The 57,173-nt window shown below is 67.8% G+C and carries 51 protein-coding genes and 1 tRNA gene (1 of these 52 running past the window's edge); 37 read left to right on the forward strand and 15 right to left on the reverse strand.

Annotated elements, in window-relative coordinates:
- Window positions 1–95 precede the first annotated feature (95 nt).
- The 3 genes from uvrB to ACJH7A_RS18950 are packed head-to-tail and all read left to right on the forward strand — an operon-like array spanning window position 96 to window position 4,663.
- Entirely contained in the window at window positions 96–2,267 is a 2,172-nt protein-coding gene (gene uvrB / locus ACJH7A_RS18940; RefSeq protein WP_138249705.1) for an excinuclease ABC subunit UvrB, read from the forward strand.
- A 45-nt stretch (window positions 2,268–2,312) separates the two neighbouring features.
- Entirely contained in the window at window positions 2,313–3,713 is a 1,401-nt protein-coding gene (locus ACJH7A_RS18945; RefSeq protein WP_406802536.1) for an MFS transporter, read from the forward strand.
- 44 nt (window positions 3,714–3,757) lie between these two features.
- A complete protein-coding gene (locus ACJH7A_RS18950; RefSeq protein WP_406802537.1) occupies window positions 3,758–4,663 on the forward strand; it encodes an alpha/beta hydrolase in 906 nt (301 codons plus the stop codon).
- 1 nt (window position 4,664) lies between these two features.
- On the opposite strand, the gene ACJH7A_RS18955 is transcribed toward ACJH7A_RS18950, so the two are convergent.
- Window positions 4,665–5,396 (reverse strand): MgtC/SapB family protein, encoded by a 732-nt coding sequence (locus ACJH7A_RS18955; protein WP_212814069.1) that lies wholly within the window; start codon window positions 5,394–5,396, stop codon window positions 4,665–4,667.
- Window positions 5,397–5,484: 88 nt separating this feature from the next.
- Here ACJH7A_RS18955 and ACJH7A_RS18960 point away from each other — a divergent pair, with 88 nt between their 5' ends.
- Together ACJH7A_RS18960 and ACJH7A_RS18965 are read left to right on the forward strand one after the other, a co-directional pair.
- A complete protein-coding gene (locus ACJH7A_RS18960; protein ID WP_371824554.1) occupies window positions 5,485–6,255 on the forward strand; it encodes a DUF899 domain-containing protein in 771 nt (256 codons plus the stop codon).
- A 60-nt stretch (window positions 6,256–6,315) separates the two neighbouring features.
- A tRNA-Cys gene (locus ACJH7A_RS18965) sits at window positions 6,316–6,389 on the forward strand.
- Between the two features lie 39 nt (window positions 6,390–6,428).
- On the opposite strand, the gene ACJH7A_RS18970 is transcribed toward ACJH7A_RS18965, so the two are convergent.
- A complete protein-coding gene (locus tag ACJH7A_RS18970) occupies window positions 6,429–7,097 on the reverse strand; it encodes a GAF and ANTAR domain-containing protein (protein ID WP_244872872.1) in 669 nt (222 codons plus the stop codon).
- A 314-nt stretch (window positions 7,098–7,411) separates the two neighbouring features.
- Entirely contained in the window at window positions 7,412–9,289 is a 1,878-nt protein-coding gene (locus ACJH7A_RS18975; RefSeq protein WP_406802538.1) for a DUF222 domain-containing protein, read from the reverse strand.
- A 137-nt stretch (window positions 9,290–9,426) separates the two neighbouring features.
- Here ACJH7A_RS18975 and ACJH7A_RS18980 point away from each other — a divergent pair, with 137 nt between their 5' ends.
- The 3 genes from ACJH7A_RS18980 (at window position 9,427) to ACJH7A_RS18990 (ending at window position 11,832) form a co-directional block, all read left to right on the forward strand.
- Window positions 9,427–10,287, forward strand: coding sequence for an acyl-CoA thioesterase (locus ACJH7A_RS18980; protein WP_406802539.1), 861 nt, complete (start codon window positions 9,427–9,429; stop codon window positions 10,285–10,287).
- Between the two features lie 240 nt (window positions 10,288–10,527).
- The gene (locus ACJH7A_RS18985; RefSeq protein ID WP_406802540.1) at window positions 10,528–10,971 is read left to right on the forward strand and encodes a universal stress protein; all 444 of its coding nucleotides are present in this window, start codon (window positions 10,528–10,530) and stop codon (window positions 10,969–10,971) included.
- A gap of 72 nt (window positions 10,972–11,043) precedes the next feature.
- Window positions 11,044–11,832: a MarP family serine protease gene (locus ACJH7A_RS18990; protein WP_256445387.1), complete on the forward strand. Its 789-nt coding sequence runs from the start codon at window positions 11,044–11,046 to the stop codon at window positions 11,830–11,832.
- 12 nt (window positions 11,833–11,844) lie between these two features.
- Here ACJH7A_RS18990 and ACJH7A_RS18995 read toward each other — a convergent pair whose 3' ends face one another.
- Window positions 11,845–12,519, reverse strand: a complete 675-nt coding sequence (locus ACJH7A_RS18995; RefSeq protein WP_212814078.1) for an MBL fold metallo-hydrolase — start codon at window positions 12,517–12,519, stop codon at window positions 11,845–11,847.
- 86 nt (window positions 12,520–12,605) lie between these two features.
- Here ACJH7A_RS18995 and uvrA point away from each other — a divergent pair, with 86 nt between their 5' ends.
- Window positions 12,606–15,506, forward strand: coding sequence for an excinuclease ABC subunit UvrA (uvrA, locus tag ACJH7A_RS19000; RefSeq protein ID WP_212814080.1), 2,901 nt, complete (start codon window positions 12,606–12,608; stop codon window positions 15,504–15,506).
- A gap of 74 nt (window positions 15,507–15,580) precedes the next feature.
- The gene (locus tag ACJH7A_RS19005; protein ID WP_212814083.1) at window positions 15,581–16,075 is read left to right on the forward strand and encodes a hypothetical protein; all 495 of its coding nucleotides are present in this window, start codon (window positions 15,581–15,583) and stop codon (window positions 16,073–16,075) included.
- Here ACJH7A_RS19005 and ACJH7A_RS19010 read toward each other — a convergent pair.
- Together ACJH7A_RS19010 and ACJH7A_RS19015 are read right to left on the reverse strand one after the other, a co-directional pair.
- The gene (locus ACJH7A_RS19010) at window positions 16,072–17,250 is read right to left on the reverse strand and encodes a winged helix DNA-binding domain-containing protein (RefSeq protein ID WP_212814085.1); all 1,179 of its coding nucleotides are present in this window, start codon (window positions 17,248–17,250) and stop codon (window positions 16,072–16,074) included. The genes ACJH7A_RS19005 and ACJH7A_RS19010 overlap by 4 nt on opposite strands.
- A 1-nt stretch (window position 17,251) precedes the next feature.
- Window positions 17,252–17,539 carry a hypothetical protein gene (locus ACJH7A_RS19015; protein WP_212814087.1) on the reverse strand — a complete coding sequence of 96 codons (288 nt, stop codon included), beginning with the start codon at window positions 17,537–17,539 and terminating at the stop codon, window positions 17,252–17,254.
- A gap of 112 nt (window positions 17,540–17,651) precedes the next feature.
- On the opposite strand from ACJH7A_RS19015, the gene ACJH7A_RS19020 reads away from it, so the two are divergent.
- From ACJH7A_RS19020 to ACJH7A_RS19040, 5 genes are all read left to right on the forward strand, one after another.
- A complete protein-coding gene (locus tag ACJH7A_RS19020; RefSeq protein ID WP_371824553.1) occupies window positions 17,652–18,140 on the forward strand; it encodes a lipoprotein LpqH in 489 nt (162 codons plus the stop codon).
- A gap of 66 nt (window positions 18,141–18,206) precedes the next feature.
- Complete coding sequence (locus ACJH7A_RS19025; protein WP_212814089.1) at window positions 18,207–19,931, forward strand: hypothetical protein; 1,725 nt, start codon at window positions 18,207–18,209, stop codon at window positions 19,929–19,931.
- The gene (locus tag ACJH7A_RS19030) at window positions 19,913–21,115 is read left to right on the forward strand and encodes a CHAT domain-containing protein (protein WP_371824552.1); all 1,203 of its coding nucleotides are present in this window, start codon (window positions 19,913–19,915) and stop codon (window positions 21,113–21,115) included. Before ACJH7A_RS19025 ends, ACJH7A_RS19030 begins: the two co-directional genes overlap by 19 nt.
- Window positions 21,115–22,407, forward strand: coding sequence for a hypothetical protein (locus tag ACJH7A_RS19035; RefSeq protein ID WP_212814095.1), 1,293 nt, complete (start codon window positions 21,115–21,117; stop codon window positions 22,405–22,407). Before ACJH7A_RS19030 ends, ACJH7A_RS19035 begins: the two co-directional genes overlap by 1 nt.
- Window positions 22,404–23,444 carry a hypothetical protein gene (locus tag ACJH7A_RS19040; protein WP_212814098.1) on the forward strand — a complete coding sequence of 347 codons (1,041 nt, stop codon included), beginning with the start codon at window positions 22,404–22,406 and terminating at the stop codon, window positions 23,442–23,444. Before ACJH7A_RS19035 ends, ACJH7A_RS19040 begins: the two co-directional genes overlap by 4 nt.
- Before the next feature lies 1 nt (window position 23,445).
- Here the strand turns inward: ACJH7A_RS19040 and ACJH7A_RS19045 are convergent, their stop codons facing one another.
- From ACJH7A_RS19045 to ACJH7A_RS19055, 3 genes are read right to left on the reverse strand one after another with little or no spacing between them, the layout of a single operon-like run.
- Window positions 23,446–24,822: an alpha/beta hydrolase-fold protein gene (locus ACJH7A_RS19045; protein ID WP_212814100.1), complete on the reverse strand. Its 1,377-nt coding sequence runs from the start codon at window positions 24,820–24,822 to the stop codon at window positions 23,446–23,448.
- Window positions 24,823–24,861: 39 nt separating this feature from the next.
- Window positions 24,862–28,194: a bifunctional lysylphosphatidylglycerol synthetase/lysine--tRNA ligase LysX gene (gene lysX, locus ACJH7A_RS19050; RefSeq protein WP_212814103.1), complete on the reverse strand. Its 3,333-nt coding sequence runs from the start codon at window positions 28,192–28,194 to the stop codon at window positions 24,862–24,864.
- Window positions 28,195–28,245: 51 nt separating this feature from the next.
- Window positions 28,246–28,605: a DUF1844 domain-containing protein gene (locus ACJH7A_RS19055; protein ID WP_212814105.1), complete on the reverse strand. Its 360-nt coding sequence runs from the start codon at window positions 28,603–28,605 to the stop codon at window positions 28,246–28,248.
- Between the two features lie 260 nt (window positions 28,606–28,865).
- Here ACJH7A_RS19055 and infC point away from each other — a divergent pair, with 260 nt between their 5' ends.
- The 4 genes from infC to ACJH7A_RS19075 all read left to right on the forward strand — a co-directional run bounded on the left by infC (window position 28,866) and on the right by ACJH7A_RS19075 (window position 30,943).
- The gene (gene infC / locus ACJH7A_RS19060; RefSeq protein WP_082981636.1) at window positions 28,866–29,465 is read left to right on the forward strand and encodes a translation initiation factor IF-3; all 600 of its coding nucleotides are present in this window, start codon (window positions 28,866–28,868) and stop codon (window positions 29,463–29,465) included.
- A gap of 69 nt (window positions 29,466–29,534) precedes the next feature.
- A complete protein-coding gene (gene rpmI / locus ACJH7A_RS19065; protein ID WP_020103309.1) occupies window positions 29,535–29,729 on the forward strand; it encodes a 50S ribosomal protein L35 in 195 nt (64 codons plus the stop codon).
- 42 nt (window positions 29,730–29,771) lie between these two features.
- The gene (gene rplT, locus ACJH7A_RS19070) at window positions 29,772–30,161 is read left to right on the forward strand and encodes a 50S ribosomal protein L20 (RefSeq protein ID WP_029121325.1); all 390 of its coding nucleotides are present in this window, start codon (window positions 29,772–29,774) and stop codon (window positions 30,159–30,161) included.
- Window positions 30,162–30,202: 41 nt separating this feature from the next.
- The gene (locus tag ACJH7A_RS19075; protein WP_212814108.1) at window positions 30,203–30,943 is read left to right on the forward strand and encodes an RNA methyltransferase; all 741 of its coding nucleotides are present in this window, start codon (window positions 30,203–30,205) and stop codon (window positions 30,941–30,943) included.
- Between the two features lie 7 nt (window positions 30,944–30,950).
- On the opposite strand, the gene ACJH7A_RS19080 is transcribed toward ACJH7A_RS19075, so the two are convergent.
- Both ACJH7A_RS19080 and ACJH7A_RS19085 read right to left on the reverse strand, forming a co-directional pair.
- Complete coding sequence (locus ACJH7A_RS19080) at window positions 30,951–32,192, reverse strand: acyl-CoA dehydrogenase family protein (protein ID WP_212814110.1); 1,242 nt, start codon at window positions 32,190–32,192, stop codon at window positions 30,951–30,953.
- Window positions 32,193–32,196: 4 nt separating this feature from the next.
- On the reverse strand, window positions 32,197–33,225 hold the full coding sequence (locus ACJH7A_RS19085) for an oxygenase MpaB family protein (protein WP_212814112.1): 1,029 nt from the start codon (window positions 33,223–33,225) through the stop codon (window positions 32,197–32,199).
- Window positions 33,226–33,428: 203 nt separating this feature from the next.
- Here ACJH7A_RS19085 and ACJH7A_RS19090 point away from each other — a divergent pair, with 203 nt between their 5' ends.
- Genes ACJH7A_RS19090 through pheT form a run of 3 tightly spaced genes read left to right on the forward strand, consistent with a single transcriptional unit; the run spans window position 33,429 to window position 37,917 of the window.
- Complete coding sequence (locus ACJH7A_RS19090; protein WP_212814114.1) at window positions 33,429–34,331, forward strand: adenylate/guanylate cyclase domain-containing protein; 903 nt, start codon at window positions 33,429–33,431, stop codon at window positions 34,329–34,331.
- A 56-nt stretch (window positions 34,332–34,387) separates the two neighbouring features.
- Window positions 34,388–35,431: a phenylalanine--tRNA ligase subunit alpha gene (pheS, locus tag ACJH7A_RS19095; protein ID WP_212814116.1), complete on the forward strand. Its 1,044-nt coding sequence runs from the start codon at window positions 34,388–34,390 to the stop codon at window positions 35,429–35,431.
- Window positions 35,431–37,917, forward strand: coding sequence for a phenylalanine--tRNA ligase subunit beta (gene pheT, locus ACJH7A_RS19100; RefSeq protein ID WP_406802541.1), 2,487 nt, complete (start codon window positions 35,431–35,433; stop codon window positions 37,915–37,917). The genes pheS and pheT overlap by 1 nt, the downstream gene beginning before the upstream one ends.
- A gap of 106 nt (window positions 37,918–38,023) precedes the next feature.
- Here pheT and ACJH7A_RS19105 read toward each other — a convergent pair whose 3' ends face one another.
- The gene (locus tag ACJH7A_RS19105; protein WP_406802542.1) at window positions 38,024–40,726 is read right to left on the reverse strand and encodes an ATP-binding protein; all 2,703 of its coding nucleotides are present in this window, start codon (window positions 40,724–40,726) and stop codon (window positions 38,024–38,026) included.
- 54 nt (window positions 40,727–40,780) lie between these two features.
- Between ACJH7A_RS19105 and ACJH7A_RS19110 the strand changes: the two genes are divergently transcribed.
- A complete protein-coding gene (locus tag ACJH7A_RS19110) occupies window positions 40,781–41,236 on the forward strand; it encodes a helix-turn-helix domain-containing protein (RefSeq protein WP_061007338.1) in 456 nt (151 codons plus the stop codon).
- Here the strand turns inward: ACJH7A_RS19110 and ACJH7A_RS19115 are convergent.
- A complete protein-coding gene (locus ACJH7A_RS19115) occupies window positions 41,223–42,044 on the reverse strand; it encodes an alpha/beta fold hydrolase (protein ID WP_061007337.1) in 822 nt (273 codons plus the stop codon). The two genes, ACJH7A_RS19110 and ACJH7A_RS19115, sit on opposite strands and share 14 nt — an antisense overlap.
- 160 nt (window positions 42,045–42,204) lie before the next feature.
- On the opposite strand from ACJH7A_RS19115, the gene ACJH7A_RS19120 reads away from it, so the two are divergent.
- Genes ACJH7A_RS19120 through ACJH7A_RS19140 form a run of 5 tightly spaced genes read left to right on the forward strand, consistent with a single transcriptional unit; the run spans window position 42,205 to window position 46,992 of the window.
- Entirely contained in the window at window positions 42,205–43,068 is an 864-nt protein-coding gene (locus ACJH7A_RS19120) for an alpha/beta fold hydrolase (protein ID WP_212814120.1), read from the forward strand.
- Between the two features lie 9 nt (window positions 43,069–43,077).
- Complete coding sequence (locus ACJH7A_RS19125) at window positions 43,078–43,797, forward strand: hypothetical protein (RefSeq protein ID WP_406802543.1); 720 nt, start codon at window positions 43,078–43,080, stop codon at window positions 43,795–43,797.
- 11 nt (window positions 43,798–43,808) lie between these two features.
- Window positions 43,809–44,639, forward strand: coding sequence for an alpha/beta fold hydrolase (locus ACJH7A_RS19130; protein ID WP_061007341.1), 831 nt, complete (start codon window positions 43,809–43,811; stop codon window positions 44,637–44,639).
- Between the two features lie 5 nt (window positions 44,640–44,644).
- The gene (locus ACJH7A_RS19135) at window positions 44,645–45,565 is read left to right on the forward strand and encodes an NADP-dependent oxidoreductase (protein ID WP_061007340.1); all 921 of its coding nucleotides are present in this window, start codon (window positions 44,645–44,647) and stop codon (window positions 45,563–45,565) included.
- Window positions 45,565–46,992 (forward strand): NAD(P)/FAD-dependent oxidoreductase, encoded by a 1,428-nt coding sequence (locus ACJH7A_RS19140; RefSeq protein WP_212814122.1) that lies wholly within the window; start codon window positions 45,565–45,567, stop codon window positions 46,990–46,992. Before ACJH7A_RS19135 ends, ACJH7A_RS19140 begins: the two co-directional genes overlap by 1 nt.
- Before the next feature lie 58 nt (window positions 46,993–47,050).
- Here the strand turns inward: ACJH7A_RS19140 and ACJH7A_RS19145 are convergent, their stop codons facing one another.
- Window positions 47,051–48,079 (reverse strand): alcohol dehydrogenase, encoded by a 1,029-nt coding sequence (locus tag ACJH7A_RS19145; protein ID WP_212814124.1) that lies wholly within the window; start codon window positions 48,077–48,079, stop codon window positions 47,051–47,053.
- 29 nt (window positions 48,080–48,108) lie between these two features.
- Entirely contained in the window at window positions 48,109–49,137 is a 1,029-nt protein-coding gene (locus ACJH7A_RS19150) for a zinc-binding dehydrogenase (RefSeq protein ID WP_061010623.1), read from the reverse strand.
- A 174-nt stretch (window positions 49,138–49,311) separates the two neighbouring features.
- Here ACJH7A_RS19150 and ACJH7A_RS19155 point away from each other — a divergent pair, with 174 nt between their 5' ends.
- From ACJH7A_RS19155 to argH, 9 genes are all read left to right on the forward strand, one after another.
- Window positions 49,312–49,863, forward strand: a complete 552-nt coding sequence (locus tag ACJH7A_RS19155) for a TIGR03086 family metal-binding protein (protein WP_020103331.1) — start codon at window positions 49,312–49,314, stop codon at window positions 49,861–49,863.
- A gap of 59 nt (window positions 49,864–49,922) precedes the next feature.
- Window positions 49,923–50,957: an N-acetyl-gamma-glutamyl-phosphate reductase gene (argC, locus tag ACJH7A_RS19160; RefSeq protein WP_212814126.1), complete on the forward strand. Its 1,035-nt coding sequence runs from the start codon at window positions 49,923–49,925 to the stop codon at window positions 50,955–50,957.
- Entirely contained in the window at window positions 50,954–52,159 is a 1,206-nt protein-coding gene (gene argJ, locus ACJH7A_RS19165) for a bifunctional glutamate N-acetyltransferase/amino-acid acetyltransferase ArgJ (RefSeq protein ID WP_212814128.1), read from the forward strand. Before argC ends, argJ begins: the two co-directional genes overlap by 4 nt.
- Window positions 52,156–53,040 carry an acetylglutamate kinase gene (argB, locus tag ACJH7A_RS19170; RefSeq protein WP_212814130.1) on the forward strand — a complete coding sequence of 295 codons (885 nt, stop codon included), beginning with the start codon at window positions 52,156–52,158 and terminating at the stop codon, window positions 53,038–53,040. Before argJ ends, argB begins: the two co-directional genes overlap by 4 nt.
- Window positions 53,037–54,224, forward strand: a complete 1,188-nt coding sequence (locus ACJH7A_RS19175; protein WP_212814132.1) for an acetylornithine transaminase — start codon at window positions 53,037–53,039, stop codon at window positions 54,222–54,224. The genes argB and ACJH7A_RS19175 overlap by 4 nt, the downstream gene beginning before the upstream one ends.
- On the forward strand, window positions 54,221–55,150 hold the full coding sequence (argF, locus tag ACJH7A_RS19180; RefSeq protein WP_212814134.1) for an ornithine carbamoyltransferase: 930 nt from the start codon (window positions 54,221–54,223) through the stop codon (window positions 55,148–55,150). Before ACJH7A_RS19175 ends, argF begins: the two co-directional genes overlap by 4 nt.
- Window positions 55,147–55,620, forward strand: a complete 474-nt coding sequence (locus ACJH7A_RS19185; RefSeq protein ID WP_212814136.1) for an arginine repressor — start codon at window positions 55,147–55,149, stop codon at window positions 55,618–55,620. Before argF ends, ACJH7A_RS19185 begins: the two co-directional genes overlap by 4 nt.
- A 26-nt stretch (window positions 55,621–55,646) precedes the next feature.
- Window positions 55,647–56,846, forward strand: coding sequence for an argininosuccinate synthase (locus ACJH7A_RS19190; RefSeq protein ID WP_053856149.1), 1,200 nt, complete (start codon window positions 55,647–55,649; stop codon window positions 56,844–56,846).
- 88 nt (window positions 56,847–56,934) lie between these two features.
- Window positions 56,935–57,173, forward strand: partial view of an argininosuccinate lyase gene (gene argH / locus ACJH7A_RS19195; protein WP_212814138.1) — the start only. The gene runs 1,180 nt beyond the window's last position; 239 of the gene's 1,419 nt are visible here — the first part of the coding sequence; it begins with the start codon at window positions 56,935–56,937; its stop codon lies beyond the right edge, outside the window.

Here is a 57,173-nt window from a genome sequence, read left to right on the forward strand (position 1 = left end):
CAACCCAGTAGGGCGTCAGTCAGTGCCAGAGCCACGACCCGCGCGGTAACGCTCTTCCATCATCAATGTCGGTGCCCGCCTCTACCCTGGTACTCATGGCCTTCGCGACCGAATACCCCGTCCTCGCGCACTCGGAATACCGGCCGGTCGACGCCATGGTGCGGGCCGGCGGGCGCTTCGAAGTGGTCAGTCAGTACGAACCGGCGGGTGACCAGCCGGCAGCCATCGACGAACTCGAGCGCCGGATCTCCGCCGGCGAGCGCGACGTGGTGCTGCTCGGTGCCACCGGCACCGGCAAGTCCGCGACCACCGCCTGGCTCATCGAGCGGCTGCAGCGCCCCACCCTGGTGATGGCGCCCAACAAGACGCTGGCCGCCCAGCTCGCCAACGAGCTGCGGGAGATGTTGCCGCACAACGCCGTCGAGTACTTCGTCTCGTACTACGACTACTACCAGCCCGAGGCGTACATCGCCCAGACCGACACCTACATCGAGAAGGACAGCTCGATCAACGACGACGTCGAGCGGCTGCGGCACTCGGCGACGTCGAGCCTGCTGTCACGCCGCGACGTCGTGGTGGTGGCCTCGGTGTCCTGCATCTACGGCCTGGGTACCCCGCAGTCGTACATGGACCGCTCCGTCGAGCTCAAGGTCGGCGACGACGTGCCGCGCGACGGGCTGCTGCGCCTGCTGGTCGACATCCAGTACAACCGCAACGACGTGGCGTTCACCCGCGGCTCGTTCCGGGTGCGCGGCGACACCGTCGAGATCATCCCGTCCTACGAGGAACTGGCGGTGCGCATCGAGTTCTTCGGTGACGAGGTCGAGGCGCTCTACTACCTGCACCCGCTGACCGGCGACGTGGTGCGCAAGGTCGACTCGTTGCGCATCTTCCCGGCCACCCACTATGTGGCGGGTCCCGAGCGCATGGCCATGGCCATCTCGACCATCGAGCAGGAGCTGGAGGAGCGGCTCGCCCAGCTGGAAGGCCAGGGCAAGCTGCTGGAGGCGCAGCGGCTGCGGATGCGCACCAACTACGACGTCGAGATGATGAAGCAGGTCGGGTTCTGCTCGGGCATCGAGAACTACTCGCGGCACATCGACGGCCGTGCCGCCGGTTCGGCACCGGCGACGCTGCTGGACTACTTCCCCGAGGACTTCCTGCTGGTCATCGACGAATCCCACGTGACGGTGCCGCAGATCGGCGCCATGTACGAGGGCGACATGTCCCGCAAGCGCAACCTCGTCGACTTCGGGTTCCGGTTGCCGTCGGCAGTCGACAACCGGCCGCTGACCTGGGAGGAGTTCGCCGACCGCATCGGTCAGACGGTCTACCTGTCGGCGACGCCCGGTTCCTACGAGATGGCGCAGTCCGGCGGCGAGTTCGTCGAGCAGGTCATCCGGCCCACGGGCCTGGTCGACCCCCAGATCGTCGTCAAACCGACCAAGGGCCAGATCGACGACCTCATCGGGGAAATCCGCAAACGCACCGAGCGCGACGAGCGCGTGCTGGTCACCACGCTGACCAAGAAGATGGCCGAGGACCTCACCGACTATCTGCTGGAAACCGGCATCAGGGTGCGCTACCTGCACTCCGAGGTCGACACGCTGCGCCGCGTGGAGCTGCTACGCCAGTTGCGGCTCGGTGACTACGACGTCCTGGTCGGCATCAACCTGCTGCGTGAGGGCCTGGACCTGCCCGAGGTGTCGCTGGTGGCGATCCTCGACGCCGACAAAGAGGGCTTCCTGCGCTCGACGCGAAGCCTGATCCAGACCATCGGTCGCGCGGCGCGCAACGTGTCCGGCGAGGTGCACATGTACGCCGACAAGATCACCGACTCCATGCAGGCGGCCATCGAGGAGACCGAGCGTCGCCGCGCCAAGCAGATCGCCTACAACGAGGAGAATGGGATCGACCCGCAGCCGCTGCGGAAGAAGATCGCCGACATCCTCGACCAGGTGTACCGCGAGGCCGCTGATACGGAGGATGCCACCGAGTCCGTTCCGGTTGGCGGTTCGGGCCGCAATGCCTCCCGCGGTCGCCGGGCACAGGGCGAGCCGGGGCGCGCGGTCAGCGCCGGCATCGTCGAGGGCCGCGACACGGCGAACATGCCGCGTGCCGAGTTGGCGGACCTGATCAAGGACCTCACCGCGCAGATGATGAACGCGGCCCGGGACCTGCAGTTCGAGCTCGCCGCCCGCATTCGTGACGAGGTGGCCGACTTGAAGAAGGAGCTGCGCGGGATGGATGCGGCCGGGTTGAAATGAGCGGTCCTTGACCTCAACCGCGGTTGAGCCCCTAGCGTCGCGGACGTGACCGACATGCGCGCCGAGACCGTGACGATCGGCAGCTGGCGGGAACTGCTGGGTCCCAGGTATCTGGGTGCGTCGACGGTGCTGGCCGGCGGCGTCGCGCTGTACGCGACCAACGAGTTCTTGACCATCAGCCTGCTGCCCAGTGCCGTCAACGACATCGGCGGCGGGCGGCTGTACGCGTGGGTCACGACGGTGTACCTGGTGGCATCGGTGATGGCGGCAACGACCGTCAGCGGCATGGTGGCCCGGTTCGGCCCGCGGCGTTCATATCTGTTGGGGTTCAGCGTTTTCGCGCTCGGCAGCTTCATGTGCGCGCTGGCGCCGACCATGGAGGTGATGCTCGCCGGCCGAGTGGTGCAGGGCGCCGCCGGTGGCATGCTGGCCGGGCTGGGGTATGCCGTGATCAATACGGCTCTGCCGCAATCGCTTTGGCCCAAGGCGTCGGCCCTGGTGTCGGCGATGTGGGGCGTCGGGACGCTGCTCGGGCCCTCGTCCGGTGGCTTGTTCGCGCAATTGGGCGTGTGGCGCTGGGCGTTCGGCGCGCTGGCGATCCTCACCGTCGCGGTGATGGTCCTGGTGCCGTTGAGCCTGCCGGGCCGGTCAGGGGACCGCGTGCACGAGCCGCTGCGGATTCCGTTGTGGTCATTGGTGATTCTCGGCTCCGCGGCCATGGCGATCAGCGTCGCGGGCATCCAGCGCAGCGTGCCGGTGATGGTGGCGCTGCTGGCCGCCGGTGTGGCGCTGGTCGGGGTCTTCATCGTCGTCGATCAGCGGATGCCGGTGAGCGTGCTGCCGCGGACCGCCTACGGGCCCGGCCCGTTCAAATGGATCTATGTGACCCTGGGCGTACTGATGGCGGCCACCATGGCCGATATGTACGTGCCGCTGTACGGGCAGCGGCTGGCGGGTCTGGTCCCGTTGACGGCGGGCTTTCTCGCGGTGGCGCTGAGCGTCGGGTGGACGGTCAGCGAGATCGTCAGTGCCTCTGTCACGGCGCCTGCCCGGGTGGTGCGCATCGTGGCGGTGGCGCCACTGGTGATGGCGATCGGTCTGGGCGCCGCGGCGCTGAGCCAGGTCGACGGGGCATCGCCGGCCGTGGTTGCGGTCTGGGCGTTCTCGCTGCTGATCACCGGCATCGGCGTCGGCATGGCATGGCCGCACCTGTCGGTGTGGGCGATGGGCCGAGTCGACGACCCCGCGCAGGGCACGGTGGCCGCGGCGGCGATCAACACGGTGCAGCTGATCTGTGGGGCGTTCGGCGCGGGGCTGGCGGGCATCGTGGTCAACACGGTCGATCGACCCGACGCGGTAGGGGCCAGCTGGTTGTTCGCCGTCTTCGCCGGACTGGCGGTGCTCGGCTGCGTGGCATCCTTCCGCGCAGGCAAGGGCGTGGGGTAGTCGCGTTCGACGACTACGGTTCGGGCGTCGGTACAGTCGGGTTCGTGTCAATCCTCGCTAAGCCCGTCGTCGCGGATGCCGTCGCGCGACTGTTCTCGTCGACCATCAATCCGGCGCCGAAGCCGGGCGTCCGATTTCCTGAAATCGTCGGCAGCACAACGTCGGCGGTGATTCCGACGCGGCACGGTGACACGGCGGCGACGGTGTACTGGCCCACGTCGGACCGCGTTCCGGCAGGCGTCTACGTCAACGTCCATGGTGGCGGTTTCGTCGTCGGCCACCGTGAACAGGACGACCCTTGGTGCCGATTTCTGGCCGCGCACGCGAATGTCGTTGTGGTGAACACCGATTACGTGCTGGCCCCGGGGCACCGGTTTCCGGCCCCCGTCGAGCAGGTGTATGACGTTCTCGTCTGGGCCGCCGCTGCCGAACGTGAATGGGATGGCAACAAGCTCTGCGTCGGTGGTCAGAGCGCCGGCGGCAGTCTGTCCGCGGCTGCGGCTCGGTTGGCCTTGGAACAGGGCGGACCCGAAATCAGGCTGCAGATGTTGCACTATGCGCCACTGGATTTGGTGACGGCGAGCAAGGACAAGCGGTCCACGCTGGGCGACAAGGCCGTGATGCGGCCGTGGATGAGCGAGGTGTTCGACACCGCGTACATCCCGGACCCTGCACAGCGCCGTGATCGGCTGGCCTCACCGGCATGGGGCGACAACGCCGACGACATCAAGGGCATCGCCCCCGCACTGATCGTCGCCGCTGAGTACGACCGGCTGCGCGACGAGGCCTGGCAATATGCCCAGAAGCTGGATGCCGTGGGGGCTTTGGCGCAGTACCACGAGGTACCCGGCGTCGACCACGGCTACAACATCATGAGCAACGCAACGGACGTCACGCGCGGCGTGTACGACATGATCGCCGGGCACGTCAGTCGGGCGATCGCGGACTGACCTAGTCGGGGTCTTCCTCCAGTTGGCGTACTCCCGCCACACCGTCGATCAGGGCCAGGACGGACGCAGCTCGCAGCACTCCTGCGCCGCCGAGCGTCAGCTGGACGCCGACGTGACCTGGCGGGGCGCCGATCGGCTCGCCGGCCGGATCGGTCTCGAGGTCGGTGATCTGCCAGTCGCGCCGGCCGCACGCCTGCAACACATCCCGTAGAACACCGCGGTCGTCGGCGTACGTGATGTGGAGGCGGACCGACCCGCCCAATCGCGAAGCCAGCCGTCGCGCCAGTGGCATGAACCCGATGATGATCAGCAGGTGCATCCCGGTCATCACGGTGGCCAGCAGGAGTAGTCCGGCGCCGGCCGCCATGCCGATCGCCGCCGATTCCCAGACCGAGGCGGCGGTGGTCAGCCCGTGCACCGAACCCCGGCGCACGATGATGATGCCCGCGCCGAGGAACCCGATGCCCGAGACGATCTGGGCCGCGACACGTGACGGGTCGACGACCACCAGACCTGGCGTCAGCACGTCGCCGAACCCGTACTTGCTCACCAACATGATCAGCGCCGCTGCGGTGCCGACGATGGTCTGCGTGCGCAGCCCGGCACTCTTGCCCTGGATTTCCCGTTCGAGTCCGATCAGTGCGGTGAGGCCGAACGCGACCACGAGTTCGATGATCTGCCGCGAGCCCTGCCCGGGTCCGCCGAAAAAGGCGGGGTCTGCCAGCCACTCCATGAGGGACAAACTAATGCGCGCCGATGACTTTTGGCGGCAGTCGAAGTCTGTCTTTGTAGAGGCCGATTTCTGACAAGGAGTGATGCCCATGTCCGCGCAACCAACTGCCTATCCCGACGTCGTCACGCGGGAGGAATGGCTCGGGGCCCGCACAAAGCTACTGGCCCGGGAGCGGGAGGCGACGCATCTGCGCGACGCCGTCAACGCCGAACGCCGTCGGCTCCCGATGGTGAAGATCGAGAAGGACTACGTCTTCGACGGACCCGATGGCGCCGTCAGCCTGCTCGACATGTTCGAGGGCCGCAACCAGCTGTACATCCACCACTTCATGTGGATCGATGCGATCGATGCCGGCTGCCCGAGCTGCACTGCCGCGGCTGACCTGACGTTCACCGAAGGGGATCGAGAGCTGTTGCACGGCAAGGGCGTCACGTTCGCGTGTGTGTCCCGGGCGCCGTACGAGAGCATCGCGCGCTACCGCGACCAGCACGGCTGGACGTTCCCCTGGTACTCGTCGCGCGACGGCGACTTCACCTATGACTTCCACGTGACACTCGACCCGGCGCGAGCGCCGAGCGAATACAACTACAAGTCGCTCGATGAACTGCACGCCGACGGCTGGACCGATGACGACCTGCGCGGAGACTGGCCTGGCGCAAGCATTTTCCTGCGCCGCGGCGACGAGGTGTTCCACACGTATTCGGCGTACGCGCGCGGGCTCGACCATTCGGCGGTCGGCTATCCGTTCCTGGATCTGACCCCGTACGGCCGTCAGGAGCCGTGGGAGGACTCACCGGCCGGCTGGCCGCAGGGTGGCCCGGCGGTGGGTCGGCCGGTGGGGGATTGCTGCGAGGGGTAGCAATCACCGCGATCTCAACCCTGGGCGGCAGGCGCACGCACTGGCACTGTGGTCATCAGTGCGGGTGTGGCTGAGTGGCTAGGCACCGGCCTGCAAAGCCGTTCACACGGGTTCGAATCCCGTCACTCGCTCCACTGATAGAAGCTCGGCAGGTCTCACCACCTGCCGAGCTTCTATTTTGGCGGGTGCTCTTCGAAGATGAGCTTCCGTGCGACCTCATACAGAGGGATGTTCAATTCCTGCGAGAGCTTCGTCAGCATCGTGAAGGCCGCACCTACGGGGACGTCGAACCGTTCCATCAGGATGCCCTTGGCTTGGCCGATGATGTCCCGCGACGCCAACGCACTCTGGAGCTCTTCGCCGCGGCGCGCATTGGCGAGTCCGATCGCGGCGTGAGCCGCCAGCGTCAGGGCGGTCTGCTCGACGTCATGGGTGAAGACGTTGGCCTCCTCGGAATACAAGTTGAGCGTCCCGAGCTCTCTTTCGTTGGTGTAGAGCTGAATGGACAGACTCGAGCGCACCGGTGTCTGAGCGCGCAACGCGGTGACAAAGGCCGGCCACCGCGTCTCGGTCGCATAGTCCTCGACACGGACGGTGTACAGGTTCCAGATCGATTCCAGGCACGGCCCTTGGCCGAGTTCGTCCTGCAACCTGTCGAGCGTTCTGGGGATCGGTCCGGTGGCCGCCACCGACTCGACAGTCCGGCGGCGACGATTGACAACAAGCGTCACTCCGCCATGTGTGACCTTGGGCAGCAGTTGGGTGGCGGTTTCGGTCACTTCGAGCAACAAGCGGTCAGAATCGAGATCCATGACCTGTTGGCTCTGCAGGGTGCGCGCCAACCGCGACAATTCAGAGGAAAGTCCGTCTGTGACTTCAGTTTCGGCACCCATGACGCCGCCTCCAGTCCTCTGCCGGTTCAGTATCAAGACGACTGCGCGCAACAAGGTCCTGACGTGCAGTGTAGCGACCGACAATGGGGGTACGCTCCCGCTAGCGATGGAGAAGGCAAGGTTGTCTGTATTTCTTCCGCGCGAGGTGGTCAGCGGTGGCAACTTCGGTGTTGAGAAGCCAGCATGGAGCCGCTGATCCCCGTCGCAGCTCACGCCTGAATACCCCTGAAAGTCATGCCTTTTCAGGGGTATTCACGCCGCACTTACAGTGGCGGTGGGATGTCTTGTTGCTCTGCTGATTCAGCGGCCGCCGCGGTTTCGGCGGCTTCGCGTTCTTGGCGTTCTTTACGTTGGCGGGCGAAGGCTTCTTGGGCGGCTTCGCGCTCGTCGATGTCGGCTTGGTTGAGCGCGCGTTCGTAGGCGATCTGCTGGGCCTGGTTCTGGGCGCGGGTGCGGCGCCGGATGGGCATCATCACGCCCCGGCCGGGAGCCGCGGTGGTGTCCAGGTCGGTGTCCTGTGGTGGTGGGTTCGGCAGTGGGGTGTCGGTGACCGTGCGGGGAAACAGGATTCGACTTTCGGGCACGCTGATGTAGGTGTGGCCGGTGGGTGCGGTCCACACAATGGTGCCGTCAGGCTGTTGACGGTCACTCCAGCCGTCGGGCCCGCCGTAGAAGGTTTTGAGTAGGTGGTGTTTGCGGCATTTCGGGCTCAGGTTGCCCGGATGTGTCGGCCCGACCGGCCACGGGATGGTGTGGTCGATATCGGAGGCGGTGGCGGGCTGATCGCAGCCCGGGAACATGCACGTCATGGCCCGCACCCGCACGAACTCATCCATCGCCGCCGACGGCCGGTACCGCGGCACCTCATCCAGATCCGCAGCCGAGGCGACGGTGCGCACTTTCGCGCCGCGGGCCACCAGATCGGCGAGCACTGCCGGGGGCACCACACCGCCGCCGAGGACGTAACCGACCGGGGTGCATACCGGCGCGGGGGGTTTGGTGGAAGTTGGAGCGGAAGTCGGGACCGGCGGGTGCGCCGCATGAGCTTCATGGGTGGACGCCGCGTCGCCGGCCGGTTCGGCATCATCAGGAGTCGGGTTTTCGGCGGGCCGTGAAACGGTCGCCGGTGCAGGCGCGGGCATCGGCGCCATGTCATCCGCCGGCGCGGGCTCGGGTTGGGCGGTGAAGACCGATTCCGGTGCGTGCTCAGGCTCGGGCGCAGGTTCAGGCGCAGGTTCGGGTGTGAGCACCGGCTCAGGTGCAGGCGCAGTCGGGGTCAGGGGCGCGGCCGGATCCCCGTGCAGCAGCGGATCCGCCACCGGCGTCGGCAGCCGATCGGTGAGCACATGAATCATCACCGCCGCCGCCCGCGCATCAGGCCCAGCGGCCGGGCAATCGGGATTGCCGCACTGGCACACCAACCGATCCCCACGAGCCGCCAACACCCCCAACGCGTCAGCCCGCCGCTGCCCGAACGTCCGCGGATCGTCCTCACACACCTGCCGGGCCATCTCGTCCAGCACCCGATCCAACAGATCGGCATCGGTGGCCAACAGCGCACCCCAGATCGACGCCACCCCGGTCTCATCATCGGGCTTGCCCACCCCGACCCCACGCCGGCGCGCAGCCGAACGCACCTTCAAAACGGCGGCCGGGTCGAACTTCTGCACCCAACCATCGATCTTGCGTTCAATCTTCTTGCGCGACAACCCCGCCCACTCCGACAACGCCCCCGCCAACGCAACATCGATCACCGCCAGCGTATTGGGATCCTCCACCAAACGGGTGCGCCAACAGATCGTCCCGACCGTCCGCGCCGACACCCCACCATCGGCGAACACCGCCGCCACCCGCGGCAACCGAAAGCGCAACGCGACCGCAATCGACAACTGCCCCGACGCTTCACGCTTCCCGATCCCCAGCGCCGCCCCCACCTCGGCGACCGCAGCATCCCACCCATCACAGGCCCACCACTGCCGGCCATCCTCGTCATCGACACGCAACGCCACCAGATCGGCGATCGCCCGAAACTTACCGCACTCAGCCACATTCGACACCCGCGCGAAATGCACCACGGCATCGACCACAGAGGCATCGTGAACCAGCACACCGCCGGCCCCGATCCCTACATGTTCGAACATGTGTTCGAGTTTACTCGTCGATCTGACACGGCACAACAGAATTCGATGAGCTTGTGAATAAATATCTTCGACGGTGACGTCACTTACCGCGGCGATCAGCGCTACCGACAAATGGGTGTGTCAACACCTCAGGCAAGATGCCTCAGGTGACGTACAGTTCGCCGACCTTGTCTGATCTCGTGAGCACGCTGCTGGTGGATCAGACCGATGACCACCACTTCGTGGCCACCCAGCTCGACAACCCCAGCCATCACATCGCCGGCGGCCATCTCGCCGGTCAGGTGCTGGTGGCGGCGAGCCGGACCGCACCGGGACGCAGCGCGCACAGCCTCCACGTCTACTATCTGCGCGCCGGCGATGCCCGAAAGCCCGTCGAGGTTCAGGTCGACGCCGCCCGCGACGGCGGCACCCTCGCGACGCGCCGCATCACGGCCCTTCAGGACGGCGAGATCCTGCTCGAGGCGCTGGCGTCGTTCAGCACCCCGGTCGACGCGCTCGACTACCAGGCAACCATTCCTGCTGTGCCAGAACCACTTTCGGTACCGACCATGGCCGAACAGCTTGCCGACTACGCCGACGAATCAGGCGGTTTCTGGGTTCGTGACCAGCCGTTCGAGCTGCGGTACATCGACCCGCACCCGCGGCTGGCCATAGATTCGCCGGATTCGGCACCGCATCTGCGGATGTGGTGGCGCCCGACCGATGCCATCCCCGACGACCCGGCCCTGCACGCCGGACTGCTGACGTACCTGACCGGCACCACCATGCTGGAAGCGGCGATGATCCCGCGGGGTGCGCTGCCGGCCCACACTTTCTCCGCGCTGATCGACCATGCGCTGTGGTTTCACCGGCCGGTTGATCTGAGCGACTGGGTGTTGTCCGACCAGACCTCGCCGAGCGGGATCGGGGGCCGTGGCCTGGCCAGCGGGACGATGTACAACCGTGCCGGCCAACTGGTGTGCGTTGCCACGCAGGAGCTGTATTTCGGTCGTGGCTAACGATCTCGGGCCCGATGCGTTCCATCTCACGGGACGAAACACCCAGTCGTTTGGTCACTATTGGCAAGCTCGTTGCGGCGCCTGCCGCTAACATCGGTGCCGGTAAAGCACATTTTTCACGGTGTCCCCGGCGAACTTGTGTGGTGAAACCGCACCAATGGCCACTATTCAGCGGCTACTGTCTGCGGGGATGCCGGACAGAACGCCGGATACACAAACCTGGATAACGGGAGGCCATTGATGAGCGGCTACCAGACCGTGGTCGTCGGTACGGACGGATCGGATTCGTCACTGCGCGCTGTGGAGCGCGCTGCCCAGATCGCCGCGGGGGCCAATGCGAAGTTGGTCGTGGCAACCGCCTACTTCCCGCACGCCGATGATCAGCGTGCGGCTGATGTCCTCAAGGACGAGGGCTACAAGGTGCACGGCGATGCGCCGATCTACGCCATCCTGCGTGAGGCCCGCGACCGTGCCGAGGCTGCCGGTGCGACCCAGGTCGAGGAGAAGGCCATCGTCGGCGCGCCCGTCGACGCCCTGGTCGATCTGGCCGAGAGTTCCAACGCTGACCTGCTGGTCGTCGGTAACGTCGGTCTGAGCACCATCGCCGGCCGCCTGCTGGGCTCGGTGCCGGCCAACGTGGCCCGCCGCGCCAAGGTCGACGTGCTGATCGTCCACACCTCGTAAAGTTCGATTGTCTGGGGCCCTCGGCGTACTGCCGGGGGCCTCAGTTTTTTTCGTGCCCGTAAAGTTCGGGTCATGGCTCGAAGAAGTCTCGTCCGTGCGTCATGGGTGACGTTGTCATTGGCCGCCACACTCATCGCCGGCTGCGCGGGCAAGAACCCCGCCGTCACACCTGCGACGACATCCGCGATCGCGTCGGAGACCGAATCGACGATCCCGACCGTCGCGCCTCCCGACCCCAACGTGGCCAACAACCCCGCGGTGACTGCCGCGCAGGCGAGTGTGGTGCGAGTGCACGGCATCGCCCACAGCTGCCGAAAGCGGTTGGAGGGCACCGGGTTTGTGGTGGGACCCAAGCGCGTGATGACGACGGCGCACGGCGTCGCGGGGACCGACGAAGTGTCGGTCGAGGTCGGCGGCACCAAGTACAACGGCCAGGTGGTGTCGTTCGACCCGAACATGGACATCTCGATCCTCGCAGTGCCGGACCTGCCGACCGCGCCGTTGATGTTCTCCGAGGCGCCTGCCGTCAGCGGTGCCGACGCCGCCGCGCTCGGCTTCCCGCACGGCGGCCCGTACGAGGCCAAACCGGTGCGGGTCCGTGAGGTCATCAAGCTCCAGGGACCGGACATCTTCCGCACCGGCACGGTGACGCGCGAGGTGTACGCCCTCAGAGGCGCTGTGCAGCAAGGGAATTCGGGTGGTCCGCTCATCGACCTGGACGGCCGGGTGCGCGGTGTCGTCTTCGGGGCCGCGCAGGACGACCCCGACACCAGCTTCGCATTGACCGCGAAGGAAGTCGGCCCCCAGCTGGCACTGGTCGGCAACACCCAACCCGTCCCCACGGGCCAGTGCCTGGGCTGACCAGCCCAGCGTCTACCAGCCGCGCGCCCGCCACTCCTCGAGATGCGGCCGCTCGGTGCCGAGCGTGGTGTCGTCGCCGTGGCCGGGGTAGATGACCGTCGAATCGGGGTAGACGTCGAACACCTTGCGGGTGACGTCGCCGAGCAGCCGCTCGAAGTCGCCGTCCTGCCAGGTCTTGCCGACGCCGCCGGGAAACAGGCAGTCGCCGGTGAACAGGTGGGTGACCTCACCGTCGGCGCCGCGCAGCGCCAGCGCCACCGAACCCTCGGTGTGACCCTGTAGGTGGATGACGTCGAAGGTCAGGTCACCGATGGTGATGGTGTCGCCGTCGGTGAGGATGCGGTCGGGCTTCACCGGCAGCGGCTCGGCGTCCAGCGCGTGCGCGGCGGTGGGCGCACCTGTGGCCTCGGCCACTTCCGCCAGGGCCTGCCAGTGGTCGAAGTGCTGGTGGCTGGTGACGATGAGTTCGATGTCCGGCGCCTGCGACCTGATCAGCTCGACGAGCGCCGGTCCGTCGTTCGCGGCGTCGATGAGCAGCGTTTTTCCGGTTGCGGAACACGTGATGAGGTACGCGTTGTTGTCCATCGGTCCGACCGACGCCTTGACGATCGTCGCGGCGGGAAGGGTGCGACGGGCCGCGGTGCCCGCATCGACATGGCCGGTGTACGTGTCATTGACGACTGTCATGACGCCACCGTATCCGGACTTGTCGGTGGGGACACCTAGCATGGCGATGTGGTGTCTGGATTGCCCAGACCGGTGAAGGGATACGTGTGTCGGACCGTCTGATCGTCAAAGGTGCGCGCGAGCACAACCTGCGGGGAATCGACCTTGACCTGCCCAGAGACTCGCTGATCGTATTCACGGGCCTGTCGGGTTCGGGCAAGAGCTCGCTGGCGTTCGACACCATCTTCGCCGAGGGGCAGCGTCGCTACGTCGAGTCGCTGTCGGCATACGCCCGCCAGTTCCTGGGCCAGATGGACAAGCCGGACGTGGACTTCATCGAGGGCCTGTCGCCCGCGGTGTCCATCGACCAGAAGTCGACCAACCGGAACCCGCGTTCAACCGTCGGCACCATCACCGAGGTCTACGACTACCTGCGTCTGCTGTACGCGCGCGCCGGTACCCCGCACTGCCCGGTGTGTGGTGAGCGCATCGCGCGGCAGACGCCGCAGCAGATCGTCGACCAGGTGCTCGCCATGGACGAGGGCATCCGGTTCCAGGTGCTCGCGCCCGTGGTCCGCACCCGCAAGGGCGAGTTCGTCGACCTCTTCGACAAGCTCAACGGCCAGGGCTACAGCCGGGTCCGGGTCGACGGCGTCGTGCACTCGCTGACCGACCCGCCGAAGCTCAAGAAGCAGGAGAAGCACGACATCGAGGTGGTCGTCGACCGGCTCACCGTCAAGGCCAGCGCCAAACAACGTCTGACCGATTCGGTCGAGACCGCGCTGGGTCTCGCGGACGGCATCGTCGTCCTCGAGTTCGTCGACCGTGACGACAACCACCCGCAGCGTGAGCAGCGCTTCTCGGAGAAGCTGGCCTGCCCCAACGCGCATCCGCTGGCCGTCGACGACCTCGAGCCACGGTCGTTCTCGTTCAACTCGCCGTACGGTGCCTGCCCGGAGTGCACCGGTCTGGGCATCAAGAAGGAAGTCGACCCCGAGCTCGTCGTGCCGGACCCGGAGCTGACGCTCGCCGAGGGCGCGGTGGCGCCGTGGTCCATGGGCCACAACTCCGACTACTTCACGCGCATGATGGCCGGCCTCGGCGAGGAGCTGGGCTTCGACATCGACACCCCGTGGAAGAAGCTTCCGGCCAAGGCGCGCAAGGCCATTCTGGAAGGCTCCGACCACCAGGTGCACGTCCGGTACAAGAACCGGTACGGCCGCACGCGCTCCTACTATGCCGACTTCGAAGGCGTGCTGGCGTTCCTGCAGCGCCGCATGGAGCAGACCGAATCCGAGCAGATGAAGGAACGCTACGAGGGCTTCATGCGGGACATCCCGTGCCCCGAGTGCGCCGGCACCCGCCTCAAGCCCGAGATTCTGGCCGTCACGCTGTCCGCGGACGATGACGCGAAATCCATTGCGCAGGTGTGTGATCTGTCCATCTCGGACTGCTCGGCGTTCCTCAACGCGCTCACCCTCGGTCCCCGCGAGCAGGCCATCGCCGGCCAGGTGCTCAAAGAAGTGCAATCGCGGCTGGGCTTCCTGCTCGACGTCGGCCTCGACTACCTGACCCTGTCCCGCGCGGCAGGCACGCTGTCCGGTGGTGAGGCACAGCGCATCCGGCTGGCCACGCAGATCGGCTCCGGTCTGGTCGGTGTCCTCTACGTGCTCGACGAGCCGTCCATCGGCCTGCACCAGCGCGACAACCGCCGGCTCATCGACACCCTGGTCCGGCTGCGCGACCTCGGCAACACGCTGATCGTCGTCGAGCACGACCTCGACACCATCGCGCACGCCGACTGGGTCGTCGACATCGGTCCCGCGGCCGGTGAGCACGGTGGACAGATCGTGCACAGCGGCACCTACAAGGAGCTGTTGAAGAACACCAAATCGCTTACCGGCGCGTATCTTTCGGGCCGGGAGCAGATCGAGGTGCCGGCCATCCGCCGGCCCGTCGACCGCAAGCGGCAGATCACCGTCGTCGGCGCACGCGAGCACAACCTCAAAGAGGTCGACGTGGCCTTCCCGCTGGGCGTGCTCACGTCGGTCACCGGCGTCTCGGGCTCCGGCAAGTCGACGTTGGTCAACGACATTCTCGCGACCGTCATGGCCAACAAGCTCAACGGCGCCCGCCAGGTGCCGGGCCGGCACACCCGGATCAACGGCCTCGACCAGCTGGACAAGCTGGTGCGGGTCGACCAGTCGCCGATCGGCCGCACGCCGCGGTCCAACCCGGCCACCTACACCGGTGTGTTCGACAAGATCCGCACCTTGTTCGCGGCGACCACCGAGGCGAAGGTCCGCGGCTACCAGCCCGGCCGGTTCTCGTTCAACGTGAAAGGTGGCCGCTGCGAAGCATGTTCAGGTGACGGCACCATCAAGATCGAGATGAACTTCCTGCCGGACGTGTACGTGCCGTGCGAGGTGTGCCAGGGCGCTCGCTACAACCGGGAGACCCTGGAGGTGCACTACAAGGGCAAGACCATCTCCGAGGTCCTCGACATGCCCATCGAGGAGGCCACCGAGTTCTTCGAGCCCATCAGCTCGATCCACCGGTACCTCAAGACGCTCGTCGACGTCGGCCTGGGCTACGTGCGGTTGGGCCAGCCGGCCCCGACGCTGTCCGGTGGTGAGGCGCAGCGCGTGAAGCTGGCCGCCGAGCTGCAGAAGCGGTCCACCGGGCGCACCGTCTACATCCTCGACGAGCCCACCACCGGCCTGCATTTCGAGGACATCCGCAAGCTGCTCAAGGTCATCAACGGCCTGGTCGACAAGGGCAACACGGTCATCGTCATCGAGCACAACCTCGACGTGATCAAGACCTCGGACTGGATCGTGGACATGGGTCCCGAAGGCGGCGCCGGCGGCGGCACCGTCGTGGTGTCCGGCACGCCGGAGGACGTCGCGGCGACTCCGGACAGCTACACCGGTCAGTTCCTCGCCGAGTTGTTGCCCGCCGTGGTGCCGGATCCGCCGAAGGCCAAGCGGCGCAAGGTGAGTGTCTGACCCGGAGGAATAGGGGTTTCCCTTATATCCGCGGGACTGCGACCGGTCTAGCGTCGAATCGGACAGGAGACGCGATGTCCATGTCAACGCACGCTGCACTAACGGCCACGATGATCGGTGCTGCGGCGGGCTGGCTCGCCGGTGCCGGCCCAGCCGCCGCAACCCCTTTCGCGCCGACAGCGCCGTCGCCGCCGCTCGCCCCCGCCGACTGTCAATATTCGATCTTCGGCCACGACTCCGTGATCGAGCAGGACAACGGCATCCAGATCCACGTCGTCTGGGCGGGTAAAGATGGCGGCGGCACCGCCAGCTATAGCTCTCAGGGGTTCGATTGGGCAGGGCCCATCCGAGGCGGAATTGTCAACGGAACCAACAAGCTGGACTTCACGGTGGCCTTCGAACAGACCGCCGGACGCTACGACCGCCCCAATCCTCATTCACCGACGAATCACTACACGGGCACTATCGATTCGAACTCGAGCGCGAGCGGAATCACGGTCAACGACAGCGGCGTCTCCAACCGATGGACCATATCCGACCCAGCGGGCTTCGGATGTGTTCGTCGCTAGCCGGTCCCGCAGGTCTGGCTCAGCGGTGACGGGAAGCGCGGCTTGACACGCACGCCGTCGAGCCAGTCTGTCAGTTCGGATGCCTTGCGCTGCAGCGTTTTCCGTGCTGCGGCTCCGACGTCTTCGACGTATTGCAGCTGCACCCGGCCGTCGACGTCCTGACCCCAGGCGCCGACGACACGGCCGTCCCACCACACTGTGGGACCGGCGTTGCCCGAGCGGTCGAACAACTGGCCCGCGTGCGGGCCGAGATACCAGGAACGCACCTGCCAGCCCATGACGGTCGGGTCCAACCCGGGCAGCAGTGCGCCCCTGGGTGCAACCGGGGGAGTGTCGTCGAGATCGTCGGGTAGGACGAATCCGGCGTCATCGCAACCCTCGAGGGCGACCTGCACCGCGTCGATCGAGCGCAGTCCGTCACGCGCCCACGTCAGTGTGTGACCGAACCACCACTTGATGTCAGTGGCCGTGGCCGGCCCGAACGTGCGGAGCCAGGTCCGCAGCAAGGTGTCGCGTGCCGCATCAGGCTCCATCGCCACGACGGGTTCAGCCAGCCAGTGCGACGCCGCGGCCCACAGCGGCCGCGATGTCGTCCACATGCCGTCGTTGGGGCCGCGCAGGATGTGCCCCTGCGCGGACAGCACCGTCATCACCCGCGGGGCGACGGGAGTGCTTCCGCCCCAGGTCTTTCCGGGCGCCGGATCCCAGCTGCCCGCCAACTCGGGCAGCGCGGCCCGCAGCGCGGCAGTGCCGGCCGTCAAACCCGCTTCCAGGTGCTGACGCACCGCAGCCGATGCCAGCTCGAGCCACGCCGCGCCGTCGGCCGCGATACCGGACTTCTCGATGTCACCGATCAGCCGCTTGCGCTCGGTGGTGGCCACGCGGTCGCTGGCCGCCGCCTGGACCGCAGGCAGGTCCGCGGTGTGCACGACCCACAGCGTCCGGCGCATGGCCATGTGCTTGACCAACTGCCGGTCCCGGTACAACGCCGCATCGAGATCGTCCACGACGAAACCGGGCAGTCGGGCCCACAGGGAGAGGTACGGAGTTGCCGGATCGGTGCCGTGCAGGCCGACCAGCGCCCGGGTCACCTCGGCGGGGCTCGAGGCCGAATCGCTCAGGAAATGGCGTTGCGCCAAGCGTTTGCGGCGCTCGGCGATGGTGAAGGTACGCAAGTCAGCCGTCGTGCATCGAGCGACGGATCTGCTCGAGGCGTTCCGCGGCAGCTTTCTGGCGCGCTTCGTACTGTTCCTCGACCGAACGGCCCTCGGGGGTGTCCGCGGCCAGCTCGGCCGAGCCGATCGCGGTGCCGTACCGGTTCTCGATCTTCTCGCGCACCGACTCGAAGGTCGGGACACCGTCGGGGGTGTAGCCCGGATCGACAGGCGGGGACACCGGCACCGGGGCGGGCGCCGCATCCAATGGCACGATCTCGGCGTCGATGGGCTCGGTTTCGTCGGCCATGGCTTCACCGTACCGCGCCACAAAGTTGGGATCGGTAGCCGCGGCGCCCGCGTGTACTTACCGCACGACGACGCCACTGGGGCGGCGTAACGAAGAAGGGAAACCCTCTGACATGAACATCAATCGCACTCTGGCCGCTGGTATCGGCATGCTGGCCGTGGGCGCCACCCTCATCGGCTGCTCCACCGACAAGGCGGACGGCCCGAAGGCGTCCGGTCCGGGTTCGGTGAGCAACGGCGGCGGCAACACGGTCGTCAAGGTCGAGGGCCAGGACCTGGCCGGCCTGGACCTGAAGTCGGTGACCTGCGTGAAGCAGGGCGGCAGCATCAACATTGCCAGCGCACCCATCGGTGGTGGCGCGCAGGGCCTCGGCGTCGTCATGACGGACGCTTCGCCGCCGAAGGTGCAGTCCCTGGGCCTGGTGGTCGACGGCAACGCGCTCGCGGTGTCGGAGATGGGCGGCATGAAGACCGGCTCGGCTGACGTCAAGGTCGACGGCAGCACGTACACCATCACCGGGCAGGCCGCCGGTGCCGACATGAAGAACCCCATGGCGGGGATGATCTCGAAGAACTTCGAGATCAAGGTGTCCTGCGGCTGACATGCCCGGGGCTGCCCGAGCGGCGGGTGCAGACCATGCATCCGCCGCTCGACCTATGATTCGGCCGTGTCGATCACCGGCGAACTCGCCCGCGCCCGCGCGCTGATGTTCGCCGCCGACGAGCAGACAGCCAAAGAACTGCTGCTGTCGCTGATGCCCGCCATCGAAGCCGCCGACCGCGATGACCAGATGCTCGAGGTCTTCGCCCAACTCGGCGAGATCTATCTGATCCGCAGCGCCCTGGACGGGGTGCGCGAATGCATCCGTCGTATCGACGACTGCCTCGACATCTACGCATCGATCCTGGCCGGCCGCGCGCCGGCCGAGATCGTGGCGCAGATGACCATGACCCCGGAGGACGCGGATCACATGCTCAGCCGCTACCGCCGCCGGGCCACCTTCCTGCGGACCGGCCTGTCCGCCGCGATCGGCGACCACGAAGGGGCGGCCGCGTCCCTGACCGCGCTGGACGGCCCGTCCCCATACTCCGATCTGGACGACGAACACACCTATCTGCTGACCCACGCCCGCATCCTGTGCGCGCTCGCGCTCTGCGACGACGATCTGCACGTCCGTTCGGTGCCGCTGTGGGAGGACGTGCTCGCCGCGATCGCTCCGCCGGCCACCACCCCGGAGCGGGAATACCTCTGGCTCGCCGGGGCGCTCGGCTACGCACGGTTCTGCATCGACACCGGCAAGGTGGACGAGGCGTTGCCGTGGCTGCGCCGCGCCGAGGCCCGGGCGCAGGCTCGGGGCTGGGAATTGGCCGCGGCCCGAGCGAAATTGGAGCGGGCGGCGGTGAGCTGGCTGGCCGGCGACCAGGAGGGTACGGAGGCGCTGCTCACCGCCGCGTATCCGGAGATCGCTCGCCAGGCGCGGGCCCACGAGGTGTCGCGCTGCTGGCTGTACTTCGGACTCACCCGACTGGCCGCCGGTGCCCTGCAGGCCGCCGACGAATGCTGGGGACACGCCGAACGGCACTGGCGCGAGCTGGGCAAGCCGCTGCACGTGCACCGCATCTTGTTGCAACGCAGCTGGATCGCCATCTTCCGGGGCCGCTACGACGACGCCCGGGCTCTGATCGATCAGGCCCGGACCTGCCTGGATTCCTCACCGCGCAGCAGCTGGTTGCAGTACGCCCGGCTGGATGACCAACTCGGCACCGTCTGGCGTGCCGAGGGACTGGCGGATCTCGGCTTCGATGCCGCGGGTGATCCCGCCGACACCTGGGCACAGGCCGAAGCCCGCTACCGCGGTGGGCTCGGGACGTGGTCCACCGAACCCGGCACCGACCAATACCGTTCCGGCATGGACAAACTGGCCGCTGCTGCCGACCTGAAGTTGCCCGCGGCGCTGGCTGTCGACTCGGTGCGCTATTCGATCACCGACGCCGATGCCCGGTCGCGATGGGCTGCCGGGGTGGCGGCACCCCTCCTTGCCGGTGCGTTCGCGGTCGCCTGGGAATCGCAGGATCCGGCGCTGGTCGGCGAACTGATCGAATACCACAGCGCCCGAGGGGCATTCAGCGTCGACGCCGCGACGGGCGCCACGATGGAGTGGGCCCGCGCCACCACGACAGCCGCACCGGTTCTCGACGTCGACGAACTGGCGTCGGTCGCGTCGGGCCCGGTCGCCGTCGGCGCCGCCGGTCTCATTCGGCTCGGGCCGCTGCCGCCGCTGCAGATGGAGCCCGACGGTGCGCCGGTGCTGGCGCGCTACCGCGAGCTGGCCCAGACGCGCTATGGCCGCGCCGTCACCGCGGACCAGGAGGCGTGGTCGACATGCCCGTAACCCAGGACACCGCAACGACGTTGGTGCTCCGCTTCGCCGACATCGGTATCGCGACGTACGTCAGCCTCCGGGTCGTCGGCGCACCGGAGCGGCTGGTCACCTGGGTGGTGGCCGAGGATGTTCTGCTGGCGGTGACCTCCGCACTGGCCGAGGCCTTGCCGGATCCGCTTGACGGGGAACAACTTTCCGAGGCATTGACCCGGTCATTGGTGACCGGTCCGTTCGCTGCTGTGGCACGCGAGCGGGAGCTCGCCCGGCTGCTCGGGGCCCTGCTCCCTGACGAAGCGTGGGATCTGCTGCGGCAGTGCACCGCTGACCCGGAGCTGCCGGTGCTCTTTGTCTCGCCGAGCGCCCGCCTGAGCCGGGTGCCGTGGGGCCTGCTCGCGCAGTCCGGCGGAACTGGCGACGAGCGCCTGATCGAAGTCGCCGACCTCCTGCTGGCGGTGCCGCCCAACATCGCGAACGCGCCACGCAGGCAGCTCCAACCAGCGGACGGGCCGCCGCTGCTGGTGCTGGACCCGAAAGTGCCCGGCCAGCGGCCGGATTCAGCGCTCGGCTCGGTGCTCGGCCGGCCCGCGCCGGACACCGTGCTGGCCCGGCACTTCGGCGAGCGGCCGGCCCTCCCGGCGGTCAGCACCCCCGTGGAGCTCTTCCGCCGCGGCGACGCCGACCGGCACTGGCTGGCGGAGCAGCTGGCGCTGCGCCCGGCACGGCTCGTGTACGTCGGGCATGCCAGTGCCGCTCCCGACCGCGACGGCTCGGCCGACCAGGCGGCGCTGCATCTGGCGGAGCCCGAGCCACTGACGGCCGCCGACATCATGGTGATGGGATTGCCGATCCCGCCCCGGGTCGCGCTGCTGGCCTGCGCATCCGGCGCCGACTACCGGTTCGACGAGGCCACCGGACTGGTCGCGGCGATGATCCTCGGTGGCGCACAGGTGGTCACCGCGACTCTCTGGTCGCTGCCCACCACCGCCGGATACCGGACGGCCACGGCCGGCGCCGCCGACCCGATGGCGGAGGCGATCATCGCCGTCGACGCCGCGCACCAGGCGACGACACCGGCTCGTGCCGTGAACCGCTGGCAACGAGACTGCCTGCAGCGCTGGCGAACCGGAGACGCCACACTCAGCCCCGTGTACTGGGCCGCGCTGATGACCTTCTCCGTCGACGGGGCACGCTGATGACCGTTGGGCCACAACCACGTCGTGCCGTCATTGACGCCGCGTGGCGCGAGATCGGGCCCGGTCTCGAACTGCTGAGCAGTCCCGACGGCGGTCCGCTGAGCCGCGCGGTGAAGCGCATCATCGATCCGTTGGTGCTCCGGCTGCGGGCGCACCCCGAATACTCCGCGCCCGTCGTCGCCGCCGACGTCGCCGACGAGATGCGCCGGGTGATCGTCGACCACGCGGTTCAGTTGCGGGCCGCGGCACAGTGGTTCGCGTTGTTGAAGGCGCAGCGCCGGCGCGACCGGATCACCACCGGCAATGCCCAAGAGCTCTACTTCCCGGTGTGTTTCGAACTGGCCGCGACCAGAGGCGCTCCAGGACAGGATGATTCGCGCATCGTCGTGGAGGCGCTGCGCGACGTGCACGGCGATCGGGACCGCACCGCGGTCGAGCGGCTGCACGAGTACCTCGCCGATCCTGCGGTGCTGGAGACGTTGTCACGTCAGCTCGATGCCGGCTGGGACGATGTCAGGGCGGGTGACGCGCCGTACGAACCGTTTCTCGCCGGCCTGACGACGGTGCTCGGCCCGGACGGTGGTCACAACGCCGATGCTGCGCGGCAACGGGTCTGGACCACGCTGATCGCCGACAGCACCCCGTACAACTTCGGCGCCCGGATGCGGGACGCCGCGCCGGCCGCGCCGTGGTCGGTCGACCAGATCGGTTTGTGCGGTGCCGCACCGCAAGCCAAGCCGACGGTCGCCGGCTCCCGCGCCGCCGAACGTCCCCTCGACCGCAGCATCGTCGACCGGGTCCGGGCGACGCTGCGCCGTGCCCTCGACCGCGACGAGTTGCCCGACCTGCCGACCCTGTGCGCCGAAGAGGCCGACCGTGCGGCCTCGCCGTGGGGGCTACTGGCCGAGGACAACCAGGCCACGCTCGTCGCCGGCATCGAGATCGGGGTGGACCTGGCGCCGCTCGAGGTGAATCACCGGACGCGCTACCACCTTTCGGGCCAGATTCAGGCGCGGCTCCGCAAAGAGGCGTACGTGCTGCACGCCCGTCGCTATTTGACCGACGGCGGACCGGTGCACCCGCGGCAGCAGCAGGTGGTGGACGACCTCGGCGCGTTCGTCCGTCCCTATGTCTCGCGGCTGTGGGCCCGCCTGCACGGACGTGACGTCTGGCAGGAACCCTGTGACGACGCCGGCGAGGTGCGCGGACTGCTGGACGGGGTCGCCCGGTCGGTCAGTCTCGATCATCGCCAGCGCATCAAGGCGATGCTGGAATTGGAGGCGGCAGGATGAAACTCACTGTCGATTCCGGATTGTGGGCTTTGGGATCCGAGGTTGCGGCACCGCCGGAGGTGGCGGTGCTCGAGGTGAGCGGTGCGGTCCTCGCCTGGACGATCCACGATCCGGCGCAGGCGGTCCGGATCACGTTCACCGATCTGTCCGCGGCCGACTGGTTGTGGCGGCTGGTCGGCGAGGCCGGACACGTCGCGGTGGTCGCCGCCGCCGAGACTGCCGACGTGCTGCTGCTACCCGAACCCCTTGCCGCACTTCGCCGTCTGGCCGTCGGGCACTGGCTACGGCGGTGGTGGCCGGCCAGCGCCCGCGACGGCATCAACCCACTGGACCCCGCGGTGCTGGACGCCGAGGTGGCGCTGTCGACGGCGGCGCTGCAGGACTACTTCACCGAGGACACCCTGGATTCGGACATCGCCGGGCTGCTGGCGCCGCACCGACAGGCGTTGGCGAGTACGGCGGCATCCGGGGACCCCCGGATTCTCGGCCTCGTCCGCAGCTGTGTCGACCTCGCCGACGATGCCGGACTGGGGGACTGGTCGGAAGTCCTTGCGGCCCAGGGGCCACCGCGGCAGGACGACTATGCGCTCGCCGCCGGGCAACCCGGTGCCGTCGGCGACGGGGCCATCGCCGACGGCATCGCGTCGGTCTCGTGGACCGCAGTGCCACCGCGGACGTTCGACGCTGCCGAGCACACCATCGACTGGTCCGTGTGGGCCCGTGACGGTGCGGTGGTCGCCGACATCCGCGTGGCCACCATCGGTCCCGCGGACGGCATCCCGGTGCGGCTGGACTCGGGTTCGATCGGCGGCGGCGGCACGCTCGACATCGACGGAAACGCGACCGTGCCGCTGTCGGCCACCGAAAACCAAGCGTGGGGCCACGATTGGACGGACACCGCCGTGACGGTGGGTGCCGGGACCGGCGAGACGGCAGCGGTTCGGGACCGGGTCCGGCGCTACGTGCGGGCCCGGCTGGCGGCGCCCGGTGCCGACGCGTTCCTCGCCGAGATCCTGGCCGCCGAAGCCGACTACTAGGTCACCGGCGAGCGGCTTCGACCGGCATGGCGGGTGCCGTCGCGGCGGGCAAGGGCAGCCGCGGCACGCCCGGTGTCCCGAGCTGGCCGGCCAGCCACGGCAGCGCCGCGCTGAACGCCTGCGCCGCGAACGGCCAGTCGTGCTTGCCCGGCCGTTCGACGACCGCGCACCGGATGCCACGGGTGCTGCCGACGCCGCAGAGCGAGTGCGCCGCAACGGTTTGCGCGGGCAGCGGGCCGCGCGAGAGCTCCGGTCCGTTGATGTCGTACCAGGCCGCGATGTCGTCGTAGGTGTGACGGGACATCACCGTCATGGGGTCCCAGTCGGCGTATTTGGCGGTGCTGCCACCGAACAGTCGTTGCACGGTCTGCGGCCGGTCACCGGCGTTCGGCGCGATGTCCCCGGCGATGTCCTGGAACGCGCTGAACAGATCCGGATGCATCACCGTCAGGTCCACCGCGCAGGTGCCGCCCATGGACCAGCCGACGATGCCGCGGTGCCGGCGGTCGGTGCTCACGCCGTAGTTGGCGGTCATGAATGGCAGCACGTCCTTGATCAGATGGTCGGCGGAGTTGCCGCGCGGCCCGTTGACGCACTCGGTGTCGTTGTTGAAAGAACCGCCGGGGTCGACGAACACCAGCACCGGGGCGTTGCCCTGATGAGCGGCGGCGAAGGCGTCGACCGTCGTGATCGCGTTACCCGCCCGCAGCCAGTCGGCGGGCGTGTTGAATTCGCCGCCGATCATCATCACCATCGGCAGTCGCGGCGGCGGGTTGCTGGCGAACCAGGCCGGCGGCAGGTACACGTATTCGTCGCGGTGCTTGAATCCCGATGCGGCCGAGCCGGTTTGGATCTCCACGACACTGCCCTTGCTCGGTATCTGCCGTGCCTTCTGCATCGCGACCACGGTCTCGGGTCGCGTCTGGTTGGGCAGCGGCGCCGAGTTGACCTGTTCCCACGCGGTGTCGAGATTCGGGAAGTATCCGACCCAGGCGTTGAGCGTCAGCCCCGTGGACAGCACGCACAGCGGTACCGCCAGCATCGCCAGCCCGCGGCGCCACCAGCGGGTGGCCTGCCAGCCGACGATCAGCAGAACCACCGCGGCGCCGGTCACCGCGGTCCAGACCCACAGCCGGGTCGGCGCGGGTTCGTCGGACCAGCCCTGCGATGCCACGATCCAGCGGGCGGTGGCCGTCACCAGCAAGCCGGACGCGGCGGCGACGGGCAGCCAGACGGCGCGCCACCGGCTGTTACGCCAGCCGACCGCGAAGATCAGCACTGTCACCGCGAGGGCCTGGACGGTGCCGGGCAGCCAGCCGTGCGTCAACGAAACATGTTGCTCGCCATAGAGCCCGGCGTTCGTCGCCCCGATCGTCACGACGTCAGGGTGCCGCGCGAAGCTGGGAGGCTCCTGTGCTTACCGCGGCTTCGCGAGCGGGAATGGCAGCGTCTCGCGGATGCTGCGCCCGGTGATCAGCATGACCACGCGGTCGACGCCCATGCCGAGACCGCCGGTCGGCGGCATGGCGTATTCCATCGCCTGCAGGAAGTCCTCGTCCAGCTCCATGGCCTCGGGATCGCCGCCGGAGGCCAGTAGCGACTGTTCCTCGAGCCGCCGGCGCTGTTCCACCGGATCGGTCAGCTCGCTGTAGGCGGTGCCGAGCTCGACACCCCAGGCCACCAGGTCCCACCGTTCGGCAACGCCGGGGATGCTGCGGTGCGGCCGGGTCAGCGGCGACACGGAGGTCGGGAAGTCCTTGTAGAACGTCGGTGCCTCGGTGCGGTCTTCGACGAGGTGCTCGTACAGCTCCAGCACGATCGCGCCGGCGTCCCAGTGGGTCCGGTACGGGATCGTCGCGCCGTCGCACAGCTTGCGCAGCGTCGCCACATCGGTCTCCGGGGTGACGTGCTCGCCCAGCGCCTCGGACACCGCGTCGTGCACCGTCTTGACGGGCCAGTGGCCCGAGATGTCAACGGGCGTAAGGCTGCCGTCGGGTCCGGGGCGCATGACCACCTGCGCGCCGTTGGCGGCCGCCGCGGCGTTCTGGATGATCTCGCGGCAGCCGTCGATCCAGACGTTGTAGTCGGCGTGCGCCTGGTACGCCTCCAGCAGGGTGAACTCGGGGTTGTGGCTGAAGTCCACACCCTCGTTGCGGAACGCGCGGCCCAGCTCGAAGACGCGCTCGACACCGCCCACGCACAGCCGCTTCAGGTACAGCTCGGGCGCGATGCGCAGGTACAGGTCAAGGTCGTAGGCGTTGATGTGGGTCTCGAACGGCCGCGCGTTCGCGCCGCCGTGAATCTGCTGCAGGATGGGGGTCTCGACTTCCAGGAAACCCTTGCCCACCAACGTTTCCCGGATGGCGTGCAGCACCCGGCTGCGCGCGGTGATCAACTCCCGCGACTCGGTGTTGATCGCCAGGTCCAGGTACCTGGTGCGGACGCGGGCCTCGGGGTCGGTCAGGCCCTTCCACTTGTCGGGTAGCGGGCGCAGGCACTTGCCGATCAGGCGCCAGTTGTGCACCAGCACCGACACCGTGCCGTTGCGGCTGGTGCCCATGACGCCGGAGACCTCGATCAGGTCACCCAGGTCGATGGCGCCGGTGAATTCGGCCACGGTACTGCCGGTCAGCAGCGAATTGTCCAGTAGCAGTTGGACTTCGCCGGACCAGTCGCGCAGTTGGGCGAACAGCACGCCGCCGTAGTCGCGCAACCGCAGCACGCGGCCCGCGACGCAGACCGCGGTGTCGGCGGCCGACCCCAGCGCCTCGGCGACCGTGTGGCTGGGCGCCTGTCCCACCGGGTAGGCGTCGATGCCTTCCGCCTGCAACGCCTGCAGCTTGGCCATCCGGACCCGGACCTGGTCGGGCAGGCGCCGGGCCTCGGCGGTGTCGGATGCGCCGGCCGCCAGATCAGCGACATCGGGTGCGCTGCCGTCGGGATGCAGCCGTCCCGAATCGATCAGGTTCTTGGGGGCCGCGGTGTGGTGGCCGGTGTGGGGCTGTTCGTCGCGGCGGGAGAACGGCAGCACGAGGAAGCCCTCGGCGATCACCGACGCGACGCCCACACGCGGGATCAGGCGCGCGTCTTCGTAGCAGGCATAGCGCGGTACCCACTCGGGCAGGTACTTCATGTTGGAGCGGTACAGCGTCTCCAGCTGCCACCACCGCGAGAAGAAGATCAGCAGCGCGCGCCACAGCCGCAGGATCGGGCCCGCGCCCAGCTGCGAACCCTGCTCGAACGCCGAGCGGAACATCGCGAAGTTCAGCGAAATCCGGGTCACGCCAATCTCTTCCGAGCGCTGGCACAACTCGCTGACCATCAACTCGATGGTGCCGTTGGGGGAGGCGGGGGAGCGGCGCATCAGGTCCAGCGACACCCCGTTGTTGCCCCACGGCACCAGCGACAGCATCGCCACCACCTGGCCGTCACCCTGCACGGCCTCCACCAGCAGGCAGTCCCCGTCGGCGGCGTCGCCGAGCCGGCCCAGCGCCATCGAGAAGCCGCGTTCGGTCTCGGTGTCGCGCCAGGCGTCGGCATGCGCGATCACCTGAGCCATCTCGTCGGCGCTGATGTCGCGGTGCCGACGCATCCGTACCGTCAGCCCGGCGCGGCGGGCGCGGGTGACGGCCTGGCGGACGGCCCGCATGTCGGGGCCCGACAGCCGGAAGTTCTGCGGATGCAGGATGGCCTCGTCGCCGAGTTGCAGGGCGTTCAAACCACCCTGACGGTAAGCCTCCGCGCCGGTCGAGCTGGCGCCCATGACGCCCGGTGCCCAACCGTAGGTCTGGCACAGCGCCAGCCACGCGTCGATGGCCGCCGGCCAGGCCCGCGGGTCGCCGACGGGATCACCGCTGGCGAGGCACACGCCCACCTCGACCCGATAGGTGATGGCCGCACGGCCATTGGGTGCGAAGACCACGGCCTTGTCGCGGCGGGTGGCGAAGTAACCCAGCGAGTCGTTCTTGCCCCACAGCTCGAGCAGGCCGCGGATCGCGGACTCGTCCTCGCCGGTGAGGGCGTTCTCGGCGCGCTGGGACTGGAACAGCACGATCGCCGCCACGATCAGCGCCACGGCGCCGAACAGGCCGAACAGCGCGTTGAGGAACGCGTGCGGATGGCCGCCCTCGAACGCCTCCTTGCCGACCGCGGCGAAACCGCTGACCCGGTTCACCGCGTACGCCAGTCGGTAGTCGGGGTCCAGCGGCGGCCGGCCGGGGAACATCTCCAGCAGTCCCCAGGCCGCCAGGATGCCGACAGCCATGCCGGCGACCAGGGTCAGGGCCGCCTTGAGCAGCGCCCCGCGGCGGACCTTGGCCCAGAACTGATTCCGCGACAGCAGCAGGACGACGATGACGCCGATGTGGAACACGAGACCCAGCGCCTCGCCGAAGTCCTCCACGAAGGTCAGGTCGCCGTCGGGGAAGTTGTCGGACAGCAGTCCGTAGACGTTCCAGCCGATGTGGCCGACCATGTAGATCAGCAGGACCCACCAGGCGATCCGCTTACGTGCGGCGAGTGCCGCGGCCAGCAGGATCAGCACGAACGACCAGGCGAAGCTGGTGTCCGGGAAGTTGAACAGGTAGTCGTTGACGAACTCGCGGGGGATGTGGATCATCCACCGGATCAGCGGCGACAGACTGGCGAACAGCGACAGCGTCGCGACGACACCGACGGCCCAGCCGGCCGCGGCCGGAACCCACCCCAATGTCGTCGGGCGCTGCTGCTGTCTGCTCGGCGTCAACGTCATAAGTTCGGACAATATGCGGTGAAACCGGGAAGTGTCTGCAGGGCCCCTGAGCTACCAGACCGGGCCGGTGTACTTCTCGCCCGGACCGTGGCCGGGCTCGTCGGGCGCCGCGCTCGCCTCCCGGAACGCCAGCTGCAGGCTCTTGAGGCCGTCCCGGACCGGGCCGGCGTGCAGTCCCAGATACTCGGCCGAGGCCTGCACCAGGCCGGCCAGCGCGGTGATCAGGCGCCGGGCCTCGTCGAGGTCGCGGTGCGGGCTCTCGTCGGGGTCGGCGTCGGCCAGCCCGAGCTTCTCGGCGGCCGCGCTCATGAGCATGACGGCGGCGCGGGTGATCACCTCGACGGCGGGGATCTCGGCCAGCTCCCGTACCTGGGCTTCGTCGGCGTCACGCATTATGTTCGGGTCGGTCATGACTGCTAGAGTGTCATGCGCGACCGTCCTGGCTTACGTCAGGACAGCAAGTGGAGTCCCACCTCCCACCGTCGGCCTCACGGCTTGGCGGTCCGGTCACAGGCACATTGTGCCTGTTCTGCGTTGTGCGCAGGCGGCGTGAGCCGTGATCGGTCGGCAATGGGCCCTGCTATGTGCAGGGCTTTTCTGTTCATGCGAACAGATGGCTGAGCCGGGTGTGACCTCTACTGAACAAGTAATGGAACAACCCGGGAGGCCCCATCAGCACTGAGACACGCGTCAACGAGCGCATTCGAGTACCTGAAGTTCGGTTGATCGGACCGAACGGCGAGCAGGTAGGGATCGTGCGCATCGAAGATGCCCTCCGCGTCGCCCAGGACGCCGATCTCGACCTTGTCGAAGTTGCGCCAGGCGCAAAGCCGCCGGTCTGCAAGATCATGGACTACGGCAAGTACAAGTACGAGACGGCTCAGAAGGCACGTGAGTCTCGCAAGAACCAGCAGCAGACCGTCGTCAAGGAACAGAAGCTGCGTCCCAAGATCGACGACCACGACTACGAGACCAAGAAGGGTCACGTCGTCCGCTTCCTCGAAGCAGGGTCGAAGGTCAAGGTGACCATCATGTTCCGCGGACGTGAGCAGTCGCGGCCCGAACTGGGCTACCGACTCCTGCAGCGGCTGGGCGCCGACGTCGCCGAATACGGCTTCATCGAGACGTCCGCCAAGCAGGACGGCCGCAACATGACGATGGTGCTGGCTCCGCACCGCGGCGCGAAGACTCGCGCCAAGGCGGCGCACGACGCCGACGCGCCGGCCGGACGGCCGGCCCCCGCGGCACCTGAATCTGACGCAACCGCGTAACAGCAGTCGCGATTGCCCGCAGCGGTTCCAGCCGCCGCGAGCAACCGCATGGAAAGAAACTGAGGACACATGCCCAAGGCCAAGACCCACAGTGGCGCATCGAAGCGGTTCCGCAAGACCGGAACCGGCAAGATCGTGCGCCAGAAGGCCAACCGCCGCCACCTGATGGAGCACAAGGCCACCAAGCGCACCCGTCGTCTCGACGGTCGCGCCGTGGTTGCTGCCAACGACACCGCGCGTGTCGCCAAGATGCTGGCCGGCTAGTACCGCCCGCTCCCCTCTGAACACCGAAGGATAGGAAATCTCATGGCACGCGTGAAGCGCGCACTGAACGCTCAGAAGAAGCGGCGCACAGTACTGAAGGCCTCGAAGGGTTACCGCGGGCAGCGCTCGCGGCTCTACCGCAAGGCCAAGGAGCAGCAGCTCCACTCGTTGACCTACGCCTACCGCGACCGTCGTGCCCGCAAGGGTGACTTCCGGAAGCTGTGGATCACGCGTATCAACGCCGCCGCTCGCGAGAACGGCGTCACCTACAACCGCCTGATCCAGGGCTTGAAGCTGGCCGGCGTCGAGGTCGACCGTAAGAACCTGTCGGAGATCGCGATCAGCGACCCCGCCGCGTTCACCGCGCTGGTTGAGGTGGCCAAGGCCGCTCTGCCCGCCGACGTCAACGCCCCGTCCGGAGAGGCTGCCTGAGTCTGACTACAGACTCAGCGCTCACCGAGCGATCTGCCCGGGTGGTCGCTGCGGCCAAGCTGCAGCGCCACGTCGGGCGCAAACGCGCCGGGCGCTTCCTTGCCGAGGGACCCAACCTCGTCGAGGCGGCGCTTCGGCGCGGTCTTGTTTCCGAGGTCTTCGCGACCGCGGCCGCGCTGGAACGCTTCGGCGCGCTGCTCGACGGCGCCCCGGTCTCGGTGATCACCGACAAGGCTGCAAAGGCGTTGTCGGAGACCGTCACTCCCGTCGGGCTCATCGCGGTGTGCGCGCTGCCTTCGGTGACGCTCGACGATGTGCTGGCGTCCGGGCCGCGCTTGTTGGCGGTGCCGGTCGGCATGTCGGAGCCCGGCAACGCCGGCACCCTGATCCGCATCGCCGACGCCATGGGTGCCGACGCCGTGGTGTTCGCCGGACACAGCGTCGACCCCTACAACGGGAAATGCCTGCGGTCCTCGGCGGGCAGTATCTTCTCGCTGCCGGTCGTGGTGGATCCCGATGCGGCCGCGGTGGTTTCAGCGATTCGGGCCGGCGGCATCGAGGTGCTCGCGACGGCGCTGGACGCCTCCGTCGACATCCGCTCCGCCGACCTGTCGGCACGTACCGCGTGGCTGTTCGGACCCGAGGCGCACGGCCTGCCCGACGAGGTCATGGCGCTGGCATCGCAGCGGGTGCACATCCCGATGCGGGGGAGCGCCGAGAGCCTCAACGTGGCAGCCGCAGCGTCGATCTGCCTGTACGAGAGCTCCCGGGCCCACTCCTGATCCGGCCTCAGGCGAGCAGCCCCTTGGCGACGTGCGTGATCTGCACCTCGTTGCTGCCGGCGTAGATCATCAGCGACTTGGCGTCACGCGCCAGCTGCTCGACGCGGTACTCGGTCATGTAGCCGTTGCCACCGAACAACTGGATCGCGTCCATCGCGACGTCGGTGGCGGCCTGCGAGCAGTACCACTTCATCGCCGACGCCTCGGCCAGCGGAATCTGGCGGCCGGCCTGGCCGGACTCGATGACGCGGAACAGCATGTTGCGCACGTTCATTCGCGCCACCTCCATGCTGGCCAGCTTGAGCTGGATCAGCTGGAACTGCCCGATCTCCTTGCCCCACAACGTGCGGGTCTTGGCGTAGTCGATGCACAGCCGCAGACATTCCTCGATGATGCCCAGCGACATGGACACCACGCCGACGCGTTCGGCCGAGAAGCTCGACCGGGCGCTGTCGCGGCCGTCGCCGGCCTTGTTCTCCTCGGTCTCGCCGAGCAGCCGGTCGCGGCCCAGCCGCACGTTGTTGAAGAACAGCTCGCCGGTACGCGAGGAGTGAATACCCATCTTGCGGAACGGCTTCGACTGGACGAAGCCCTCCATGCCGCGGTCGAGCACGAAGGTCAGTACCTTGCGGTCGCGCTTGTCGGCCCCGTCACCCTCGTCCAGCTTGGCGTAGACGACGACGACGTCGGCGTCGGGACCGTTGGTGATGAAGGTCTTCTGGCCGTTGAGGATGTAGTCGTCGCCGTCACGCACGACGTAGGACTTCATGCCACCGAAAGCATCTGAGCCCGAATCGGGTTCGGTGATGGCCCAGGCGCCGACCTTCTCGTAGGTCACCAGTCCGGGCAGCCAACGCTCCTGCTGGGCCAACGTGCCGCGGCTCTGGATGGTGGGCACCGTCAGACCCAGGCTGACGCCCACGCCCGTCACCAGACCCGAACTGACCCGGCACAATTCGCTGATCAGCACCATGCCCATGCCGGCCTGGTCGGGTCCGCCGCCGAACATCCCGCCGGACGCCCGGGGCTTGCCGTCCGAGGCCTCACCGGACCGCAGCCGGGACAGCCGTCGCTCCAGCGCCTCCCGTGCCATGACGTCGATTCCGAAGGTGGCGAACAGTTTTCGGATGATCGGGTAGGGCTCCATGTCGCCGCCCTCGAGTTCGTCGAGGTGCGGCCGGATTTCCTTGTCCACGAACTCGCGAACGGCGTCGCGCACGGCAATATCGACGTCGGACCAATCAAGCATCTATTCAGGCAGCCTTTCCGGACACTGAACGGTTCCGCGCGGGACGCAGACCGGCCAACGAGAACGTGGTGTGCACCAGTGACCCGGCGCGCTCCATCAACGACTTGTGACGTGGGACATAATGCATCGGCAGGCCCCAGCGGTCTTTCGGCGGGGCCATGAATCCCGGCGCCTCGACCAGTGGCGCGTCGGCCGGCACGCGCCCGGCGGCCCGGCGATACGCCGCCAATGCTCTTGGGTGCAAACGGATTTCATCGGGGACGGCGAGGAAGGCGAGCTCGACGGCCTTGCCCAGCAGCCGCAGCACCACTTCATCGCCGGGTGTCCAGCGCATGCCGGCCCGTTCCCGGACGGCGGGGTCGAACACACCGGCCGCAACCCAGCGCTGCCCGGCCACGAGAGGCCTGAACATCTGGTCCCACACCGGGGTGGGCATCAGCACGAACCACGGCTTGGGGATTCGGATGGTGAAGATGTCGAGCGTGGCCCGGTTGATCTCCAGCTCTTCGGAACACTTGTGTTCCCAATAGGTTTGGAAGTCCTCCCAGGTCTCCGGGACCGGCCGCATGCTCATGCCGTACATGCGGTACCACTGCACGTGCTCGTCGAACAGCTGGCGTTTCTCGGCCTCGGTCAACCCGCCGCAGAAGTACTCGGCGGTCTTGAGGATCAGCATGAAGAACGTCGCGTGCGCCCAGTAGAACGTCTCGGGATTGAGCGCGTGGTAGCGGCGGCCGTCGTGGTCGACGCCCTTGATGGTCTCGTGATAGCCGCGGATCTGGGCGCCCGTGTCGGCGGCGCGGTCACCGTCGTAGACCACTCCCATGATCGGGTACACCGAGCGCGCGACCCGCTGCAACGGCTCCCGCAGCAGGATCGAATGATCCTCCACGCCGGCCCCCAGTTCGGGATACATATTCTGGATCGCGCCGATCCACACGCCGAGGATGCCGGTGCGCAAGTCGCCGAAGTACTTCCAGGTCAGCGAATCCGGCCCGAGGGGTTCGGCGGCGGGTGTCGTCCGTGGGGTCATGGTGTCCTCGCTCAACGTTGATACCGAGGGTTCTGTGTCGCCACGATAATCGTGACAACGTATGTTGTCCACGATTTGACGATGGTGTTGCCGGGACCGTTACAGAGCGTCCATCGGGTCGCCATAACTCAGTGACCAGCCAGTTTTCCGACGCGCGGCCACGGTCGTTGCCGGTGCCGCGGGCCGCCACCTAGGGTGGCGTCGTGGAAGTCGAATCGTTCGAAGAACGATCCGACGGTGTGGGAGAGATCGGCCCGGCGTCACACGCGGGGCCAGGATCAAGTGGACCGTTGGGGTGGTTGCAGAACACCAATCACAGTCCGGCTGTAATCGGATTCATCAGGCGGGCACGTCGTGCCCTGCCCGGCGACCCCGATTTCGGTGATCCGCTGTCGGTGGCCGGTGTCGGTGGCCCCAGCGCCGCGGCCCGCGCCGCCGATCGGCTTCTGCCACGCGGCGGGGCGTCCCACGAGGTGAGTCTCGCCGGCCTGCAGGTGTGGCAGGCCCTGACCGAACGTGTGTCGGGCCGGCCCGCGAACCCCGAGGTGACCATCGTCTTCACCGATCTCGTCGGCTTCTCCAAATGGTCGCTGAGCGTCGGCGACGAGACCACGCTCCGGCTGCTGCGTCGCGTGGCCCAGGTGTTCGAACCGCCGCTGCTGGAATCGGGCGGCCACATCGTCAAACGCATGGGCGACGGGTCCATGGCCGTGTTCAGCAATCCGGTGACCGCGCTGCGGTCGGTCATCCGCGCGCTCGATGCCCTGAAGGAAGTCGAGATCGACGGCTATCACCCCAAGATGCGGGCCGGCATTCACACCGGGCGGCCGCAGCGCATCGGGTCGGACCTGCTCGGTGTCGACGTCAACATCGCGGCGCGCGTCATGGAGCGGGCCACCAAGGGCGGGCTGATCATCTCGCAGTCCACGCTCGACCGGATCGACCAGCAGTACCTGGACGCCCTCGGCGTGACGCCCAAGAAGGTGCGCAAGCAGCTGTTCGGCCCGAAGACATCGGGCGTGCCCGAGGACCTCGCGATGTACTGGATCAGGCCGCGCAAGGACGCCGGAACCGAACCCGATGACGGGGAGCTCGCCGAAGCCTAGGGTCTGCCGGTCCCGGCGAGTGCGGTGGGCGCGACGCTCGTCGCTATGATCTCCGGGTGGCTGAGCAGGGTGAAGAACTATCGGAAGCAGCATTGACCGCGGCGGTCGAGGCCGCTCGTCTCGCCTTCGACCAGGCCGCTGACCTGGACGCTCTGGCTCGCGCCAAGACCGAGCACCTCGGCGACAAATCGCCCATCGCGCTGGCCCGTCAGGCACTGGGCAGTTTGGCCAAGGAGGACCGGGCCGACGCCGGCAAGCGCGTCAACGTCGCGCGCAGCGCCGCGCAGCAGGCGTACGACGACCGCATCGTGGTGCTGCGCGCCGAGCGCGATGCCGCCGCCCTGGTGGCCGAGCGCATCGACGTGACGCTGCCGACGACGCGGCAGCCCATCGGTGCCCGGCACCCCATCACGATCCTGGCCGAGAACGTCGCCGACACCTTCGTGGCGATGGGCTGGGAACTGGCCGAAGGTCCCGAGGTCGAGACCGAACAGTTCAACTTCGACGCGCTGAACTTCCCGCCGGACCACCCCGCGCGCAGCGAGCAGGACACCTTCCACATCGCGCCCGACGGCTCGCGACAGGTGCTGCGCACCCACACGTCGCCGGTGCAGATCCGGGCCCTGCTGGAACGCGAACTGCCCGTCTACATCGTGTCGATCGGCCGCACCTTCCGCACCGACGAACTCGACGCCACCCACACCCCGGTGTTCCACCAGGTCGAGGGGCTGGCCGTCGACAAGGGCCTGACCATGGCCAACCTGCGCGGGACCCTGGATGCCCTCGCGCGCGCCCAGTTCGGCCCCGAGGGCCGCACCCGGTTCCGTCCGCACTTCTTCCCGTTCACCGAGCCGTCGGCCGAGGTCGACGTCTGGTTCCCGGACAAGAAGGGCGGCCCCGGTTGGGTGGAGTGGGGCGGCTGCGGCATGGTCAACCCGAACGTGCTGCGGGCCTGCGGCATCGACCCCGACGAATACTCCGGATTCGCCTTCGGCATGGGATTGGAGCGAACCCTGCAGTTCCGCAACGGAATTCCCGACATGCGCGACATGGTGGAGGGCGACGTGCGCTTCTCCCTGCCGTTCGGGGTGGGTGCCTGATGCGTATTCCCTACAGCTGGCTGCGGGAAGCGGTCCAGGCCGGGGCTCCCGGCTGGGACGTGTCGCCGGAGGAACTGGAACAGGCCTTCATCCGGATCGGCCACGAGGTCGAGGACGTCATCGCCGCCGGGCCGGTCACCGGTCCGCTGACGGTCGGCCGCGTCGTCGAGATCGAGGAACTGACCGAGTTCAAGAAGCCCATCCGCGCCTGCAAGGTCGACGTGGGTGAAGCCGAGCCGCGCGACATCGTCTGCGGGGCACGGAACTTCGCTGTCGGCGACCTCGTGGTCGCGGCGCTCCCGGGCACCGTGCTGCCCGGTGACTTCAAGATCGCCACGCGCAAGACCTACGGCCGGGTGTCCGACGGCATGATCTGCTCGGCGGCCGAATTGAACTTCGGCTCCGACCATTCCGGCATCATCGTGCTGCCCCCGGGCACCGCCGAGCCCGGTGCGTCGGGCGCCGAGGTGCTGGGGCTGGACGACGTGGTGTTCGACCTCGCCATCACCCCGGACCGCGGCTACTGCCTCTCCATCCGCGGCATGGCACGCGAGATCGCCTGCGCCTTCGACCTGGATTTCGTCGACCCCGCCGACGTGCCGCCCCTGCCCGCCGAGGGCGAGGCCTGGCCGCTGACGGTCCAGCCGGGCACCGGCGTGCAGCGTTTCGGGCTGCGTCCGGTCGTCGGCATCGACCCGGCCGCGGTGTCGCCGTGGTGGCTGCAGCGCCGCCTGCTGCTGTCCGGCATCCGCGCCATCTCACCGGCCGTCGACGTCACCAACTACGTGATGCTCGAGCTCGGCCACCCGATGCACGCCCACGATCGCAAGCTGATCACCGGTGGCTTCGACGTGCGCTTCGCGAAGCCGGGGGAGACCGTCGTCACCCTCGATGATGTCGAGCGCAAACTGGATCCGGGCGACGTGCTGATCGTCGACGACGTGGCCACCGCGGCCATCGGCGGCGTGATGGGCGCCGGTACCACCGAGGTCCGCGACACCACCACCGACGTGCTGCTGGAAGCGGCGGTCTGGGACCCGGCCGCGGTGTCGCGCACCCAGCGCCGCCTGCACCTCGTGAGCGAGGCCAGCCGCCGCTACGAGCGCAGCGTCGACCCGGCGATCTCCCGCGCCGCGCTGGACCGTTGCGCCGCGCTGCTGGCCGAGATCGCCGGTGGCACCGTCGAACCCACGCTCACCGACTGGCGTGCCGAGCACACCGCGCCGGACTGGTCGCAGCCGCCGGTGACCATCTCCGTCGACCTGCCCGACCGCGTCGCCGGCGTCAGCTACCCGGACGGCACCACGGCCCGCCGCCTCATGCAGATCGGCGCGCACGTCACGGTGTCCGGCGCGACCGCCACCGTCGTGCCGCCGAGCTGGCGGCCCGATATGAAGCAGCCCGCCGATCTGGTCGAGGAGGTGCTGCGGCTCGAAGGGCTCGATGCCATCCCGTCGGTGCTGCCGCAGGCGCCCGCCGGCCGCGGTCTGACGGCGGCGCAGCAGCGCCGTCGTGCCATCGGTAAGTCGTTGGCGCTGGGCGGTTTCGTCGAGGTGTTGCCGACACCGTTCCTGCCCGCCGGCGTGCTGGACGCCTGGGGCCTGCCGGCCGACGACCCGCGCCGCGCCACCATCTCGGTGCTCAACCCGCTCGAGGCCGACCGGCCCGCGCTGGCCACCACGCTGCTGCCCGGCCTGCTGGAGGCGTTGGTACGCAACGTGTCTCGCGGTGCGGCCGACGTCGCCCTGTTCGGTATCGAGCAGGTCGTCCAGGCCACGCCGCACACCAAGGCGCTCGCGCCCATCCCGGTGGACCGGCGTCCGACCGACGCCGAACTGGCCGCGATCGACGAGGCGCTGCCGTACCAGCCGCTGCACGTCGCCGCCGTCCTGACGGGCCTGCGTGAGCCGGCGGGCCCGTGGGGCCCGGGTCGTGCGGTCGAGGCCACCGACGCCCTGGAGACCGTGCAGATCATCGCCCGGGCCTGCGGCGTCGACGTGACGCTGCGCGCGGCACAGGAACTGCCGTGGCACCCGGGACGCTGCGCCGAGGTGCTCGTCGGTGACACCGTTGTCGGCTACGCCGGCCAGTTGCACCCGGCCGTCATCGAGCGCACCGGCCTGCCGAAGGGCACGTGCGCCGTCGAGCTGAACCTGGATGCCATCCCGGTCGTCGAGCGCGCCATCGTGCCGTCGGTGTCGCCGTACCCGGCGGTCTTCCAGGACGTCAGCCTGATCGTCGCCGACGATGTGGCCGCCCAGGCCGTGGTCGACGTCGTGCGTGAAGGCGCCGGCGACCTGCTGGAGGACGCACGGCTGTTCGACGTCTACACCGGCCCGCAGATCGGGGAGGGTCGCAAGTCCCTGACCCTGGCCCTGCGGTTCCGGGCGCCCGACCGGACGCTCACCGAGGACGAGGCCAGCGCGGCCCGCGACGCCGCCGTGGCCCTGGCCACCGAGCGCCTCGGCGCCGAGCACCGCCGCTAGTTCAACTTCCCGCGAGCGGGCGTGTTTGTACGCAGACACGCCGCCTGCGGCGTGCATTTTGGGGCCGCTCGCCGGAGCTGCGTGCGCATCGTAGGCATCGGTCAGATCATTGTTGTTGGCCCAACACGGTGTGCAGTTGATTGCGGTTGGTGATGCCGAGCTTGGGGAACATCTTGTAAAGGTGGGCCGCAACGGTTCGGTGTGAAACGTAGATGCGGTCGGCGATCTCCCTGTTGGTCAGCCCTGCGGCGGCCAACTGAGCGATCTGAAGTTCTTGGGAGGTCAGGTCGGAAGCCGGGCCCTGACGCGGAGTCCCGGCAGGGGTGGCCACGCCTGCCGCACGCAGCTCGGCGGCGGCCCGATCGACGAACGGTGCCGCGCCGGCGGCGTCGAATACGGCCAGCGCCGACGACAGATGGGTGCGCGCCTCGGTGATCCGGCGCTGTCTGCGCAGCCATTGCCCATATGCCAGATGCGTTCGGGCCGTTTCGAGTTCGGCATCCGCGTCATCTCCGGCGGTCAGAGCTGCCAGAAAATGGTCCTGTGCCGCATCATCGGTCTGGGCCAACAGCGCGTGTGCGCGATGCGCGAGCATCAACTCCAGGCCGGTCCCCAGCTGTCGCGCCTGATCCTCGATCTCCGCGAGCAGCGGTCGCACCAGTTCGGCTCGGTCGCTGCCGGCCGCGGCCTCGGCGAGATCGGCGACGGCCCACCGCTGGGATGTCCTGTGCCCGGACATTTTCAGTAGGTGTCCCAATGCCTCGGCCGGATCGGCGGTAAACAGTGACAACAGGCCCGCTGCCCAGTGCGCGTCGTCATGCCACAGGATCGCGGGATCGGGAGCCAGCAGTCGACGCGCGGTGGCTATGGTCTCGTGGGCCTGGTCGAACCGGCCCTGCCATACCTGCACCCGGGCCAGGGTGGCCGCCGCCGAGGCCGCGGTCATCGGTAGCTTGATGTCCCGGGCCAGCCGCAGCGCATTCTCGGCCGCGATGGCCGCGGCCTGGATTCGGCCCTCTTGCAACAGCAGGTGCGACGCGCCGCGCTGACTCTCGCATTCGTCGGCGGCTGACCCTGAGGTCCTGGACCTGCTCTGGACCAGCTTCCAGCACTGCATGGCATGCGTGCGGTCGGCGACCGCCTCGGCGGCGAACCCGAGCGCCATCAACAGCAAGGGGTCGTCGGCAACCTCGTTTACGAACCGGGGCAGACGGGTGCGTAGGGCCTGACCCGCGCCGGTGTCGTCCAGCAACGCCATTGCCATGCATACCGCCGGATCGTCCGCGCCGCGATCGAGGCGGCTGATGGCCGCGACGATGTCGCGACGGGGCTCCTCGGCGAGGCCGTGCATGCGGCACTCGATGGCTGCAGCCCACAGCAACCGACGCTGTGCGGCGTCGCCGTCCGTGAACTTGCCGGCGAGCGCCACGAGTTCGGTCGCCGACTGGCCCGATAGCGCAGCGGTCGCATTGAGGACGAATCGGGTGATGGCCAATTGCTCTGCGCTGCAATGCTTGGCACCGAGATTCTCGGCTTCGCCGAGAATGCTGATGGACTCGGCGGTCAGTCCGGAGCTGCGGGCGATCTCGGCCGCTTCGGTCAACCGGCGCACCCGAGAAGACGGTTCTGGGGACAGCACGGCCGCCCGGCGCAGGGCCGCGGCGGATTCGGCGCCGGCGCCGCGCGCATGGGCGTGCCGCGCGGCGCCTTCCAAAGCTGTGGCAACTTGCTCATCGGTGCCGAATGTGGCTTCCGCGCGGTGCCATGCCGCGCGGACCAGGTCCACCGTCGCGTCGGCGAGTGCCCGGTGGACGACTGTCCTCGTGGACAGCGGAGCTGCGCCATAGACCGTCGATCGGATCAACGGATGGCGGACGTGGATCCGGTCGCCGCCCGCCCTGATCAGGCCCGCCCGCTCCAGCGGGGCCAATTCATCGGTGAGTACCAGGCCGAGAAGATCAGCTGCGACGTCGATGTCACGTAGCTGGCCATCACTGGCCGAGATCAATAGCAGCAGCAGGCGGCCGTTGTCGGTCAGATCGTCGAGCTGGGACAGGAAAGCTCGTTCGACCCGGCGGGTCGTGGGCAGCGGCTCACCGGAGAAGGTGGCGCTGCTGCCGCGCTCGCTCAGGGCGCCGGACAGTTCGATGACTGCCAGCGGGTTGCCGCCTGCCTGCTCGAGTACCCGTTGCTGGAGCAGGGCGTCTGCGTCCTGGGCGGTGGTGCTCAACAGTTGACGGGCATGTTCGGGAGCCAAGGGACCCAATGACAATCGAGGCAGACCGTCCAGATATGCGGTGGCGCCATCGAGCCCCGTACGTTCGGCGCACAACATCATCAGCGGTGCATTACTGAGCCGGCGCGCCACGAACGCCAGAACCTCCAGCGAAGACTGGTCCAGCCACTGGACGTCATCGATGATCAGGACGATTCGGCGTCGGCTCGCCGATTCTTCGAGGAGTCCGAGTACCGCCAGGCTGACCATCAGCCGATCTGGCGTCGGGCCTTCGGCCAGGCCAAAAGCGGTCAGCAGGGCCGTGCGCTGGCGGGGTGGTAATGCCGGGGTGTGGTCGAGCACCGGGTGGATGAGTTCGTGGATGCCGGCGAAACCCACTTCGCTCTGGCTCTGCAGGCCCGAACAGCCCAGCCTGCTGTAGCCGTTGGCCACCGCCCAGTCGGCGATCGCCGATAGCAACGTGGACTTGCCGATACCGGCCTCACCGTCGACGACAAGCGCTGCGCCACTTGTGGAGATCGCGGCGAGCGTGTCGGTGACGCTTGACAACTCGGTTGACCGACCGATTATCACCGTTGCCAAGCTAGCAGCCTGAATTGGCATTGCCAACCTAGGTATGGTGTGAGGATGCGCACCGACCCGTGGTCCGACGACGCCTGCCCGATAGCCCGCACGATGGCGGTGCTGGGGCAGCGGTGGGCCATCCTGATCGCCCGCGAGGCATTGCTGGGGCGGTCCCGGTTCTCCGAATTCCGCGAGCAGCTCGGGGTGGCCTCCGATGTACTCAGCGCGCGGCTGGCCGAGTTGGTGGCCGCCGGCATCCTGGAGGTCGAGGATTATCGGGAGCCCGGCGAGCGCACGCGCAGTCGCTACGTGCTCACCGACGCCGGACATGATCTGGTGACAGTGCTCGCCGCGATGGGGCAGTGGGGTCGCAAACACCGGGTCACCACCAAGCGCAGCGGCTACCGGTTCATCGAGAAATCCACCGGCGAGCATGCACTGGTGGTCTTCCGTCGGCACGACGGCATCGCTGTACCTACCCGTGACGTGGCACTCATCGACTCGCTCAACTCCGAATGAAGTCCAGCAGATCGCGATTCAGCTGTTGCTGGTAGTCGCCGTGAATACCGTGGGGGGCGCCCGGATACACCCGTAGGGTGCCGTACCGCACCAGCTCGATCGATTTCGACGCCGCATCGTGGATCGGGACGATCTGATCGTCGTCGCCGTGGGCGATCAGGATCGGCGCTTCGAGGGCCCGCAGATCCGCGGTCAGGTCGGTTTCCGAGAACGCCTTGACGCAGTCGTACGCCGATGCGAGTCCCGCCTGCATGCCCTGGAGCCAGAAATGGTCGATCAGTCCCTGGGAGACGGTGGCACCGTCTCGGTTGAAACCGTAGAACGCCACCGCGAGTTCCCGCCAGTACCCGGATCGGTTGTCCAGTACGCGGGCCCGGATGTCGTCGAACACCGACAGCGGTGTGCCCTCGGGGTTTTCTGCTGATGCCACCATCACCGGTGGCACCGCGCCGACCGTGATCACCTTGCGCACCCGACCGGCGCCGTGGCGTGCCGCGTACCGCACCACCTCGCCACCTCCGGTGGAATGCCCCACAACGACGACGTCGGACAATCGGAGTCCGTTGATCAGCGCCGCCAGGTCTGCGGCGTAGGTGTCCATATCGTTGCCAGACCACGTCTGCTCGGACCGGCCGTGCCCCCGACGGTCGTGGGCGATGGCACGGAAACCGTTGTCGGCGAGGAGTTTCAGTTCCACATCCCACGCGTCGGCGCTGAGCGGCCAGCCATGACTGAAGACCACCGCCGGCCCGGATCCCCAGTCCTTGTAGTACAGCTGCGCCCCGTCGGAGCCCTCGATGAATGGCATGGGTGCCAGTCTGGCCTCAGCTGTCAGACGCGGCCATCAGTCAAACGACCATCGCGCCACGCGGGCCCTCGTCCGCATACCCCCGTAGTCAATTGACGGATACCGGGAGCCGGGCCGAGAACGCAGGCTGGTGACAACGACGACAGCAGGGAGACACCACATGACGGAAGCCTCCACCGCGGTGGGCGCTGCGCACGCCGCCAACCTGGACATCGAGGTCGACGGTGAACGGTTCGCCTACCGGCGCTTCGGTGGTCCTTCGGCCACGGTGCCGCCGCTGGTGCTGCTTCAGCATTTTCGCGGCAATCTCGATTACTGGGACCCAGCATTCCTGGACGTGCTCGCGGCCGACCGTGAGGTGATCACCGTCGACCTGCGCGGCGTCGGAGGCTCCACTGGCGCCACACCCGACAACATCGCGGACATGGCGCGCGGCGCCCTCCGGTTCATCGACGCGCTCGGCCTGAAATCCGTTGATCTGCTCGGTTTTTCACTCGGCGGTCACATCGCCCAGGAGATCGCGCTGGTGCGTCCGCGATTGCCGCGCCGGCTGGTGCTCGCCGGCACGGCGCCGCAGGGTGCTCCCGATCTGCACAGGTGGTCCGAGGACGTCTACGCCTACGCCTGTGCCGACGAGATCACCGCCGAAGGATTCATCGCGCTCTTCTTTTCCGGCTCCGAGAAGAGCGTCCAGCGCGGTTGGGAGTACCTGGCGCGCACCCACGCTCGAGACACCGACCGTGACGCCGAAACCACTCTGGCCTGTCGTGACGCGCAGTACCAGGCGCTGATGACTTGGGGCATACCGGAATCGTCGAAGCTGGAACGGCTTTCGGCCATCACCCAACCGACGCTTGTCGCCAACGGCGACAACGACACCATGATGTCGACCAAGAACAGTTACTTGTTGGCCGAGAGGATCCGCGGCGCCCAACTGCGCATCTATCCCGATGCAGACCACGGATTCCTCGACCAGTATCCGGTCGAGTTCGGCCAGCACGTCCGCCAATTCCTCGGCCGCTAAGGAGAATTCATGACCGACCTGCTCACCTCTGTGCTGAATGCCTACGGCGGCGTCGACCGTTGGCGGGAGTTGACCTCGGTCACCGCGCGCAAACGGTTCGGGGGCGCCATCTGGGACATCAAGGCCGTACCTGGCATCGTCGACGACGGTGAGATCACGGTCTGGATCAAAGACCAACGCACCTCGCTGTCGCCTTTCACTGCGCCCGATTTGAGGACCGCCTACACGCCGCAACGGGTCGGTATCGAGACAACAGCCGGGGACATCGTCGAGATGCTCGACGATCCCAGAGCATCGTTCGCCGGGCATACTCTCGAAACACCTTGGAGCACATTGCAATTGGCGTACTTCACGGGGTACGCCATGTGGACCTACACGGCCGAGCCGTTCAATCTCACCTTTCCCGGTGTGCGTACCGCAGAGGGCGAATCCTGGACCGAGGACGGCCAGCAATGGCGCACCCTGCACGTCGACTACCCCGACGCGATCGCCACCCACAGTCCCCACCAGATCCTGTACATCGATTCCGACGGACTGATTCGACGTCGCGACTACCAGGTCGACATTGCCGGGGGATCCCCGGGCGCTCACTACGTTTCGGATTTCGATGAGATCGGCGGTCTGGTCATCCCACGCACCCGGATGATCTACGTCCGCGACGCCGACAACCACCCGCTACCGGAGCAACTCGTGGTGTCCATCGAACTGACCGATATCACCGTCAACTGAAGGGAATGCCCATGACATATTTGTCCGATCAAGCAGAGGATCGCTTCGTCGGGGGCCCTGACGGCGAACGTTTCCACTACCGCCGATTCGGGAGGACCGGCGGAGTCCCGCTGGTGCTGTGCATGCGCCTGCGCGGAACTGTCGACCATTGGGATCCACAACTGCTCGATGCGCTGGCCGCCGAACGTGAGGTCATCGTCTTCGACAATCGGGGGACCAGCCTCTCCAGCGGTGCCGCGCCGACCACCATCGACGGGCTTGCAGACGGCGGTATCGCGTTCATCCGGGCGCTCGGGCTGACCGAGGTCGACGTGCTGGGATGGTCGTTGGGTGGCATTGTCGCCCAGGGCATTGCGTTGCGTGCACCGGAATTGGTGCGTCGGCTGGTGGTCGCGGGCAGCACGCCGGCAGGAGTGCCGGACCAGCCGGCCCCCGGGCCCCGGGTGGGGGAGATTCTCGGCCACCCCGTCAACGACGATGAGGACTACCTGTACCTGTTCTTCCCCGAAACCGATCAGGGTCGTGCCGCCGGACTGGCTTCATTGCGGCGCTTGGACACTCGGTTGCTGCAGTCCCAGGCCGCGGTGCAAGGGGACACCTATCGGGCCCAGTTGAGTGCCATCGCCGCGTTCGGTGGTTACTACCTGCGGCTGGCCGAACTGAAGCTGCCGGTGCTGGTCGTCAACGGTGCCCATGACGTGATGATCAATTCCTATGCGACCTACGCGATGTCGCAGCAACTGCCGGATGCCAAGGTGGTGCTCTACAGCGACGCCGGCCACGGATTCCTGTTCCAGCACATCGCGGATTTCGCGCACGACGTCAACCGGTTCCTGGGATGAGCGCCATGAGAGCTGTCAGCCAGGACGAACTCGGCGGGCCCGAGGTGCTACACGTGGTCGAGATCGACCGTCCTACACCAGGAATTGGGCAGATTCTGGTCCGGGTGCACGCCGCCGGTGTGAACCCGGTTGACGGGGTGAACCGTCAGAGCGGGGTACTCGTCGGGGCGACACCGTTCGTCCTGGGCTGGGATGTGTCCGGCACTGTCGAAGCCGTGGGTTTCGGCGTCACCCTCTACCGGCCCGGTGACGAGGTGTTCGGCCTGTTGCCATTCCCTCTGGGGCACGGCGCCTATGCCGACTATGTCGTCGCTCCGACTCGGGTGTTCGTGCCGAAACCGGCGAACCTCGACCATGTTCAGGCCGCCGCGTTGCCGCTGGCCGGGTTGACGGCCTACCAGGCACTGGTGGACACCGCCGGCATCGGAGAGGGCACCCGGGTGCTGATCACCGCCCCGGCCGGCGGGGTGGGACATCTGGCGGTGCAGATCGCCAAGGCATTCGGCGCGTATGTCATCGGACTGGCGTCACCCGATAACGTCGAGATAGTGACCGGCCTCGGCGCCGATGAGGTGATCGACTACACCACAACCGATTTCGCGACGGTGCTCAGCGATGTGGATGTGGTGTTCGACCTCATTGGTAACGACTATCAGCGCAAGGCGCTGCAGGTGCTCAAACCCGGCGGCACGCTGGTCTCGTCGCTGCCGCAGTCTCTGCCGGAGGTCGTCGCCGACGCTGTCGCGCGAGGTATCCGGCCGGCCGGACTGTTCGTCGAGGCCGACCGGCTGGGCATGACTGCGCTGGCAGAGCTTGCCGGCCGCGGGGCGCTGGTCCCGACGATCGCGGCCACCTTCCCGCTGGAACAGGCCGGGCAGGCGCAGTCCTACCGCGTCAGGACCGGCAAGGTGGTGTTGACCCTGTGATGGCGAACGAAGCTGGAACCGACGTCGTGGAGAGCACGGCGATCGAAGCCGATCTGCTCGTCATCGGTTTCGGTAAGGGTGGCAAGACGCTGGCCGGTGACGTCGGCCGGACAGGCCAACGGGTGGTCCTGGTCGAGCAGGCGGCGCAGATGTTCGGCGGCACCTGCATCAACACCGGTTGCGTGCCGACGAAGTCGATGGTCCATCAGGGCGAGAAGAACGCCGCGACAAACCTCCCGGGTGAACTGGCTTATGCCGCAGCGGTTGCCGCAACAGAGCGGTTGACCGCGGGGCTTCGTGCGGCCAACCTCGCTGCACTGGAAAGCATTCCGTCGGTCACGGTGCTGATCGGCACCGCCATGTTCGTAGATGCCAACACGGTGCAGGTCAGTTGTGATGCAGGTGCCGTGACGGTGAGCGCTCGTCAGATCGTCATCGGAACCGGGGCGCGCGCCGGCACCGCGGAGATACCCGGCCTGGCTGCTTGTCCGGTGGCCGTCACCAACGTCGAGCTGTTGCATCAGGCGGCTCGCCCGGAACGCCTCGTCGTTCTCGGTGGTGGATTCATCGGCCTCGAATTCGCGTCGATGTATGCCGCGTTCGGCTGCTCGGTCACGGTCCTCGAGAGGAATCCGGCAGTGCTCGCAAGCGAGGAGCCTGAGATCGCGGACATGGCGCGTTCACTGCTGTTCGCGCGCGGCGTAGATATCCAAACCGGCGCCGATGTCGTCGACGTGCAGACGATCCTCCGTCCCGGAGCCGCGCCGATGGCTCGTGTTCGGTACCTGAGCGATGGACGACCGGTGAGTGTCGACGCCGACACTGTTCTCGTCGCGCTCGGGCGCACCCCGAACACGGCTGCATTGCGCCTCGACCGGGCGGGAGTCGAGACGACCGACAGGGGTGCAGTGGTCGTCGATGACTACCGTCGAACCACCGTGCCGCACATCTTCGCCGTCGGTGATGTCACTGGGGGACCCCAATTCACCTATATCTCACTCGATGACTACCGCATCGTCGCCGACCAGCTATCCGGGGTCGATGAACCGCGGCGGGCGTCGCAGCGAACGGCAGTGCCTACGTGTCTCTTCCTCACCCCGCCGCTGGCCCGGGTGGGATTGACCGAGTCGCAGGCGCGCATTGCGGGTCACGACGTCCTCGTCGCCGCAAGTCCGGTCGCAAATCTCGCAACCGTGGCCCGTGCACGTATCGTCGAACAGACCGAAGGAATGATGAAGGTCGTCGTCGATGCCACCACCGGCAAGATTCTCGGCGCCACACTGTGGTGTCATGACGCCCAGGAAGTGATCAACATCGTCGCACTGGCGATGCGGCACGGTATCACCGCGCGTGCACTGCGCGACGAGATCTACACGCACCCTTCGATGTCGGAGTGCTTCAACCAGCTACTGGGACTATTGGCCTGAGCGCATTGCCCGGTGCGGGCGGTGCCCGCGCAACCACGCGAGGCACCGCCGCTACCGACTACCCGGCGTCGGTCATCGTCAGGACCACCCGAAAGCGCGCTTCATTGCGCATCATCCGGTCGTAACCGGCGGCCGCATCCCGCAGCGGCATCGGTTCAACCCACGGCCGAATGCCATGCAGGGCAGCGAATTCCAGGGTGTCTTCGGTATCCGCTGCGGTACCGGCAGGATGTCCATGAATGGTGCCTGAGGCGTTGATCAGTTGTAGCGGAGTTATGTCGAGTGGTTCGGCGAGCACGGCAAGCGTGAGTACCTCACCGTGTGGCGCGAGGCCGTCGCCCGCAACGCTGATCGCGGTCCGATTGGTGGCCGTCGCCGCCACCACCCGCGCGCCACCGAGCTTGCGCAGTTCGGCGGCCACGTCGGCGGCGGTCGAATCGATGTAATGGTGAGCGCCCAATTGATAAGCCATATCGGCCTTTTCGGCGCCGCGTGCGATGGCCACGGTCCGGAATCCCATGTGTGCGGCGAACTGCACGCCCAGGTGACCCAGTCCGCCGATGCCCAAGACGGCGACCACGTCGCCTGGGCGTGCACCACTGTGGCGCAGCGAATTGAACATCGTCACTCCGGCGCACGCGAGTGGTGCGGCTTCGACGGCGGTGAGGGCGTCGGGGATCCGTGCCAGTCCGGACTGGTGCACGAGCAGCATCTCGGCATAGCCGCCCGGAAACCCGGCCCCGGTCACCTTCGAGCGCGTGCAGTGCACGAAATCACCGCGGCGACAGCGGGAACAGCTCCCGCAGTAATACCCGAACCAGCCGACTGCGACGCGGTCGCCGATCTGCCAGTCGAGCACTCCGGGCCCGACCGCCACGATGTGACCGGCGACCTCATGACCGGGCGTCACCGGAAAGACCGTGTCGGGCAGGTGGCCCGCGGCGATCTGAGAGTCCGAATGGCACACGCCGCAGGCTTCGACGCGGACCAACACCTCGCCGTCGCCGGGTTCGTGCACCAGCCGGTCCGTGAGTGTGATTGCACCACCGGGTTCGGTGACCTCGACGCTCCGGTATGTGGCGACCATGAATGTGACTCCTTTGCGACAGAAACGGATCAGGCGGGGGTGGCGACGTCGAGCACCACGCGGAACCGGGCGCGGCCGGACATCATCCGGTCATACGCACGGGGTGCTTCGGTGAAAGGCATGGGCTCTACGAGCGGCGCGATCTGGTGCGTGAGGCTGAACGCCAGGTTGTCTTCGTTGTCGATCGCAGAACCGGTCAGACTGCCGAGGATGCTGCGGCCCCCGAAGATCAGGTCGGATGTGTGAACAGGCAGCGGCTCGGGGGATGCCCCGACAACGACCAAACGTCCGCGGGGCCGCAGTCCGGCGACCAACCCTGCCATCGACGGTCCGCTCGACGCCGTCGCGATGACGGCGGCGGCACCGCCGAGTGCGTTGAGCGTCGATGCGACATGTTCGGTCGAGCTGTCGATGAAATGGTCGGCGCCCAATGTCTTTGCCAGCTCCTCCTTCCCGGTGCCGCGCGCGACGGCGGCGACCTGGAATCCCATCTTCTTTGCGTACTGGATGCCGAGATGGCCGAGCCCGCCGATGCCTTGGATCGCCACCAAGCTGTTCAGCGGTGGCCCAGCGGCGCGTATCGCGTTGAACACTGTGACACCCGCGCAGAGCAGCGGGGCTGCGGTGAGCGCGTCGAAACCGTCTGGGACACGGACCAATCCGGTGGACCGGGCGTACATGATCTCGGCATAGCCGCCGTCTGTGGTGGTACCCGGCTGTGGTTGATCACTGCAGTTGACGAAGTCTCCGCGGCGGCAGAAGTCGCACTGCCCGCACTGCCCGCCGAGAAACCCCACTCCGACGCGGTCACCGGCCTGCCAGCGTGGATCGACGCCGGTGCCGACAGCGTCGATGATGCCGATCACCTCATGTCCCGGCACCACCGGTTCCTGCGGGTCGGTTCGCTGCCCCTCCACGGCGAGCACGTCGCTGTGGCACACCCCGCAGGCCAACACGCGGATGCGGACCTGCCCATGGTCCGGCTCCCGAAGTTCCCGTTCCACGAGGGTGAATTGCCGCTGTCCGGTCACCTGATACGCCCGATATGCCGTCACCACGTCAGGACATCAACCCGGACCGAATCGCGGTATCCGCACGGTGACCGTCGTTTGGCGTGCGGCGGGCGTGACGGTCTTCCAAGTGATCTGGCCAGGTTGGCAAGCGTTGTCCGCCGCGGCCGGCAGTCAGATTACTTATGCCGCGCTTCGCGATGCACGGCGAGAATCACCGGCATGAACGAATTGTCGAGCGCTGAAATGGCATTGGCTGCGATTCTCCCGGTGCTGGCCGCCGCCGTCGGCGAGAGTGTGCGATTGCCGACGCCCTGCCCGGGATTCGATGTGGCCGCGCTGGCGGATCATCTGGCGGGAACTGTGACAATGGTGGGCGAGGCGGCTGGGGCGCAGGTTTTCGTCACGCAGAACGCGGGCATCGGGACACGCATCTCGCAGACCACGAATTCGGTGATCGACGCCTGGCGCGCTCGGGGCACGGAAGGCGACGCGATGTTCGCCGGCAGGGTCATGCCTGCGCACCTGGCGTTGGGAGTGCTGTCGGTCGAGTTGGTGGTGCACGGTTGGGACTTCGCGCAGGCACTGGCACGCCCGCTGGCTGTCGCCGCCGCACACGCCGACTTCGTGCTCTCGCTTGCACAGCGCATCATCACCCCGGACAGTCGGCGTACTGCGGGGTTCGACCCTCAGGTACCGGTAACCACCGATGCCGAGGCTCTTGATCGCTTGGTCGCTTTCACCGGGCGTCATCCGCGACAACACGTTGCGTGACTCCAGAAGGCGCAGTAATTGGTTTGCAAGTTGATGCATAAACATGCAGAATCGCTCGTATGACTTCTGTGGCGGTGGCCGGCGCCAGTGGGTATGCCGGCGGCGAGATTCTGCGGCTTCTGCTGGGCCATCCGGCCTATGCCGATGGTCGCCTCACCATCGGCGCGCTGACCGCCGCGGGCAATGCCGGCACCACGGTCGGTGACCACCACCCGCACCTGCTGCCGATCGCGCAGCAGGTGCTGCAGCCCACCGAGGTCGACGTCCTCGCCGGGCACGACGTCGTGTTCCTGGGCCTGCCGCACGGTCATTCGGCCGCGCTCGCACAGCAACTCGGCCCCGACACCCTGATCGTCGACTGTGGCGCCGACTTCCGGCTCACCGACGCCGCCGCGTGGGAGAAGTTCTACGGCTCCGAGCACGCCGGCAGCTGGCCCTACGGTCTGCCCGAGCTGCCCGGCGGCCGCGACAAGCTCCTGGGCACCAAACGCGTCGCGGTACCGGGCTGCTACCCGACGTCGGCGCTGCTGGCGCTCGTCCCCGCCGTCGCCGCTGGGCTCGTCGAGCCCAACGTCACCGTTGTCGCGGTGAGCGGTACCTCGGGCGCGGGCAAGTCGGGCAAGGTCGACCTGTCGGCCGCCGAGGTCATCGGCTCGGCCCGTGCCTACAACGTCGGCGGTGCGCACCGGCACACCCCGGAGATCGCCCAGGGCCTGCGGGCCGTCACCGACAAGGACGTGACGGTGTCGTTCACCCCGGTGCTGATCCCGACGTCGCGCGGCATCCTGGCGACCTGCACCGCACGCACCACCGCATCTGTCGAGGAAATCCGGGCGGCGTACGAAAAGGCCTACGCCAGTGAGCCGTTCATCCACCTGTTGCCGGAAGGTCAACTGCCCAAGACGGGTTCGGTGGTGGGCAGCAACGCCGCGCAGATCGCGGTCGCGGTCGACGAGGATGCCAAGACCCTGGTGGCGCTGTGCGTCATCGACAACCTGACCAAGGGCACCGGCGGCGCGGCAGTACAGTCCATGAACATCGCGCTCGGCTGGCCGGAAACCGAAGGACTATCCACCGTGGGAGTAGCACCGTGACCGACACCCCGTCCCTGCATCGCAACCAGGGCGTCACCGCGCCGGAAGGCTTCCGGGCCGCCGGAATCGCCGCCGGTATCAAGGCGTCCGGGAAACCGGACCTGGCGCTGGTGTTCAACGAGGGACCCGATCTGTCGGCCGCGGGCGTGTTCACCCGCAACAAGGTGCGGGCCGCTCCCGTGCAGTGGAGCGAGCAGGTACTCAAATCCGGCCGGCTGCGGACCGTGATCCTGAATTCCGGTGGCGCCAACGCATGTACCGGTCCGGGCGGATTCCAGGACACCCACCAGACCGCCGAGGCCGTCGCCGCCGCGCTGAGCGACTGGGGCACCGAGACCGGGGCCATCGAGGTCGCGGTGTGCTCGACGGGCCTGATCGGTGACCGGCTGCCGATGGACAAGGTGCTCGCCGGTGTCACCGAGATCGTGCACGAGATGGCCGGTGGCCTCTCCGGCGGTGACGAGGCCGCGCGGGCCATCATGACCACCGACACGGTGCCGAAACAGGTTGCGCTGCACCATCCGGGCAAGTGGACCGTCGGCGCCATGGCCAAGGGCGCCGGCATGATGGCGCCGTCACTCGCGACCATGCTGGTGGTCATCACCACCGACGCCGTCGCGGACGCCGAGGCCCTCAAGCTGGCGCTGAAGAACGCCGCCGGCAAGACGTTCGACCGGCTCGACATCGACGGCAGCTGCTCCACCAACGACACCGTCCTGCTGCTGAGCTCCGGCGCCAGCGAAATCCGGCCCAGCCAAAGCGAATTGGACGAGGCCGTCCTGGCCGTCTGCGACGACCTGTGCGCGCAACTGCAGGCCGACGCCGAAGGTGTCACCAAGCGCATCGCGATCACCGTCAAGGGCGCGGCCAGTGAGGACGACGCCCTCGTGGGCGCGCGGGCCCTCGCGCGCGACAGCCTCGTGAAGACCGCGCTGTTCGGGTCCGACCCCAACTGGGGCCGGGTCCTGGCCGCGATCGGCATCGCGCCCATCGAACTCGTCGCCGACCGGATCAGCGTGTCGTTCAACGGTTCCGCGGTGTGCATCGACGGCGCCGGTGCGCCGGGTGCCCGCGACGTCGACCTGTCGGGTGCCGATATCGAGGTCATCGTCGATCTGAAGATCGGCGAGCACGAGGCGACGATCCGGACCACCGACCTGTCGCACGCCTACGTCGAAGAGAACTCGGCGTACAGCTCATGAGCACCGCCGGGCTCACCACCGCGGTCAAAGCTGCGGTCCTCGCCGAAGCCCTGCCGTGGCTCAAGCAGCTGCACGGCAAGATCGTCGTCGTCAAGTACGGCGGCAATGCCATGACCGACGACACCCTCAAGGCGGCCTTCGCCGCCGACATGGCGTTCCTGCGCAACTGTGGCATCCAGCCCGTCGTCGTGCACGGGGGCGGGCCGCAGATCAGCGCCATGTTGAAACGCCTTGGTATCGAAGGTGATTTCAAGGGCGGCTTCCGGGTCACCACGCCAGAGGTGCTCGAGGTTGCGCGCATGGTGTTGTTCGGGCAGGTCGGTCGCGAACTGGTCGGGCTGATCAACGCCCACGGCCCGTACGCTGTCGGCATCACCGGTGAGGACGCGCAGCTGTTCACCGCGGTGCGGCGCAGCGTGACGGTCGACGGCGTGCCCACCGACATCGGACTGGTCGGCGACGTCGAGCACGTCAACGCCGACGCCATCCTGGATCTCATCGATGCGGGCCGGATTCCGGTGGTGTCCACCATTGCTCCCGACGCCGACGGCGTGGTGCACAACATCAACGCCGACACCGCGGCGGCTGCCGTGGCCGAGGCGCTCGGCGCCGAGAAGCTGCTGATGCTCACCGACGTCGAAGGCCTGTACACCGACTGGCCGGACCGCAACTCGCTGGTCACCGAAATAGACACGGCCGCACTGGCACAACTGCTCCCGAAGCTCGAATCCGGCATGGTGCCCAAGATCGAGGCATGCCTGCGGGCCGTGGAGAACGGCGTCCCGAGCGCGCACGTCATCGACGGCCGTGTCGAACACTGCGTCCTCGTCGAACTGTTCACCAACGAGGGCACCGGAACCAAGGTCGTATCACCCGCATGAAGGAAACCGAAGCAATGCAAGCCCGTTGGCAGGCAGTGATGACCAACAACTACGGCACGCCGCCGGTCGCCCTGGTCAGCGGCGACGGTGCCGTGGTCACCGATGCCGACGGCAAGAGCTACGTCGACTTCCTCGCCGGCATCGCGGTCAACGTGCTGGGGCATCGTCACCCGGCGGTGATCGAGGCCGTCACCACCCAGCTGAAGACGTTGGGGCACACGTCGAATCTGTATGCCACCGAACCGGGCATCGCGCTGGCCGAGGCCCTGGTGGCGCAGATCGGTGCGCCGGCCCGGGTGTTCTTCTGCAACTCCGGCGCCGAAGCCAACGAAGCCGCATTCAAGATCAGCCGCCTCACCGGCCGCACCAAGATCGTTGCGGCGCAAGGGGCGTTCCACGGCCGCACCATGGGATCGCTGGCACTGACCGGTCAGCCCGGCAAGCAGGAGCCGTTCCTGCCGTTGCCCGGCGACGTCACCCACGTGCCCTACGGCGACGCCGACGCGCTCGAAGCGGCGGTGACCGACGAGACCGCGGCGGTGTTCCTCGAACCGATCATGGGCGAGGGGGGCGTCGTCACGCCGCCGGCCGGCTACCTGGCCAAGGCCCGCGAGGTCACCACGAAACACGGTGCGCTGCTGGTGCTCGACGAGGTGCAGACCGGTATCGGCCGCACCGGCGCCTTCTACGCGTATCAGCACGACGGCATCACGCCCGACGTCATCACGCTGGCCAAGGGCCTCGGCGGCGGACTGCCCATCGGCGCCTGCATCGCCATCGGGGCGGCAGCCGACCTGCTGCAGCCGGGCATGCACGGCAGCACCTTCGGCGGTAACCCGGTGTGCACCGCCGCGGGCCTGGCGGTCGTCAAGACGCTGGCCGACGACGATCTGGTGCACCGCGCCGACGCCGCGGGCAAGACGCTGGCGCACGGCATCGAGGAGCTGGGCCACCCGCTCGTCGATCACGTGCGGGGCCGCGGGCTGCTCCTCGGCGTCGTCCTGACCGCGCCGCAGGCCAAGGCCGTCGAAAATGCCGCGCGCACAGCGGGTTTCCTCGTCAACGCCGCGGCCGCCGACGTCGTACGCCTCGCACCGCCGCTGGTCATCACCGACGCGCAGATCGACGCGTTCCTGACCGCTCTACCCACCGTTCTCGACACCGCAGCAGGGGAGTCCCAGTGATCCGCCATTTCCTCCGTGACGACGACCTGACTCCCGTGGAGCAGGCCGAGGTCCTGGCGCTGGCCGCCGAACTCAAGAAGGCGCCGTTCAGCCGTCGGCCACTGGAAGGGCCGCGGGGCATCGCCGTCATCTTCGAGAAGAACTCCACCCGCACCCGCTTCTCGTTCGAGATGGGCATCGCCCAACTCGGCGGGCACGCGGTCGTCGTCGACGGTCGCAGCACCCAATTGGGCCGCGAGGAGACCCTCGAGGACACCGGTGCGGTGCTGTCGCGCTACGTCGACGGCATCGTCTGGCGCACGTTCGCGCAGGAACGCCTCACGGCCATGGCGTCGGGTGCCACCGTCCCGATCATCAACGCGCTGTCCGACGAGTTCCACCCCTGCCAGGTACTGGCCGATCTGCAGACCATCGCCGAGCGCAAGGGCAAGCTGGCCGGGCTGAACATGAGCTACCTCGGCGACGGCGCCAACAACATGGCGCACTCACTGATGGTCGGCGGCGTCACCGCGGGCATCAGCGTGACCATCGCCGCGCCGAAGGGCTTCGAGCCCGACCCGCAGTTCGTCGAGGCCGCCAAGAAGCGCGCGGCCGAGACGGGGGCGACCGTCACCGTCACCACCGACCCGCAGGCCGCGGCCGACGGTGCCGACATCCTCGTCACCGACACCTGGACCTCGATGGGCCAGGAGAACGACGGCCTGGACCGCGTGCGGCCGTTCCGTCCGTTCCAGATCAACACCGCGCTGCTCGGCCGGGCGGCAGCCGACGCCGTCGTGCTGCACTGCCTGCCGGCGCACCGTGGCGACGAGATCACCGACGAGGTGATCGACGGCCCGCAGAGCGCGGTGTTCGACGAGGCCGAGAACCGTCTGCACGCGCAGAAGGCGATGCTGGTCTGGCTGCTGGAGCGCAACGCGCGATGACAGCATCGACCCGGGCCGGACGGCAGTCGCGCATCGTGGCGCTGCTGTCGTCGAACCCGGTGCGCAGTCAGACCGAACTCGCGGCCCTGCTCGCCGCGGAAGGCATCGACGTCACCCAGGCCACGCTGTCGCGGGACCTGGAGGAACTCGGTGCGGTCAAGCTGCGCGGCGCCGACGGCGGCACCGGCGTCTACGTCGTCCCCGAGGACGGCAGCCCCGTCAAAGGCGTCTCGGGCGGCACCGAGCGGCTGTCCCGTCTGCTCGGCGAGCTGCTCGTGTCCACGGACGCCAGCGCCAACCTGGCGGTGTTACGTACGCCACCTGGGGCCGCGCAGTACCTGGCCAGTGCAATAGATCGGGCGGCTCTGCCTTATGTTGTGGGCACGATCGCCGGTGATGACACCCTTTTGGTTGTCGCCCGCGAACCGATGAGCGGCGCCGAGCTCGCCGCCACCTTCGAGAACCTGTAGCAGTACGAGAACAAGGAGATTGACACATGTCCGAGCGCGTCATCCTGGCGTATTCCGGCGGTCTGGACACTTCGGTCGCGATCAGCTGGATCGGCAAGGAGACCGGCAAAGAGGTCGTTGCCGTGGCCATCGACCTGGGCCAGGGCGGCGAGGACATGGAGGTGGTGCGTCAGCGTGCCATCGACTGCGGCGCCGTCGAGGCCGTCGTGGTCGACGCGCGTGACGAGTTCGCCGACGAGTACTGCCTGCCGACCATCAAGGCCAACGCGCTGTACATGGACCGGTACCCGCTGGTGTCGGCCATCTCGCGGCCGCTGATCGTCAAGCATCTCGTCGAGGCCGCCCGCAGCCACGGCGGCACTGTCGTCGCGCACGGCTGCACCGGCAAGGGCAATGACCAGGTCCGCTTCGAGGTCGGCTTCAACACCCTGGCGCCCGAGCTGGAGGTCATCGCCCCGGTCCGCGACTACGCCTGGACCCGCGAGAAGGCCATCGCCTTCGCGCAGGAGAACGACATCCCGATCAACGTCACCAAGAAGTCGCCGTTCTCCATCGACCAGAACGTGTGGGGCCGCGCCGTCGAGACCGGTTTCCTCGAGGACCTGTGGAACGCCCCGACCAAGGACGTCTACGACTACACCGAGGACCCGACGGTCCACTTCAACACCCCCGACGAGCTGATCATCAGCTTCGACAAGGGCCGCCCCGTCGCGATCGACGGCCGCCCGCTGAGCGTGCTGCAGATCATCCAGGAGCTGAACTCCCGCGCCGGTGCGCAGGGTGTCGGCCGCCTCGACGTCGTCGAGGACCGCCTCGTCGGCATCAAGTCCCGCGAGATCTACGAGGCCCCGGGCGCCATGGTGCTGATCACCGCACACACCGAGCTCGAGCACGTCACCCTGGAGCGCGAGCTGGGCCGCTACAAGCGCGGCGTCGACCGCAAGTGGGGCGAGCTGACCTACGACGGTCTCTGGTACAGCCCGCTGAAGGCCTCGCTGGAGGCGTTCGTCGAGCACACCCAGCAGCACGTCTCCGGCGACATCCGCCTGGTCCTGCACGGCGGTCACATCACCGTCAACGGCCGTCGCTCGGGTGAGTCGCTCTACGACTTCAACCTCGCCACGTACGACGAGGGCGACAGCTTCGACCAGAGCGCCGCCAAGGGCTTCGTCCAGCTGCACGGCCTGAGTTCCAAGATCTCCGCCAAGCGCGATCTGGGTTTGTAAATCTCCCGCGAGCGGCCGTGTTTGTACATCGACACACCGTGTTCAGCTGTACAAAAGCGGCCGCTCGCACTCGACGAGGGGCACGTTAATGAGCACCGGTGGGACCAACGAGGGTTCGCTGTGGGGTGGCCGGTTCGCCTCCGGCCCGTCTGATGCGCTTGCCGCACTGAGCAAGTCGACGCACTTCGACTGGGCGCTGGCGCCATATGACGTCACCGCGTCCAAGGCGCACGCCCGCGTGCTGCACAACGCCGGGTTGCTCACCGACGAGCAGCGCGACGGGCTGCTGGCCGGGCTGGACAGCCTCGGGAACGACGTCGCAGACGG

Origin of the sequence: Mycobacterium sp. SMC-17, from assembly GCF_045310915.1 — a bacterium.
In the GTDB taxonomy this organism is placed as follows: Bacteria; Actinomycetota; Actinomycetes; order Mycobacteriales; family Mycobacteriaceae; genus Mycobacterium.

Bases quoted from the DNA above. Each gene is read 5' to 3' on its own strand.
- ACJH7A_RS19085 (WP_212814112.1), bottom strand. From the start codon at position 33,225: ATGACCCCACGGACGACACCCGCCGCCGAACCCCTCGGGCCGGATTCG.
- ACJH7A_RS19175 (WP_212814132.1), top strand. From the start codon at position 53,037: ATGAAGGAAACCGAAGCAATGCAAGCCCGTTGGCAGGCAGTGATGACC.
- ACJH7A_RS18960 (WP_371824554.1), top strand. From the start codon at position 5,485: ATGTCCGCGCAACCAACTGCCTATCCCGACGTCGTCACGCGGGAGGAA.
- ACJH7A_RS19005 (WP_212814083.1), top strand. From the start codon at position 15,581: ATGTCCATGTCAACGCACGCTGCACTAACGGCCACGATGATCGGTGCT.
- ACJH7A_RS18985 (WP_406802540.1), top strand. From the start codon at position 10,528: ATGAGCGGCTACCAGACCGTGGTCGTCGGTACGGACGGATCGGATTCG.
- ACJH7A_RS19130 (WP_061007341.1), top strand. From the start codon at position 43,809: ATGACATATTTGTCCGATCAAGCAGAGGATCGCTTCGTCGGGGGCCCT.
- rplT (WP_029121325.1), top strand. From the start codon at position 29,772: ATGGCACGCGTGAAGCGCGCACTGAACGCTCAGAAGAAGCGGCGCACA.
- ACJH7A_RS18955 (WP_212814069.1), bottom strand. From the start codon at position 5,396: ATGGAGTGGCTGGCAGACCCCGCCTTTTTCGGCGGACCCGGGCAGGGC.
- ACJH7A_RS19015 (WP_212814087.1), bottom strand. From the start codon at position 17,539: ATGGCCGACGAAACCGAGCCCATCGACGCCGAGATCGTGCCATTGGAT.
- rpmI (WP_020103309.1), top strand. From the start codon at position 29,535: ATGCCCAAGGCCAAGACCCACAGTGGCGCATCGAAGCGGTTCCGCAAG.
- ACJH7A_RS19125 (WP_406802543.1), top strand. From the start codon at position 43,078: ATGACCGACCTGCTCACCTCTGTGCTGAATGCCTACGGCGGCGTCGAC.
- ACJH7A_RS19055 (WP_212814105.1), bottom strand. From the start codon at position 28,605: ATGACCGACCCGAACATAATGCGTGACGCCGACGAAGCCCAGGTACGG.
- ACJH7A_RS19145 (WP_212814124.1), bottom strand. From the start codon at position 48,079: ATGGTCGCCACATACCGGAGCGTCGAGGTCACCGAACCCGGTGGTGCA.
- uvrB (WP_138249705.1), top strand. From the start codon at position 96: ATGGCCTTCGCGACCGAATACCCCGTCCTCGCGCACTCGGAATACCGG.
- argB (WP_212814130.1), top strand. From the start codon at position 52,156: ATGAGCACCGCCGGGCTCACCACCGCGGTCAAAGCTGCGGTCCTCGCC.
- ACJH7A_RS18995 (WP_212814078.1), bottom strand. From the start codon at position 12,519: ATGACAGTCGTCAATGACACGTACACCGGCCATGTCGATGCGGGCACC.
- ACJH7A_RS19080 (WP_212814110.1), bottom strand. From the start codon at position 32,192: ATGCTTGATTGGTCCGACGTCGATATTGCCGTGCGCGACGCCGTTCGC.
- ACJH7A_RS19120 (WP_212814120.1), top strand. From the start codon at position 42,205: ATGACGGAAGCCTCCACCGCGGTGGGCGCTGCGCACGCCGCCAACCTG.
- ACJH7A_RS18975 (WP_406802538.1), bottom strand. From the start codon at position 9,289: ATGTTCGAACATGTAGGGATCGGGGCCGGCGGTGTGCTGGTTCACGAT.
- argC (WP_212814126.1), top strand. From the start codon at position 49,923: ATGACTTCTGTGGCGGTGGCCGGCGCCAGTGGGTATGCCGGCGGCGAG.
- ACJH7A_RS19185 (WP_212814136.1), top strand. From the start codon at position 55,147: ATGACAGCATCGACCCGGGCCGGACGGCAGTCGCGCATCGTGGCGCTG.
- ACJH7A_RS18980 (WP_406802539.1), top strand. From the start codon at position 9,427: ATGCCTCAGGTGACGTACAGTTCGCCGACCTTGTCTGATCTCGTGAGC.
- pheT (WP_406802541.1), top strand. From the start codon at position 35,431: ATGCGTATTCCCTACAGCTGGCTGCGGGAAGCGGTCCAGGCCGGGGCT.
- ACJH7A_RS19110 (WP_061007338.1), top strand. From the start codon at position 40,781: ATGCGCACCGACCCGTGGTCCGACGACGCCTGCCCGATAGCCCGCACG.
- ACJH7A_RS19035 (WP_212814095.1), top strand. From the start codon at position 21,115: ATGACCGTTGGGCCACAACCACGTCGTGCCGTCATTGACGCCGCGTGG.
- ACJH7A_RS19190 (WP_053856149.1), top strand. From the start codon at position 55,647: ATGTCCGAGCGCGTCATCCTGGCGTATTCCGGCGGTCTGGACACTTCG.
- ACJH7A_RS19115 (WP_061007337.1), bottom strand. From the start codon at position 42,044: ATGCCATTCATCGAGGGCTCCGACGGGGCGCAGCTGTACTACAAGGAC.
- ACJH7A_RS18990 (WP_256445387.1), top strand. From the start codon at position 11,044: ATGGCTCGAAGAAGTCTCGTCCGTGCGTCATGGGTGACGTTGTCATTG.
- ACJH7A_RS19020 (WP_371824553.1), top strand. From the start codon at position 17,652: ATGAACATCAATCGCACTCTGGCCGCTGGTATCGGCATGCTGGCCGTG.
- ACJH7A_RS19135 (WP_061007340.1), top strand. From the start codon at position 44,645: ATGAGAGCTGTCAGCCAGGACGAACTCGGCGGGCCCGAGGTGCTACAC.
- lysX (WP_212814103.1), bottom strand. From the start codon at position 28,194: ATGACGTTGACGCCGAGCAGACAGCAGCAGCGCCCGACGACATTGGGG.
- ACJH7A_RS19040 (WP_212814098.1), top strand. From the start codon at position 22,404: ATGAAACTCACTGTCGATTCCGGATTGTGGGCTTTGGGATCCGAGGTT.
- ACJH7A_RS19155 (WP_020103331.1), top strand. From the start codon at position 49,312: ATGAACGAATTGTCGAGCGCTGAAATGGCATTGGCTGCGATTCTCCCG.
- ACJH7A_RS19140 (WP_212814122.1), top strand. From the start codon at position 45,565: ATGGCGAACGAAGCTGGAACCGACGTCGTGGAGAGCACGGCGATCGAA.